This is a genomic window from Dietzia sp. NCCP-2495 (genome assembly GCF_026011735.1).
Classification (GTDB): Bacteria; Actinomycetota; Actinomycetes; order Mycobacteriales; family Mycobacteriaceae; genus Dietzia.
In genome coordinates this window covers 1-57385 of the sequence record NZ_BRVN01000011.1, presented here as the reverse complement: position 1 = coordinate 57385, position 57385 = coordinate 1, and the positions used below count along the sequence as shown (strand labels likewise).

The 57385-nt window shown below is 66.5% G+C and carries 52 protein-coding genes, 1 tRNA gene and 1 pseudogene (1 of these 54 cut by a window edge); 42 read left to right on the top strand and 12 right to left on the bottom strand.

Going from position 1 to position 57385, the window contains the following annotated elements; genetic code table 11:
- The 7 genes from OPF83_RS11070 to OPF83_RS11040 form a co-directional block, all read left to right on the top strand.
- On the top strand, positions 1 to 933 hold the 3' portion of the coding sequence (locus OPF83_RS11070) for a multicopper oxidase family protein (RefSeq protein ID WP_264887529.1). Its footprint begins 615 nt before the window's first position; the window shows 933 of its 1548 coding nt (coding positions 616–1548); its start codon lies beyond the left edge, outside the window; it ends in the stop codon at positions 931 to 933.
- Positions 934 to 1009: 76 nt separating this feature from the next.
- Positions 1010 to 1642 carry a DUF305 domain-containing protein gene (locus OPF83_RS11065; protein WP_264887528.1) on the top strand — a complete coding sequence of 211 codons (633 nt, stop codon included), beginning with the start codon at positions 1010 to 1012 and terminating at the stop codon, positions 1640 to 1642.
- Between the two features lie 110 nt (positions 1643 to 1752).
- Entirely contained in the window at positions 1753 to 2595 is an 843-nt protein-coding gene (locus tag OPF83_RS11060) for a F510_1955 family glycosylhydrolase (protein ID WP_253702140.1), read from the top strand.
- Positions 2596 to 2636: 41 nt separating this feature from the next.
- Positions 2637 to 3911, top strand: coding sequence for an Ig-like domain-containing protein (locus tag OPF83_RS11055; RefSeq protein ID WP_182646105.1), 1275 nt, complete (start codon positions 2637 to 2639; stop codon positions 3909 to 3911).
- Between the two features lie 377 nt (positions 3912 to 4288).
- Complete coding sequence (locus OPF83_RS11050; RefSeq protein ID WP_007625927.1) at positions 4289 to 4498, top strand: heavy-metal-associated domain-containing protein; 210 nt, start codon at positions 4289 to 4291, stop codon at positions 4496 to 4498.
- 86 nt (positions 4499 to 4584) lie between these two features.
- On the top strand, positions 4585 to 6957 hold the full coding sequence (locus tag OPF83_RS11045) for a cation-translocating P-type ATPase (protein ID WP_264887527.1): 2373 nt from the start codon (positions 4585 to 4587) through the stop codon (positions 6955 to 6957).
- Positions 6954 to 7310, top strand: a complete 357-nt coding sequence (locus OPF83_RS11040) for a metal-sensitive transcriptional regulator (RefSeq protein WP_017838595.1) — start codon at positions 6954 to 6956, stop codon at positions 7308 to 7310. The genes OPF83_RS11045 and OPF83_RS11040 overlap by 4 nt, the downstream gene beginning before the upstream one ends.
- A gap of 839 nt (positions 7311 to 8149) precedes the next feature.
- Here the strand turns inward: OPF83_RS11040 and OPF83_RS17425 are convergent.
- A complete protein-coding gene (locus OPF83_RS17425) occupies positions 8150 to 8377 on the bottom strand; it encodes a hypothetical protein (RefSeq protein ID WP_241737405.1) in 228 nt (75 codons plus the stop codon).
- Positions 8378 to 8425: 48 nt separating this feature from the next.
- Here OPF83_RS17425 and OPF83_RS11035 point away from each other — a divergent pair, with 48 nt between their 5' ends.
- The 9 genes from OPF83_RS11035 to cydC all read left to right on the top strand — a co-directional run bounded on the left by OPF83_RS11035 (position 8426) and on the right by cydC (position 19405).
- Positions 8426 to 10366, top strand: coding sequence for a heavy metal translocating P-type ATPase (locus OPF83_RS11035; RefSeq protein ID WP_309297776.1), 1941 nt, complete (start codon positions 8426 to 8428; stop codon positions 10364 to 10366).
- 5 nt (positions 10367 to 10371) lie between these two features.
- Positions 10372 to 10968 (top strand): CueP family metal-binding protein, encoded by a 597-nt coding sequence (locus tag OPF83_RS11030; RefSeq protein ID WP_264887525.1) that lies wholly within the window; start codon positions 10372 to 10374, stop codon positions 10966 to 10968.
- Positions 10969 to 11036: 68 nt separating this feature from the next.
- Positions 11037 to 12338, top strand: coding sequence for an APC family permease (locus tag OPF83_RS11025; protein ID WP_264887523.1), 1302 nt, complete (start codon positions 11037 to 11039; stop codon positions 12336 to 12338).
- Between the two features lie 163 nt (positions 12339 to 12501).
- Complete coding sequence (locus OPF83_RS11020; RefSeq protein WP_264887522.1) at positions 12502 to 12909, top strand: four-helix bundle copper-binding protein; 408 nt, start codon at positions 12502 to 12504, stop codon at positions 12907 to 12909.
- A 790-nt stretch (positions 12910 to 13699) separates the two neighbouring features.
- Positions 13700 to 13960: a hypothetical protein gene (locus OPF83_RS11015; protein ID WP_264887521.1), complete on the top strand. Its 261-nt coding sequence runs from the start codon at positions 13700 to 13702 to the stop codon at positions 13958 to 13960.
- A 138-nt stretch (positions 13961 to 14098) separates the two neighbouring features.
- On the top strand, positions 14099 to 14584 hold the full coding sequence (locus OPF83_RS11010; protein WP_067715152.1) for a TIR domain-containing protein: 486 nt from the start codon (positions 14099 to 14101) through the stop codon (positions 14582 to 14584).
- On the top strand, positions 14526 to 15014 hold the full coding sequence (locus tag OPF83_RS11005; protein ID WP_309297775.1) for an HIT family protein: 489 nt from the start codon (positions 14526 to 14528) through the stop codon (positions 15012 to 15014). The genes OPF83_RS11010 and OPF83_RS11005 overlap by 59 nt, the downstream gene beginning before the upstream one ends.
- Positions 15007 to 15495, top strand: a complete 489-nt coding sequence (locus OPF83_RS11000; RefSeq protein ID WP_067715149.1) for a hypothetical protein — start codon at positions 15007 to 15009, stop codon at positions 15493 to 15495. Before OPF83_RS11005 ends, OPF83_RS11000 begins: the two co-directional genes overlap by 8 nt.
- Positions 15496 to 16000: 505 nt before the next feature.
- Positions 16001 to 19405 (top strand): thiol reductant ABC exporter subunit CydC, encoded by a 3405-nt coding sequence (cydC, locus tag OPF83_RS10995; RefSeq protein ID WP_264887520.1) that lies wholly within the window; start codon positions 16001 to 16003, stop codon positions 19403 to 19405.
- 33 nt (positions 19406 to 19438) lie between these two features.
- Here the strand turns inward: cydC and OPF83_RS10990 are convergent, their stop codons facing one another.
- Positions 19439 to 20272: a M56 family metallopeptidase gene (locus OPF83_RS10990; RefSeq protein WP_264887519.1), complete on the bottom strand. Its 834-nt coding sequence runs from the start codon at positions 20270 to 20272 to the stop codon at positions 19439 to 19441.
- Between the two features lie 14 nt (positions 20273 to 20286).
- The gene (locus OPF83_RS10985) at positions 20287 to 20646 is read right to left on the bottom strand and encodes a BlaI/MecI/CopY family transcriptional regulator (RefSeq protein ID WP_264887518.1); all 360 of its coding nucleotides are present in this window, start codon (positions 20644 to 20646) and stop codon (positions 20287 to 20289) included.
- A gap of 143 nt (positions 20647 to 20789) precedes the next feature.
- Between OPF83_RS10985 and OPF83_RS10980 the strand changes: the two genes are divergently transcribed.
- Positions 20790 to 22367, top strand: coding sequence for a cytochrome ubiquinol oxidase subunit I (locus tag OPF83_RS10980; RefSeq protein ID WP_264887516.1), 1578 nt, complete (start codon positions 20790 to 20792; stop codon positions 22365 to 22367).
- A 20-nt stretch (positions 22368 to 22387) separates the two neighbouring features.
- A complete protein-coding gene (gene cydB, locus OPF83_RS10975) occupies positions 22388 to 23443 on the top strand; it encodes a cytochrome d ubiquinol oxidase subunit II (protein WP_264887515.1) in 1056 nt (351 codons plus the stop codon).
- Between the two features lie 254 nt (positions 23444 to 23697).
- Here the strand turns inward: cydB and OPF83_RS10970 are convergent, their stop codons facing one another.
- Both OPF83_RS10970 and OPF83_RS10965 read right to left on the bottom strand, forming a co-directional pair.
- Positions 23698 to 24141: a hypothetical protein gene (locus OPF83_RS10970; protein ID WP_264887514.1), complete on the bottom strand. Its 444-nt coding sequence runs from the start codon at positions 24139 to 24141 to the stop codon at positions 23698 to 23700.
- Positions 24142 to 24643: 502 nt separating this feature from the next.
- Positions 24644 to 25240, bottom strand: coding sequence for a recombinase family protein (locus OPF83_RS10965; RefSeq protein WP_264887513.1), 597 nt, complete (start codon positions 25238 to 25240; stop codon positions 24644 to 24646).
- 210 nt (positions 25241 to 25450) lie between these two features.
- On the opposite strand from OPF83_RS10965, the gene OPF83_RS10960 reads away from it, so the two are divergent.
- The 8 genes and pseudogenes from OPF83_RS10960 to OPF83_RS10925 all read left to right on the top strand — a co-directional run bounded on the left by OPF83_RS10960 (position 25451) and on the right by OPF83_RS10925 (position 32885).
- On the top strand, positions 25451 to 25810 hold the full coding sequence (locus tag OPF83_RS10960) for a helix-turn-helix transcriptional regulator (protein ID WP_264887512.1): 360 nt from the start codon (positions 25451 to 25453) through the stop codon (positions 25808 to 25810).
- Positions 25807 to 26406: a cadmium resistance transporter gene (locus OPF83_RS10955; protein ID WP_006550696.1), complete on the top strand. Its 600-nt coding sequence runs from the start codon at positions 25807 to 25809 to the stop codon at positions 26404 to 26406. The genes OPF83_RS10960 and OPF83_RS10955 overlap by 4 nt, the downstream gene beginning before the upstream one ends.
- Positions 26407 to 26621: 215 nt before the next feature.
- Positions 26622 to 27248, top strand: coding sequence for a recombinase family protein (locus OPF83_RS10950; protein ID WP_264887511.1), 627 nt, complete (start codon positions 26622 to 26624; stop codon positions 27246 to 27248).
- Positions 27249 to 27688: 440 nt separating this feature from the next.
- Positions 27689 to 29962, top strand: coding sequence for a hypothetical protein (locus tag OPF83_RS10945; RefSeq protein ID WP_264887510.1), 2274 nt, complete (start codon positions 27689 to 27691; stop codon positions 29960 to 29962).
- 165 nt (positions 29963 to 30127) lie between these two features.
- Positions 30128 to 30343: pseudogene (locus tag OPF83_RS10940) on the top strand (restriction endonuclease); the annotation flags it as partial.
- Between the two features lie 72 nt (positions 30344 to 30415).
- Entirely contained in the window at positions 30416 to 31024 is a 609-nt protein-coding gene (locus tag OPF83_RS10935) for a hypothetical protein (protein WP_264887509.1), read from the top strand.
- Between the two features lie 8 nt (positions 31025 to 31032).
- On the top strand, positions 31033 to 32004 hold the full coding sequence (locus OPF83_RS10930; RefSeq protein ID WP_264887508.1) for an exonuclease domain-containing protein: 972 nt from the start codon (positions 31033 to 31035) through the stop codon (positions 32002 to 32004).
- 311 nt (positions 32005 to 32315) lie between these two features.
- A complete protein-coding gene (locus OPF83_RS10925) occupies positions 32316 to 32885 on the top strand; it encodes a hypothetical protein (RefSeq protein ID WP_264887507.1) in 570 nt (189 codons plus the stop codon).
- A 126-nt stretch (positions 32886 to 33011) separates the two neighbouring features.
- On the opposite strand, the gene OPF83_RS17520 is transcribed toward OPF83_RS10925, so the two are convergent.
- On the bottom strand, positions 33012 to 33389 hold the full coding sequence (locus OPF83_RS17520; RefSeq protein WP_375546254.1) for a transposase: 378 nt from the start codon (positions 33387 to 33389) through the stop codon (positions 33012 to 33014).
- A 185-nt stretch (positions 33390 to 33574) separates the two neighbouring features.
- Positions 33575 to 33660: transfer RNA gene (locus tag OPF83_RS10920), tRNA-Leu, on the bottom strand.
- A gap of 277 nt (positions 33661 to 33937) precedes the next feature.
- On the opposite strand from OPF83_RS10920, the gene OPF83_RS10915 reads away from it, so the two are divergent.
- From OPF83_RS10915 to pknB, 7 genes are all read left to right on the top strand, one after another.
- A complete protein-coding gene (locus tag OPF83_RS10915; RefSeq protein ID WP_264887506.1) occupies positions 33938 to 34882 on the top strand; it encodes a DUF3662 and FHA domain-containing protein in 945 nt (314 codons plus the stop codon).
- Between the two features lie 111 nt (positions 34883 to 34993).
- Positions 34994 to 35452 carry an FHA domain-containing protein gene (locus tag OPF83_RS10910; protein ID WP_264887505.1) on the top strand — a complete coding sequence of 153 codons (459 nt, stop codon included), beginning with the start codon at positions 34994 to 34996 and terminating at the stop codon, positions 35450 to 35452.
- Positions 35449 to 37167 (top strand): PP2C family serine/threonine-protein phosphatase, encoded by a 1719-nt coding sequence (locus OPF83_RS10905; protein WP_264887504.1) that lies wholly within the window; start codon positions 35449 to 35451, stop codon positions 37165 to 37167. Before OPF83_RS10910 ends, OPF83_RS10905 begins: the two co-directional genes overlap by 4 nt.
- Before the next feature lies 1 nt (position 37168).
- The gene (locus OPF83_RS10900; RefSeq protein WP_264887503.1) at positions 37169 to 38614 is read left to right on the top strand and encodes an FtsW/RodA/SpoVE family cell cycle protein; all 1446 of its coding nucleotides are present in this window, start codon (positions 37169 to 37171) and stop codon (positions 38612 to 38614) included.
- A gap of 7 nt (positions 38615 to 38621) precedes the next feature.
- The gene (locus OPF83_RS10895; RefSeq protein WP_264887502.1) at positions 38622 to 40094 is read left to right on the top strand and encodes a penicillin-binding transpeptidase domain-containing protein; all 1473 of its coding nucleotides are present in this window, start codon (positions 38622 to 38624) and stop codon (positions 40092 to 40094) included.
- Positions 40091 to 41683: a serine/threonine-protein kinase gene (locus tag OPF83_RS10890; RefSeq protein WP_264887501.1), complete on the top strand. Its 1593-nt coding sequence runs from the start codon at positions 40091 to 40093 to the stop codon at positions 41681 to 41683. The genes OPF83_RS10895 and OPF83_RS10890 overlap by 4 nt, the downstream gene beginning before the upstream one ends.
- Entirely contained in the window at positions 41680 to 43812 is a 2133-nt protein-coding gene (pknB, locus tag OPF83_RS10885) for a Stk1 family PASTA domain-containing Ser/Thr kinase (RefSeq protein WP_264887500.1), read from the top strand. Before OPF83_RS10890 ends, pknB begins: the two co-directional genes overlap by 4 nt.
- A 58-nt stretch (positions 43813 to 43870) precedes the next feature.
- On the opposite strand, the gene OPF83_RS10880 is transcribed toward pknB, so the two are convergent.
- On the bottom strand, positions 43871 to 44557 hold the full coding sequence (locus OPF83_RS10880; protein ID WP_264887499.1) for an aminodeoxychorismate/anthranilate synthase component II: 687 nt from the start codon (positions 44555 to 44557) through the stop codon (positions 43871 to 43873).
- 91 nt (positions 44558 to 44648) lie between these two features.
- Here OPF83_RS10880 and crgA point away from each other — a divergent pair, with 91 nt between their 5' ends.
- Together crgA and OPF83_RS10870 are read left to right on the top strand one after the other, a co-directional pair.
- A complete protein-coding gene (gene crgA, locus OPF83_RS10875; RefSeq protein WP_264887498.1) occupies positions 44649 to 44915 on the top strand; it encodes a cell division protein CrgA in 267 nt (88 codons plus the stop codon).
- A 494-nt stretch (positions 44916 to 45409) separates the two neighbouring features.
- A complete protein-coding gene (locus OPF83_RS10870; RefSeq protein WP_264887497.1) occupies positions 45410 to 45877 on the top strand; it encodes a PH domain-containing protein in 468 nt (155 codons plus the stop codon).
- Between the two features lie 120 nt (positions 45878 to 45997).
- On the opposite strand, the gene OPF83_RS10865 is transcribed toward OPF83_RS10870, so the two are convergent.
- Complete coding sequence (locus OPF83_RS10865) at positions 45998 to 46744, bottom strand: rhomboid family intramembrane serine protease (RefSeq protein WP_264887496.1); 747 nt, start codon at positions 46742 to 46744, stop codon at positions 45998 to 46000.
- Between the two features lie 96 nt (positions 46745 to 46840).
- On the bottom strand, positions 46841 to 47371 hold the full coding sequence (locus OPF83_RS10860) for a peptidylprolyl isomerase (protein ID WP_264887495.1): 531 nt from the start codon (positions 47369 to 47371) through the stop codon (positions 46841 to 46843).
- A gap of 98 nt (positions 47372 to 47469) precedes the next feature.
- On the opposite strand from OPF83_RS10860, the gene OPF83_RS10855 reads away from it, so the two are divergent.
- From OPF83_RS10855 to OPF83_RS10840, 4 genes are all read left to right on the top strand, one after another.
- Positions 47470 to 48102: a hypothetical protein gene (locus tag OPF83_RS10855; RefSeq protein WP_264887494.1), complete on the top strand. Its 633-nt coding sequence runs from the start codon at positions 47470 to 47472 to the stop codon at positions 48100 to 48102.
- On the top strand, positions 48099 to 48578 hold the full coding sequence (locus tag OPF83_RS10850; protein ID WP_264887493.1) for a GNAT family N-acetyltransferase: 480 nt from the start codon (positions 48099 to 48101) through the stop codon (positions 48576 to 48578). Before OPF83_RS10855 ends, OPF83_RS10850 begins: the two co-directional genes overlap by 4 nt.
- Positions 48579 to 48617: 39 nt before the next feature.
- On the top strand, positions 48618 to 49940 hold the full coding sequence (locus tag OPF83_RS10845; RefSeq protein WP_264887492.1) for a TrpB-like pyridoxal phosphate-dependent enzyme: 1323 nt from the start codon (positions 48618 to 48620) through the stop codon (positions 49938 to 49940).
- 87 nt (positions 49941 to 50027) lie between these two features.
- Positions 50028 to 50954, top strand: a complete 927-nt coding sequence (locus tag OPF83_RS10840; RefSeq protein ID WP_264887491.1) for an SDR family oxidoreductase — start codon at positions 50028 to 50030, stop codon at positions 50952 to 50954.
- Positions 50955 to 51163: 209 nt separating this feature from the next.
- Here the strand turns inward: OPF83_RS10840 and OPF83_RS10835 are convergent, their stop codons facing one another.
- Positions 51164 to 53029 carry an ABC transporter ATP-binding protein gene (locus OPF83_RS10835; protein ID WP_264887552.1) on the bottom strand — a complete coding sequence of 622 codons (1866 nt, stop codon included), beginning with the start codon at positions 53027 to 53029 and terminating at the stop codon, positions 51164 to 51166.
- A 245-nt stretch (positions 53030 to 53274) separates the two neighbouring features.
- On the opposite strand from OPF83_RS10835, the gene OPF83_RS17420 reads away from it, so the two are divergent.
- Positions 53275 to 54861: a fatty acid desaturase gene (locus tag OPF83_RS17420; protein ID WP_309297774.1), complete on the top strand. Its 1587-nt coding sequence runs from the start codon at positions 53275 to 53277 to the stop codon at positions 54859 to 54861.
- A 132-nt stretch (positions 54862 to 54993) separates the two neighbouring features.
- Positions 54994 to 55539, top strand: a complete 546-nt coding sequence (locus OPF83_RS10820; protein ID WP_264887490.1) for a TetR family transcriptional regulator — start codon at positions 54994 to 54996, stop codon at positions 55537 to 55539.
- A 35-nt stretch (positions 55540 to 55574) separates the two neighbouring features.
- Here OPF83_RS10820 and OPF83_RS10815 read toward each other — a convergent pair whose 3' ends face one another.
- Positions 55575 to 56282 carry a PaaI family thioesterase gene (locus tag OPF83_RS10815; RefSeq protein ID WP_264887489.1) on the bottom strand — a complete coding sequence of 236 codons (708 nt, stop codon included), beginning with the start codon at positions 56280 to 56282 and terminating at the stop codon, positions 55575 to 55577.
- A gap of 63 nt (positions 56283 to 56345) precedes the next feature.
- On the opposite strand from OPF83_RS10815, the gene OPF83_RS10810 reads away from it, so the two are divergent.
- Positions 56346 to 57164 (top strand): SDR family oxidoreductase, encoded by an 819-nt coding sequence (locus tag OPF83_RS10810; RefSeq protein WP_264887488.1) that lies wholly within the window; start codon positions 56346 to 56348, stop codon positions 57162 to 57164.
- The last annotated feature ends 221 nt before the right edge of the window (positions 57165 to 57385 follow it).

Below are 57385 nucleotides of genomic sequence, written 5' to 3'. Positions count from 1 at the left end.
GACTGGGTCGACGGGACCGGTCGGACTCCCGACGATGTCGCCCGTGATCTGGGCATCGGTGCCGACACCGCAGATGTCGGGATGCAGGGGATGGACCACGACATGATGGACATGCACGGGGGTGAGGGGTCGATGATGTCCCCCATCCTCGGCAGCGCCGGGGATGTCACCTACCCGCACTTTCTGATCAATGGTCGACTCCCTGTCGACCCCTACGTTTGGAGAGCGTCGCGGGGCCAACGCGTGCGCATCCGGTTCGTCAATGCCGGGGCCGACACCGCGTTCCGGGTCGCGCTTGGCGGGCACCGGATGACCGTCACTCACACTGACGGCTTTCCCGTGCTTCCCGAGGACACCGATTCTCTTCTGATCGGTATGGGTGAACGGTTCGATGTTGTGGTCACGCTCGGCGACGGCGTGTTCCCGTTGTTCGCTCAGCCCGAAGGCAAGGATGGCCACGCGCAGGCCCTTGTACGTACAGCAGCGGGCGATCTCCCGACGAATTCCCGACCAGTCGAAGTGGACCGGCGTCCGCTATTGGGTACCGACTTATCCCCCAGCGAGGCAGTACGTCTGTCTAGCCAAAGTCATGATCGGTACCACAGTGTTGACCTGGGCGGGACGATGTCGCCGTACCGGTGGACCCTCAACAGCCAAGTCCACCCGGATTCGGTGCCGCTGGAGGTCAACAGTGGGGAGCGGGTGCGGATGCGGATGCGGAACATGTCCGACATGTTCCACCCGATGCACCTGCACGGACATACGTTCGCGCTCGCGGACAGCGGGCTTCGCAAGGATACCGTCACGATTCGGCCGATGCGCACTATTGAGATCGAGTTCGACACCGATAATCCTGGCCAGTGGGCGTTGCACTGCCACAACGCCTATCACCAAGAGGCCGGGATGATGACCACTCTGTCTTACCTCGCCTGACCGGCAAGGTGATCCACTCGCGGGCCCGAAAGTCCGCAGAAGAAAGGGAACCCAGATGAATCGAAAGAAGCTTGTGATGACCGCCGCTGCCGCCGCGGTCCTGCTGGGGCTGTCCGCCTGCACCAGCGACGAGACCGACACGGCCAGCGAGACCACGACCGCCGTCGAGACCACTGCGACCAGCGGGAGTTCGACCACCGAGCAGGCAGAGGAATCAGCTCAGCATTCCGAGGCTGACGTGATGTTCGCCCAGATGATGATCCCCCACCATGAGCAAGCCATCGAGATGAGCGACATCATCTTGTCCAAGGATGATGTCCCCGCCGACGTCACCTCGCTGGCCGAGGAGATCAAGGCGGCCCAGGGGCCCGAGATCGCGCAGCTGACCGACTGGCTTGAGCAGTGGGGCGAGCCGACGCAGCCCGAAGGCATGGACATGGACATGGACATGGGCGGTGACCATGACATGGCGCAGATGGAGGGCATGCTCTCCGATGAGGACTTGCAGCAGTTGTCCGACGCTCCCGGCCCTGAGGCTGCCGAGTTGTTCCTTAACCAGATGATCGCCCACCACGAAGGTGCCGTGGCCATGGCCGAAGACCAGGTGGAGAACGGCACGTACCCGCCGGCTGTCGATCTGGCGCAAACCATCATCGACACCCAGCAGCAGGAAATCGACACCATGCAGCAGATGCTCGACTCCATGTAAAAAAACGAAGGCTCGCATTCCCGGCGGGGTCGATGGCAGTCCGACCCCGCCGGAGACCGTCTGGACATCAACACATTTTCTTGTCCCTGCCAGAAACGAGATACGCACTCATGCTTTCGCACCGAAAGCGGGCCTGGACCCCAATAGCCATCCTTGCATCGGCTCTCACCGCGACCGCGTGTTCAAGCCCGCAGCAGACGCCAGCACCCGAATCCGGGGACGCCTCATCGACGGTCGGCACCGCATTAACACCCGCGCTTGACCATGTGCACGGACTCCACCTCGATGCTGAGGGAAGGGTGCTGGCCGGCACGCATACGGGGCTTTTCGTCCTCAACCCCGATGGTGCGACCACCCGCGTCGGCGACGCCGACGACGACTTCATGGGGCTCACAGGCGCGCCCGGGACGGATAACCTCTACGCCTCGGGCCATCCCGGCCCGTCAAGCTCCGCCCCCAATCCTCTCGGACTCATCGAGAGTGTCGACGGCGGCCAGTCGTGGGCGACGAAATCCCTCTCCGGCGAAGTCGACTTTCACGCCCTGACCACTGACGGAAACACCCTTGTCGGATTCGACACCGCCAACGGAATTCGAACGTCCACCGACTCGGGCGTCAGTTGGACCGACGGCATCGAGATAGCCGCGAGAGCATTGGCGATTACCGACGAGGGCATCTGGGCCACAACCGCAGGAGGCCTACAACTCAGCACCGACATCGGGCGCACATTCGCATCAGTACCAGCTGCTCCCGAACTCCTGCTGATATCTGCAGCCGAAGACGGCACCCTCTGGGGGATCGATACCGACGGCACCGCCTGGCGCAAGAACGTCAACGACGATGAGTGGCAGCAGGGACCAGTTGTCGGTGATGTCGAAGCCATCATCGCCGCGGACCAGGACACTGCCTACGCTGCTGATGGACGGTCATTTCATACATTAACGATTCCCTGAAACGTCGTCGGCGGCGCAAACCAAGGCCGACCGAAGACGGAATGGAAACTACCGGTCAGAACGCATACGAACTCGAGGGAGAAGTGGTGAGGAAAGAAGCGATGCTCGCAGGCGGAGCCGCACCAGAGCGCACACCGGCGAAACGGCTTGCCTCGGTCGCGGTGGCCTTGGTGGCCGCAGTAGGGCTGAGCGCGTGCACGATCGGAGATACCGAGGACACCTCGACGGCCGCTGCACCGAAAGAAGCCCCCGCCGCTGCGGCCGTCATTCACACCTCGTTCGAAGATGGGACAGTGGCCGCGACGCCGCGGGAACCGATCGTCTTGGATGTGACAGACGGTGCGTTCGACGATGTCACGGTCACAAACGAAGAAGGCCGCGAGGTCGAAGGCGAGTTCAACGCGGAACGCTCCCAGTGGCGCACCACCGAGACTCTGGGCTACAACCGGGATTACTCGATCGAGGCGAGCGCTACTAACGACGACGGTGAGACGATTACAGACTCGTCCTCGTTCAGCACCGTGGTCCCGAACTCGACCACCAGCGCGAGCCTGGTGACCGGTCAGGGCCACACGGTAGGTATCGCGCAGCCGGTCGCGGTGCGTTTCGAGTCCGCCGTCGGCGACCGTAAGGCCGTCCAGGACGCCATCGAGGTCACCACGACCCCCGCCGTCGAAGGAGCCTTCTACTGGGTGTCGCCCTCGGAGGTTCGCTGGCGCCCCGCCGAATTCTGGGCACCGGGCACCGAGGTCGACGTCGACGTCAACATCTACGGCACCGATATGGGCGAAGGCCTTTACGGAGCCCAGGACGCAAACAGCAACTTCACGATCGGCGACGAGGTCATCACCACGATCGACGACAACACCAAGACAATGACGACCCGAATCAATGGCGAGGTCGTCAGCAGTAGCCCGGTCTCACTAGGAAAGGCATCGACACCCACCCCGAACGGCACCTACTACATCGGCGACCGATACGAATCGCTCATCATGGATTCATCGACGTTTGGTGTGCCGGTCGACTCGGCCGACGGCTACCGGCTTTCAGTCAACTGGGCCACCCAGATGTCCTACAGCGGGATCTACGTCCATGCCGCCCCATGGTCCGTTGAACAACAGGGCTTCACCAACGTCAGTAACGGCTGTATCAATGTCACCGACGCCTACGCCAAGTCGTTCCAGAACAGCAGCAACCGGGGCGACGTGGTCAAGGTCATCAATACCGTCGGACCGACGCTTCCCGGGACCGACGGGCTGGGCGACTGGAACATCCCGTGGGAAACCTGGCGTGCTGGAAATGCCGACCTAGCCTAAGAGGCCCTCGGCCAGGGTTCCGAACAATTGGTTGCGGATACAGACATGGCCGGGTGTTGGCCTGCGTTAATACGCGTCGCCCGTCTCTATGACGAACTGCTCGACTGCGGCGGCAAGGGCCTGGTTCGCGCTGCACCGCCAGCACGGTGAGCTCGTCTCCGCGCTTCCAAAGACCTTGCCGCCACGGCTCTTGCGCCCGCCTACTGGTCAATCCATACGGCGTCCGGGCGATCAGAGTGCAGGCGGAGTGAGCCGCGGACACAAGCGAACATCACCCTTGACCAATACCCCTACGGGGTATAGATTCATTGGTGTTCGGATTGATCCGAGCCATCGGATGTCTCAACGAACTACACCCGTCAACGGAAGGAGCCGTCATGGCTACCAGCACCAAGGAGTACACCGTCCAGGGCATGACCTGCGGACACTGTGAGTCGTCGGTCAAGGAGGAAGTCGGCGAAATCGCGGGCGTCTCCATGGTGGAGGCCTCGAGCAAGACCGGAACGGTGTCGGTCTCCGGCGAGGGCTTCACCGACGAGCAGGTCGTCGCGGCCGTCAAGGAAGCCGGCTACACCGTCACCTCTTGACGCGAAGCGATCTCGCCAGCCCCAGCAGCTGGCGAGATCCCTGGCCCCGAGCACACCACCCGTTCACCGTGAAGGATTGATCCTCGATGACCCAGACTCAACCCTCCCAGATGCACCCCGCGGTGGATCTGATCGACATAGATCTGGGCGTCACGGGCATGACCTGCACTTCGTGCTCGGGGCGGGTCGAGCGCAAGCTCAACAAGCTCGACGGGGTGGACGCCACGGTCAACTTCGCCACCGAGTCCGCGTCCATCTCCTTCGACCCGAGCAAGGTCGACACGGACGCGCTCATCGAGACCGTGCGCGGTGCGGGATACGACGCGTTCACGATGAAGAATGACGACGGCGAGGCTGTGGACGCAACTTCCGCAGGTGGCGGCACCGGTCCCCGAGACCAGATCGAGGAGGCCAGGGAACGCGAGACCGCAGACCTCAAACACCGTCTGATTGTCTCGGCTGCACTCACGGTCCCGGTGGTCTTGCTGAGCATGATCCCGGCACTGCAGTTCACCAATTGGCAGTGGGCCGTGCTGACCATGGTCACCCCCATCTTCTTCTGGGGAGGCGCACCCTTCCACAAGGCCACCCTCGCCAACCTGCGGCACGGCTCGTTCACCATGGACACCCTGGTCTCGATGGGCACGGCGGCCGCCTACCTCTGGTCACTGTGGGCACTGTTCCTCGGCAACGCCGGCATGCCCGGCATGACCATGGAAGTGCATCTGCTGCCCACAAACTCCACGATGGACGAGATCTATCTGGAGACCGCCGCCGTGGTGATCTCCTTCCTGCTGCTGGGCCGCTGGTTTGAAACCAAGGCCAAGGGGCAGTCCTCCGCCGCACTCAAGGCGCTCCTCGACATGGGAGCCAAGGACGCCGCCGTCCTCCGCGACGGCGTCGAGGTCCGCATCCCCGTGGGTCAGTTGAAGGTCGGCGACATCGTCGTGGTGCGCCCGGGCGAAAAGATCGCCACCGACGGTCGCGTCACCGAGGGTTCGTCCGCGATCGACGAGTCCATGCTCACCGGCGAATCCGTCCCGGTTGAGGTCACGTCCGGCTCCACGGTGACCGGCGCAACCATGAACACCTCGGGAAGACTGCTGATCGAGGTCACCCGCACGGGCGAGAACACCACACTGTCCCAGATGGCCAAGCTGGTCACCGAGGCGCAGTCCAAGAAGGCCCCGGTCCAACGACTGGTCGACCGCATCTCGCAGGTCTTCGTGCCCATCGTGATCGTCATCGCGATCATCACCCTGCTCGTGCACTTGTTTGTGGTGGGAGCGGGACTGGCCACCGCGTTCACCGCCGCCGTGGCCGTGCTCATCATCGCCTGCCCGTGCGCACTGGGCCTGGCCACTCCCACCGCACTCCTGGTCGGTACCGGCCGCGGCGCCCAGATGGGACTGCTCATCAAGGGGCCCGAGGTCCTAGAGTCCACCCGGCGCGTCGACACCATCGTCATGGACAAGACCGGCACCGTCACCTCCGGAGTGATGTCCGTCAGCCAGGTCACCACTGCCGCCGGATTCGACCGGACGGATCTGCTGGTCAAGGCCGCTGCGGTGGAGGCCGCGTCCGAGCACCCGATCGCCCAGGCCATCGCCCGCGAGGGTGCAAAGAGTCTGGCGGGCGAGGGCCCCGTGGCCGACAGGGAGGCCGGATCCGTCATTCTGCCGGAGGTCACCGGGTTCACCAATACTGCAGGCCGTGGCGTCACGGGCACCGTCGACGGTGCCGTGGTGACCATTGGTCGCCCTGAGGGCTCCCTGCCGGCGGACCTGCGGACCGCGTTCGACGATGCCCAGAAGCAGGGCGGCACCCCTGTGGTCGCCCAGATCGACGGCACCGTCGCGGGCGTGATCACCGTCCGCGACACCGTCAAGCCCACCTCCGCCGAGGCGGTAGCCGGACTCAAAGCTCTCGGATTGACCCCGTGGCTACTCACCGGCGACAACGCCGGAGCCGCACGTGTCGTGGCCAGCGAGGTCGGCATTGATCCGGCCAACGTGATCGCCGAGGTCATGCCCCACGACAAGGTCGCCCAGATCGAGAAACTGCAGGCCAAGGGCAAGAACGTCGCCATGGTCGGCGACGGCGTCAACGACGCGGCAGCTCTCGCCCGGGCCGAGCTCGGACTGGCGATGGGCGCCGGCACGGACGTGGCGATCGAAGCCTCCGACATCACTCTGATGAACGACGACCTGCGATCCGCCGTGGACGCGATCAGGCTGTCACGCCGGACCCTGGGCACCATCAAGGGCAACCTATTCTGGGCGTTCGCCTACAACGTCGCACTGATCCCCGTCGCTGCGATCGGACTGCTCAATCCCATGCTCGCAGGCGTCGCAATGGCGTTCTCGAGTGTGTTCGTGGTGACCAACTCCCTACGCCTGCGCGGGTTCACCTCAAGCCACGCGACCCCCAACCACGACCAGACCAGGAGCCAGTCATGACGGATACCCCGGACCTCGCCATCGACCCTGCAGCCGAGCACGATGCCGAAGCCGCTGGCTGCGAGACCCACAGTCACCACGGCTACATGAAGGAAAAGGACCGCTACAAGGCCCGGCTCAAGCGGATCGAGGGCCAGGTGCGGGGCATCCACCGCATGATCGATGAGGAGCAGTACTGCATCGACATCCTCACCCAGGTCAGCGCCATCAATTCCGCACTGCGCAACGTCGCCCTCGGCCTGCTCGACGACCACATGCGCCACTGCGTCGCCGACGCAGTGAACGAGTCCGACGAGGCCGCAGAGATCAAATTCAAGGAAGTGGCCGACGCCATCGCCCGCTTCTCCCGCTAAACGGGGGCGGGTAGGTGCATGGGAGGCCCCGGCAAGGTCGCGAGCAGGATGCTTCGCGGATGTAGCCGAGCCCCGAAATTCGGTGAACACGCCTCACCAACATACCCCGTTGGGGTATAGTTTGCGGGTGGGAAAGCCAATGAACTCGCACGGCAGAAACCAGAAGAGAACATGACATCTGATCGATTCAGGATCCGGTCGACGCCGCCGGTTAGCTCGACGAACTCGCGGGCCCTATCCCGGGCTGGCAACCCGGTTGTTCCAATCGTCCCAGGCCATCACCGCAGGTCGTCACCGAAAAAGCCTTCGGGTTCGAGCAATGTGGCTACGGAGTCGGGCCAAAGGCAGCTCACCCTGGCCCACGCCCTTGGGCGCCCGAAAGACCAGCAGCGGCGGAGGGTGCTTCCATCGTTCCGAGCGCCCTAGAAGGGAGCCGCCATCATCGTGGCGCCAGCCCGAACCACTCCCCTGACGAACATCTTGAGCAAACCTTCACACAATCTCCACCACAATCCGCTGGCTCACCCACGATCCTGACTGTCGGCCGGACCCCAGAACGCCAGGACGTGCGTCATCACCGACGGGAACGGCGATCCTGGGATGGGCGGTGTCACGAACGTGGTCGGCCGAGCACAGATGTCAGCACGATTCGATACCCTGCGGCGGTATCGGCTCGTGGCCCGGAGCAACTGCTACTTGGCCCCACGGGAAGAGATGTCCATGACCCCTAGAACACATCATGCGCTAGGGCTCACCGCTGTCAGGGAATCATGTTCTTGCTGTTTCACTCCCTCGAAACTCCTGCATATCGAAGCTGCCGGACGCATGCCGCTCGAAGATCACGCCAACCAGGTGGCAATGGACAAGACGGAAGGGACCAAATGAATCAGTCGCACGATCATCATGACCACGCCCACAGTCACGGATCCGGCGGAGCCGCGGCCGGGCACCTCAACGAGCGAGACACGGCGGTAGCTGAGCACCATCACCCGGACGGGCCCCAGGAGACGACGGGCCACGCCCATGCGGGGCAGCATCACGCTGGCCATGAAGACCATGGCGGTCATGCGGGGCACGCAGACCACGTCGGGCAGTTCCGACGTTTGTTCTGGATCATGCTCGTCTTGGCGGTGCCGGTGGTCGGCTTCAACGAGATGTTCGCCGACCTCATCGGTTACCAGCTGCCCGACGCCGGATGGGTGTGGTGGGTCTCCCCCGCCCTGGGCACAGTGATTTATCTCTGGGGTGGTCGGCCGTTCCTGACTGGCGCGGTGTCTGAGGTTCGCGCTCGGCAGCCCGGCATGATGCTGCTCATCGGCTTGGCGATTACCGTGGCGTTCATCGCCTCCTGGGGCGCAAGCCTGAGTTTGCTGAATCATGAGCTGAACTTCTGGTGGGAACTGGCGCTGCTGGTGGTCATCATGCTGCTGGGCCACTGGATTGAGATGCGTTCTCTGGCGCACACCACCTCTGCACTCGATTCTCTGGCGGCGCTGCTGCCTGATGAGGCCGAGAAGGTCGACGGCGACGACGTGATGACAGTCGCACCGGCCGATCTGCTGGTCGGCGACGTGGTGATCGTCCGCCCCGGTGCTTCTGTTCCCGCCGACGGCACGATTATCGACGGCTCGGCCAGCATGGACGAATCCATGGTCACCGGCGAATCCAAGGCGATCCGCCGCGGCATCGGCGAGCAGGTCGTCGCAGGCACCGTGGCCACTGACTCCGGCCTGCGCGTGAAGGTCTCGGCGACAGGGGACGACACCGCTCTGGCCGGAATTCAGAAGCTGGTGTCCGACGCACAGGCATCCTCCTCGCGGGCCCAGCGCATCGCTGACACCGCGGCCGGCTGGTTGTTCTGGTTCGCCCTCGCATCGGCTGTGATCACCGCGATAATCTGGAGCGTTCTCGGGTTGCCGGACGCGGGTGTGGTGCGCACGATCACCGTGCTGGTGATCGCCTGCCCCCACGCGCTGGGTTTGGCGATTCCGCTGGTGGTCTCGATCGCTACCGAACGCGCCGCCCGCGGCGGGGTGCTGATCAAGGACCGCCTCGCGCTCGAGTCGATGCGCACCGTCGACGCCGTCCTGTTCGACAAGACCGGCACCCTGACCAAGGGCGAACCCACCGTCACCGGAATCGAATCAATAGACGAGCACACCGCCAACGAGGTGCTTGCCCTGGCTGCAGCCGCCGAGTCCGACAGTGAGCACCCGCTGGCCAGAGCCGTGGTCGGGGCCGCACAGACCCGCGACCTGACCGTGTCGAAGGCGACCGACTTCTCCTCCTCCCCGGCCGTGGGCGTGAAGGCCACGGTGGACGGCACCGTGGTCGAGGTCGGCGGCCCCTACCTGCTCGATCAGCACGGACGCGATGAACTCCCCATCGCCGACCAGTGGCGAGACGAGGGCGCGATCATCCTGCACGTCCTCGCCGAGGGCCGGGTGATCGGCGCGCTGCGGCTGGCCGACGAGATCCGGCCGGAATCCCGGGACGCCGTCGACGCCCTGCATGCCGCCGGAGCTCAAGTCGTCATGATCACCGGCGATGCTCGCGCCGTGGCCGACACCGTCGCCTCCGAACTCGGCATCGACCGGGTCTTCGCCGGGGTCCGGCCAGAAGACAAGGCCGCCAAAGTCGCCGAACTGCAGTCCGAAGGCAAGAAGGTCGCCATGGTCGGCGACGGGGTCAACGACGCGCCCGCACTGGCCCAAGCCGATGTGGGCATCGCCATCGGCGCCGGGACCGACGTGGCGATCGGCTCCGCGGGGGTCATCCTGGCCTCATCGGATCCCCGCTCTGTGCTCTCGGTCATCGAACTGTCCCGGGCGAGCTACCGCAAGATGAAGCAGAACCTGTGGTGGGCGGCCGGCTACAACCTCGCCGCCGTGCCCCTGGCCGCCGGCGTGTTGGCTCCGATCGGATTCGTGCTGCCCATGGGCGTCGGCGCCATCCTCATGTCCGCCTCCACGGTCGTCGTTGCTCTCAACGCTCAGCTGCTGCGTCGTCTCGACCTGCGCCCGGACACCGTCACCACAGCGATGCAACGAGGATGAATCCGATGAACGCCACCCACTCCACTCGGCGACGAGCCGCGACCGCGTTCCATGCTGCCGCCGCGTTGACTCTCGCCGGCTGCTCGACCGGACCGTCAGGCAACGCGTCGACAGAACCACCCGTCACCTCGTTGGAGTCCTACGATCTCGCCGGCCTCGAGGCACCCCAGATCATCAACACGCTCGACACCATGCCGGTGGCCGACAGGCCGAACGATCTGATCGCCTCGGTGCAGCCGACTGAGCTCGTCTTGACCAGTGGCGATGAGAGCCTCGAGACGATTCCTATTCCAGAGGACCAGTTCTATCTGTCAGTGGCTCCGTATTACACGAGCACCCACCCCTGCCGATTCCACAGCCTGACCACTTGCCTCGGCGAGATCGCCAACGAACAGGTGCACGTCACAGTCACCGATAACGCCTCCGGTGACACCCTCATCGACGAACCGCGCATCACCTACGACAACGGCTTTCTCGGGCTCTGGCTACCGCGAGGCATCACGGCCACGCTCACCATCGACCACGACGGCAGAACGGCCACCGCTCCGATCTCCACGGGCGACGATGACCTCACCTGCCTGACCACTATGCAACTCGCCTGACATCCCCACTCGCGCCAGTAAGGCCACCGACGCGGCAACCACCTGGCAGGAAGGTAGTGCGCCTCAGCATGGACCACAGCACGCAGTCCCAAGACAAGCTCACTCTCACCGGATCCGTCGCGCTGGGAACCGGGGTCATGATCGGCGCCGGCATCTTCGCCCTCGTGGGCCAGGTCGCGGAATTGGCCGGCGGCTGGGTGCCGTGGGCGTTCCTCGCCGGCGCGGTGGTAGTGGCGTTCAGTTCCTACTCCTACATCCGGTACTCGGCCATCAACCCGTCCTCGGGCGGGATCGCGATGCTGCTCAAAGCCGCCTACGGGCCCGGGGTGGTCGCCGGCACGTTCTCCCTGTTCATGTACGTGTCGATGATCCTCGCCGAGTCCCTGCTGGGGCGGACCTTCGGCACCTACGTGCTGCGGCCGTTCGGCATGCAGGACTCCTCCCTGTGGGTGCCGGTGCTGGCGGTGCTCGCCATCGCCGCAGCCGCTCTGGTGAACCTGGTGGGCAACCAGTGGGTCGAGCGGTCAGCCACCGCTACCGCGGCGCTCAAGATCGTGGGCATCGCGGTGCTGGCGATCGGCGGCATCATGGCCGCGGGCGTGTCCTCGCTGGGCCGGCTGTTCACCGTCGCCGACCGCACCCCACCGGGCCACGGTTGGTGGGGATTTCTGGCCGGGGTGACCCTGTGCATCCTGGCCTACAAGGGCTTCACCACGATCACCAACCAGGGTGCGGACCTGCGGGCCCCGGAGCGCAATATCGGCCGCTCCATCATGATCTCCATCGCCCTGTGCACCGTCCTCTATCTGTTGATCACCGTCGCAGTGACCGCCAGCCTGACCGTGCCGCGGATCATCGGGGCCCGCGACTACGCCCTCGCCGAGGCTGCCAAGCCGATGTTCGGATCCTGGGGCGTGACGCTGACCGTGATCATCGCGGTGGTGGCGACGCTGTCCGGACTCATCGCGAGCTTGTTCTCTGTCTCCAAGCTCTACGACATGCTCCGCGACATGGGCCAGGTGCCGGGACTACCCGGGGCTGGCGGACACCAGTCGCTCTACATCACAGCCGGCCTGGCGATCCTCATGGCGGCCTTCTTCGACCTGTCACAGATCGCCTCCCTGGGGGCGATCTTGTACCTGACAATGGACATCGCCATCCACTACGGGATCGTCCGACGCCTCAAGGACGACGTCAATGCCAAGGCGTGGATCCCGTGGGTCGCGATCGTCCTCGACGTCGCAGTGCTCGTGCCCTTTCTGATCCTCAAGGCGCAATCAGATCCGCTGACCCTGGGCATCACCGCCATCGTGGCCTTAGTCATCATCGCAGCGCAGTGGCTCACCGTGCGTCATCGCTCCGAACAATGATCCGACCACTTCCACGAGCAGCGGCAAAGGCGTATTGGACGCTTGTTTTTACAAAGATTCTGCGAAGGTCGAACCGAGGGGCTGTAGCCAGTTCTGCGCATCAGTAGCGTCGGCGTTAGCTGGGCTACTCCAGCGACGACTCGGAGAAGAAGGGAGCACATCGATGTCTCACATCACTTCAATGATCGAAACCCACCCCAACGACGCTTCCGGCATAGACGTACAGAAGCTTGCCGACTGCATCGCCGCGTGTCTCGAATGCGCACAGACTTGCACCTCGTGCGCTGACGCCTGCCTGGCCGAAGGGATGGTCGCAGACCTACGGAACTGCATTCGCCTCAACCTTGACTGCGCCGATCTCTGCGCAACCACTGGCAAAATCCTCAGCCGTCGCACCGGGCAGAACCTCGCCACGGTCAAGACCACGCTCAAGGCATGCCGGACAGCATGCGCAGAATGTGCCACCGAGTGTAAGAAGCACGAGGACATGCACGAGCATTGTCGCGTCTGCGCCGAAGCCTGCCGCAAATGCGAACAGGCCTGCACCGACCTCCTGTCCGCGATCAGCTAACGATCCATGCCCGGCCTGGTCGGTCGTACGACAATCGACCAGGCTGGGCCACCCGCCGATCTCCAGACCTTATGTAAAGTCGAGTACTGCGTATTGCATCAGATGAATCAATCACCACCTCCCCGTGACCGCTGGTCCGTAGCATGCCCTGACCAGGACAAACTCCAGAGCGTCGACCTCCGAACCCGACCGTGAGGCCACGATCGACGGTCTGGTAGGACCTTCGACGTCCGACTGGCGGCGCGTGTTGGCCTGCACCTATTGCCTTTGTGTCGCTGGCCAAACGTGGTCTCGCTACGTCGGAGACGGGAATTTAGACACCGACTGACACATTGCTCCGACGGTGACGGACCGTAGACCATCAGCACACTGCAGTGCACGCCCGCCCCGGACCGTGCTGAATAACACCGTTGTTATTAGCACCAACTAGACTCTTCCCAAGAGCACCGAAGCCCCGAACACTCGGGGTGGAGCGCTCAGGGCCTGGCGTCTAGTTGCGGAAACTAGGGCTCCGACTCTAGCGGTTCCATGCGTAGTGCTCGCAAGGGGGCCCACGGCCCAGAACGGAGGCGAGCCCCATGGCCCGCACCGCAAGTAGGAGCGCCCGGAGCGGACGCTTTGTTAAGGCCTCGACCGCACGTCGGAGTCCCCGGACCACCTCGACCGAGAAGACGGGTCGAGGAACGTCTAACAAGACGACTGTCCATCGCTCAACCATCACGGGGCGGTTCGTCAAGGCTGCAACAGTCCAGCGCCACCCCGACACGACGATCAGTCAGCGGGTCTGAGCGTGGCCGGTTTCAAGATGAATCCCGGATGGGAGAAAGAACTCGAGAAGGCCATCCGGCCCGCCATGAAGAACGTCGCCTCTGACTACCAGAAGATGTTCGACTCCCTCTCCTGTCGCTACAAGGGCCGGCCCGTCTCCGCAATCAAGCCCGTGCTCAAGCGCGAGTGGGCTCGGATCGGCGGGTCCATCTCCGATCCCGAGTTGACCGAGTACGCGACGCATATCAGCGACGGCACTCGGATCCAGATGGGGGTCAAGTAGGTCCGGTGGAGTGCGGCGGCGAGGGGAAGTGGCCGCCGCACTCCACATCCCGGAAGGGCAGGACTTGTCGGACTCGACTACTAAGCATCTATTACGCGCCGAGGTGGTCTCAGCACGCAGAACGAAAGGACGCCGACCATGGCTAAATCAGTGTTCTACTCCTTCCACTACGCCAACGACTGGTGGCGGGTCAATACCATCAAGAGCATGGGAGTCATCGAGGGACAACCAGTGCTCGATTCCCAAGACTGGGAGAGCGTCAAGAGGCAGGGCGACGACGCTATCCAGCGGTGGATCGAGCGCCAGATGGCTGGCAAGGACGCGGTGGTCGTCCTCGTGGGATCCGACACGGCGAACAGACCGTGGGTCCGCAAGGAGATCGCCTACGCATGGGACAACCACATCCCGCTCTGCGGGGTGCGAATCCATGGTCTGAAGGACCAAGACCAGCGCACAACCAGCGCCGGACCTGACCCTTTCGCCAAGGTCTCTCTGAAAAACGGCGGAACTATCGCGGACTACATCCAGCCATACAACCCGATCGGCAGGGATAGCCAAGCGGTGTATGCGAACATCAAGGCTTCCCTTCCCGGGCTGGTTCAGAATGCATACAAGCGATCCTGATTGCCCATTCTGCGAGATCGTCCAGCGGGACGATCCCGATGCTCGCGAGGTCTACCGCGACGAGCACGTCGTGGCCTTCTTCCCGACCGAGCCTGCCGTCCTTGGACACACCATGGTCGTGCCACGAGGGCATGTCCCGGACATCTGGTCCCTGCCCGAGGAGACGTCGGCGCATCTTGCCCGGGCCACCGTTCGCCTCGCGGCTGCCGTTCGCGGGGCCGTCGAGCCCGAGGGGCTGAACATCATCCAGTCCAACGGCGAGGTGGCGACACAGACTGTCTTCCACCTACACGTTCATCTTGTCCCCCGCTGGGCCAGCGATGCGATGGGACCAATCTGGCCGGAGGAGACCGACTACACCGAGCAGGCTAAGGACCAAATGCAAGATCGCGTTCGCCAAGCGTGTCGAGAGATGCATGAGAATGACTGATTTCTCGACGCCAACTCAGCACGATCCCGAGGACCGTCGCAAACACCTCGACTTCATTCAGTCCGTGGTCACACGCATGTCTGCCGCGTCCTCCAACGCCAAAGCGTGGCTCTTGCCCGTGGTCACTGCCGCCTACGGGTACGCCCTGACCCAGAGAGCCGATTCCGTTGCTCTGCTCGGCCTCGGCGCGACTCTGCTCTTCGCCTATCTTGACGCCAACTACCTGCGTCAGGAGAAACGCTTCCGGAGCCTTTACAAGGCCGTTGCCTCCGGGCGCTACAACATCGAGACCTTCTCGCTCCAGCCCGACGACCTACCTTCAAATATTCCAACAAAGGAGACAGGAGACTGGCCACCGGTCATGCCTCGCTGGGTTAATCGGATGCTGCCCGGGCCGAGCGTTTGGCTCTCCTGGTCGGTCGGCGCCTTCTACCTCCCCGTAGCCATTGTGGGCGTGGTGATCGCCTGTGTAGTCCACTAGACTTCGCTATTCCGTCGATCGCCCTATTCAACCGACCAGGCCGCGGCCGGAGGCACTTCTATGGGGTGTCGGCAGCGCTCAACCAGTGTCCGGCGGACCTTCCTGATTCCCTATTGAATGATGACTGAAAGCGCCCCGGCAGTACGCCCACTTCGAATACTCAAACTGTCCATTAGCTCTTTTTGAGTGGTCGGCAGCTGGCGCCGCCACTGAGGCGGAGCTACCGGCCGTGTCTGGCTTCAGTGGCGCTCTGGCCGTCGGGCCGCGTACCGTCTCGGCCAAGGTAGCCCCGCGCCCGATGGATTCGCCCATCGGTCCCTCTAGTGCGTGGGGCATGTATATGTATCCCGGCACCACCGGTCGCACGATGCCCGTGTTCGTTCCGAGCATCAGCCTTGTGCCGGTGTTCGCCGACCTGGTCCCAGCGCGTACTTCTACGGAATGTAGAATTACACGGCGGAGTCGATGATCAATTGCGGTGAACCCCCTGTGAGGACGTGTGTGGATGGTGATGCGCAGGTCGACCACGCGGCCCGCCCAGGGGATCGATCCCTGGGTGCTCGAGGCCGAGCGGACTGTGCAGCGGATTTCCACGCGCCCGGACCTCGGGCCCGCACCGAGATCCTCCCTCGTGGCGCTGGGGCTGTTGGCAGCCCTGCGGGCACTGGGCCTGGTGCTGGTGGCGGAGGCTGTCGCGCGAGGGATCGCGGGACTGGCGGTCGGCACCCTCTCGACCGGGTCGGTGCGGGCGATCCTGGTACTCGGTATGAGTGGTGTGCTGCTGCGGGCCGCTGCCGAATGGGCGACCGAGACGAGTGCACGCAGGGTCGCCATCGCCGTCAAGCAGAACCTGCGGGGTCGGCTGTGGCGCCACATGGTGCAAGCGCACGATCCCCGGGGCGGGACCGCGGTGCTCGCCACGGATGGCTTAGACGATCTGGACGAGTACTACCTGCAATCCGTGCCGGCCATAGTCGCGGCGATCGTGGTGCCCCCGCTACTGCTGGTACGCATCCTCGCCGCCGACTGGGTCAGTGCACTGGCGATTGTAGTGACGATCCCGCTGGTGCCACTGTTCATGGTCCTGATCGGCCGCCACACCGGTCAACGCACAGATGCGGCGTTGCGTGCTCTGGCCAGGCTGTCTGACCATCTGGCCGAACTGGCCCGCGGACTGCCAGTGCTGGTCGGGCTCGGCCGCGTCGAGGAGCAGACGGACTCGCTGGACACCATCCAGCGGATTTACGGGCGCCGCACGCAGGAGACGCTGAGGTGGGCGTTCCTGTCCGCCCTGGCACTTGAGCTCATCGCGACGATCTCTGTGGCGGTAGTAGCGGTCTTCTTGGGTCTCCGCTTGCTTGGCGGGTCGATGGACCTACAGCCCGCACTGCTCGCGCTGCTGCTCGCGCCAGAGTGCTTTACCGTGTTTCGCCGGGTCGGGGTGGCATTCCATGCGTCACAGGATGGCCTCGCGGCTCTGCACCGAGTGCGCGAACATCTCGAGGTAGCACCCGGGACTGACCTGCGAGAAGCCCACGGGGCCACGGTCCGCGTCGCAGGGCTCGAGGTTCGCTATTCCGGTCGCGGGGCCGCGGCATTGACTGGTCTCGACGCAGATCTGAGCGGCATTGTCGCCGTGACCGGGGCCAGTGGAGCCGGTAAGTCCACGTTCCTCTCGGCGCTGGTCGGGGCGCTGCCGGTCGATGCGATAGTGCATGGTCGAGTCACTGGAATCGAGGCTGACCTCGTGGGGTGGTCACCCCAGTCGCCGCGAGTATTCGGTGCCACCCCACGGGCGGAACTCGCGTTGTATGGCGCGGATCCCGCGGCCGCTCTGGCCGAGGTCGGACTATCCCGGGTCGCCGAGTCGGCTGCCGCCGAACTCAGCCCGGGGGAACTCCGACGCCTGTCTGTGGCGCGCGCACTGGCCCGCGTGGACGCCGGCGCCCGCCTGCTGGTGCTCGACGAGCCGACTGCCCACCTTGACCACCATGCCGCTGAGCTGGTCAGGGACGCGATCGTGCGCCGGGCCGAGCGTGCCACGATCGTGCTGGCGAGCCACGAACCGATGACACTTGATCTCGCCACGAGCACTATTCGGATCTCTGGGCAGGCCGGCCGCGCAGACGATGACGCATCCGCGCTCACCGAGGCCGCTCGGGACGGTGATCTCGGCGCCTCCCCGGTCCCCGCTGTGGACGGGAATGCCGATCAGGGTCGTTACGGGCGGGGACCAGAACAGGGAGTCTGCGCGGGGGCGGACGAGCAGGTGTCGGACGAGACAGGCGGCGCCCAGCGTCTGTCACTCGGTGCGCTGATTGGTGCCCACGGCAGGCTCTGGGCGGGGGCGGTAGGCATCTCGGTGCTCGCCACCTCGCTGGGCTTGGCGCTCACCGCGCTGTCGGGATGGTTGATCGTCCGATCGAGCGTCGAGGAGTACATCATGTATCTCCTGGTGGCGATCGTCGGAGTTCGAGCGTTTGGGATCGGACGCTCGGTGGCCACATACGCCGAACAATTACTCACCCATCACGCCGCCTTTCGAACCATCGATGACCTTCGGCTGCGGCTCTGGCGAGCGATCGCAGCACGAGGAACCGGATCCCGGCGGCTGCTCGAGGGTGGGGCGCCCCTGGACTACCTCGTGACCCAGGCCGATGAACTGCGGGACCAACTCCCCAGAGTCGTTACGCCCGTGATCTCCGGAGTCGCCGTACTGCTGGGAGCCACACTCACCACCTGGTTGGTCACCCCCGAGTTCACTGTGCAGGTGGGGGTGAGCCTGAGCGCGACCATGGCCCTCGGCGCGGTCCTAATGGCAACGGTCGAACGTGGGGGCGATGTGGCCAGGGTTGCTGGTCGGTCCCACCTGATACGGGGGTCGGCCTCATTGAACGCGGCAGCGGCGGACCTACGCGGTAATGGAGTGGCAGCGGCGGCGGTCGACCAACTCGACGAGCTGAACCGGAAACAGGCCGCCGCCGAACGGCGCGCCACCCGCGGCACAGGGCTCGGAACGGCGGCGGTGACAGCAGGCACGGGCCTCCTAGCGGTGCTCGTGGCAGTGTCCGATCCGTCGGTGGGTGCAGAACGAGCCAGTGTGATTGCCCTCCTGTGCCTGGCGCTGGGTGAGTCTCTCGCCGCGTGGGCCTCGGCAGTGCACCGAGTGCCGTCCGTGCGATCACTGCTGCAGAGCCTCGGCTCCGTACTGGGCCCCTTCCCGCAGACCGCATGGGGCGTTGGCGCGCCGAACGGCCCCGTGAATTCGGTGACGCTGGAGAAGGTTACTGCTCGGTATCCGCACACTGCGCGACCGGCCGTGGCGGAGGTGGATGCTGTCGCGCGCACGGGGTGCTGGTTGTTCCTCGACGGGCCGTCCGGATCGGGTAAGTCCACGCTGCTATCCGCCGTGATGGGGGCACTGCCCCTCAGTGGCGGCACGATCTGGGCCGAGACCTCTCCGATCACGACGTTCGCCGAAAAGGAATGGCGATCCCGCGTGGCCTGGTGCCCGCAGGACGCCTACGTCTTTGACTCCACCCTGCGCGGCAATCTCCTCCTATCCAGGCCGGCCACCCAGGCCCCCGATGACGCCGCACTGCGGCGGGTTCTCGAGCGGGTCGGTTTGACCGTTCTGCTCGACGCGCTCCCCGACGGTCTGGACACCCGGGTCGGGGCCGGCGGTCGGGCCCTATCAGGAGGGGAGCGTCAACGATTGGCGGTGGCACGGGCACTGCTCACGCGCGCCGACGTTCTCCTGCTCGACGAGCCGACTGCGCACCTAGACGCGCCGACAGCCGACGCCATGATGGAAGATCTCCGTACCGCCGCCCACGACAAGGTGGTGATCCTGGTTTCACACCGCCACAACGACCGGCGGCCCGAGGACCAGGTGGTCCGACTCAGCTGAACGAGCCGGAGCGAGCCGTCAGATCCGCATCGTTCACTCATGGCCGGGGGCCGGGGCACCGAGACGGCGGAGTCGATCGCTCATGCGGCCGCCGCGGCAGGAGGCCTGGTGGCCGCAGCCGCGCTCGTTCCTGCTGCTCCCGCTGCGGTCGTCGTCGCCGACGCTGTCGGTCTCACCGCTACCGTCGGCGGCACCGACCCGCAGGATCGCGCGGGCCACCACCTCGTCGCGTACTTCGCGGCGAGCTTGGTCGTCGGCCAACATCTCCACCATCGCGGCGACCTCCGTCTCCGCGAGGACCGCTGTGGGCAGCCCCGGTAACGCTGACCGCCAGGCCCGGAATGCCAGCTGCAAGATGTCGTGCCGCTGCTCCACGTGCGCGCGTTCGTGGGCGATCACGGCCTCGAGCTCATCTGGATCCAGGTTGTCGAGAAGTCCCTGGGAGAGCACCGTGACAGAACCGGCGCCACGGGGGATGCAATATGCCACTGGTGCGGCCTCATCGATAACCCGCGTTCGCGCGCGGGTCGGGTGGGGCGCTGTGAGTAGTTGGAGCAGCGTCAAATGTCGGCGCCGTTGCCGCGTGACCTGGACGACGGTCGCACCCAGGTGCGCGAGAAGGTAGCAGCCCAGCAGGATTGCGGGGACGACTGCGGCCAGGGAATGGATCGGCGCGACCGCGCGGCCGATCAGCGCGAGCGCCCCGATCATCGAGACCCCGCCGGCCAACCCGATGGCCTGCCAGAGAAGGAGCGCGCGAGCCGGGGCGTGCATCGGCCAGCGTGCGCGAGCCAACAGGACCGGCACCGGCCACGCCAGGGCCACAGCGACCCCAGCCAACAGGAGCCCCACGTCACCGGTGGACATCGCCGTCTGGAGGATCAGCCGTGGCCCTTCAGTAGGGTGCGCAACGCCGCCGCCTCTTCCTTGGAGACACCGCCGACGAATCGTGCAAGTACTGCGTGCCGGTCCCGAGAGTCACCCAGGACTTCGTGCATGAGTTCCGCGATGTACTCCTCCCGCGTGGCCACGGCGCGGTAGCGGTGGGGGCGGGCGGTGCGATCCGAGACGACCAGACCTTTGCGGGCAAGGCGGCTCAAGACCGTGAGCAGGGTGGTCACGGCGGGCGGGCGCTCCCGGGAGCTGTCGAGCACGTCCTTGACGTCGTATGCCGTCACCAGCCCACCGTGGTCCCAGATCACGTCCATCACGGCACGCTCCAACTCGCCCAGGGTCGCCACGGTGATCCTCTCCTCCTGCTGTGTAGCCGGATTCTATCAGCGGCGACAGCATTTCGATCCCCGGTCGAAGTAGTTCGACACTGTGTAGAATATTGATGGCGGGTGAACACGGCACCCGATCCGGCGAAAGGGGTTAGCGTCCTATGGACGTTGTCGAGATCGCACGCTGGCAGTTCGGCATCACGACCGTCTACCACTTCCTCATGGTCCCGCTCACTATCGGACTCGGGGCGATGGTCGCCGTGATGCACACCGTCTGGGTGCGTACCGGCCAGGAGAAATTCCTCCGGATGACCAAATTCTGGGGGAAGCTCTACCTCATCAACTTCATCCTCGGCGTAGCCACCGGTCTGGTCCAAGAATTCCAGTTCGGAATGGCCTGGAGCGAATACTCCCGGTTCGTCGGAGACGTGTTTGGCGCCCCACTCGCCCTCGAAGGCCTGCTCGCCTTCTTCCTCGAATCGACCTTCCTCGGTGTCTGGATATTCGGCTGGGGCAGGCTACGCAAGGGAGTGCACCTCGCGGCCCTGTGGTGCGCGGTGATCGGATCCTGGGTCTCGGCCTACTTCATCATCGTCGCAAACTCGTGGATGCAGCACCCCGTGGGTGTCGAGCTCGGCGAGGACGGCCGGCCGGTGATGACGGACGTGTGGGCCGTGCTCACCAACAACACCGCACTCGCAGCGTTCACCCACGCCGTCTTTGGTTCGCTCGTGGTGGGAGGAATGTTCCTGCTCGGGATCGCCTGGTACCACCTGTGGCGCCGCCGGCATGACGGGATCGACACCGTCGACGAGCGCGGGCACGTGATCGTGGGGCAGGCCAAGGACATACCGGGACGTGACCGCACCGACCATGGCGTCTGGACTTGGTCCCTGCGATTTGGCGCGATAATCGCCATAGCGGGGTTCCTCGGCACAATCGTCACCGGCGACATCCAGGGCAAACTCATGTACGAACAGCAGCCCATGAAGATGGCCGCCGCCGAGGCCGCCTGCCACTCCGGCTCCTCCTTCTCGGTGCTCTCCCTGGGCGATCCGGGATCCACGGACTGCCGCGACGTCACCACACTTATCGAGGTCCCCGGCGTTCTTGGGTTCCTCGCCACCGGGGAGTGGGGCGTCGACATGCCGGGTATCCGCGACCTCGAACCCGAGTATGTGAACCGCTACGGCGAGACGATTCCGGACGATGCCCTGTACAGCGACCGTGCAGGCGCCCAGATCGAGTATGTCCCCGTGATGTGGGTAACCTACTGGGGCTTTCGCCTCATGATCGGCCTCGGTGGCATCGTCGCCGCCGCCGGAGCGGTTGCCCTGTGGCTCACCCGGCGCGGCACCGTCCCCGCCTCCCGCGGGCTCATGCGACTCGCGCTCGCCGGAATCCTCGCCCCGTTCGCCGCAAACATCGCCGGATGGATCTTCACTGAGATGGGTCGACAACCGTTCGTCGTGGCCCCGAACCCCGCCGTGACCGGCGCCGACTCCGTGTACATGTACACCCAGGCAGCCGTATCTCCCGGTGTGACCGCCGGGGAGTTGCTGTTCTCCCTCATCTCTCTGGGTTCCGTCTACGGGGTACTACTGGTTGTGGAGGTGTACCTGCTGGTGCGGTACACGCGCGGTGGAGCCGCCAGTGCAATGCCCGAACTCGTAGGTAAGGACGACGACGTCGACGACCCAGACGGCAAGCACGACGACGTGCTGGCGTTTGCCTACTAGTCGCGAGACGAGGAACAACCATGGAACCCCTGGCAATCATCTGGTTTGTCGTCATCACCCTCCTATGGACCGGGTACCTCCTGCTCGAGGGATTCGATCTGGGCGTGGGCATGCACATGATCTTCTCGGCCCGCAGTGAGCGTGACCGTCGCGTCATGCTCAACACCATCGGCCCCGTCTGGGACGGCAACGAGGTATGGCTGGTCACCGCCGTTGCTGCCCTCTTCGCCGCATTCTCGCCCTGGTACGCCGCACTGCTGTCCGCCCTCTACGTGCCGCTGACCCTCGCGTTGCTCGGACTCATCCTGCGGGCCGTCGGTATCGAGTACCGCGGCAAGGTCGCCACGAAAGCCTGGGCAACGTTCTGGACGTACATGATCGGCCTCGGTTCCGCGGTGGTCGCCTTCTTCATCGGCGCGCTGCTCGCCCTCACCTCGATCGGGCTGCCGATCGACGGCAATGGCGACCGCGTCGGCGGCCCCTTTGCCTGGCTCTCGTGGCCTGCCCTCGTCGGTGGCCTCGCCGTGGTTGGGTTCGCCCTGGCCCACTCCGCCACATTCCTGGCGCTAAAGTCCGACGGGCCAGTGCGGCAGCGCGCATCCCGATTCGCCGTCCGGTGGGCCCCTCTCTACCTGCTGTCACTGCTTCTCTGGATAGTGATGGTGCAGGTCGAGCACGATGCCGGACCGCTGGGGTGGACGGTCGCCCTTCTTGCCGTGGCCTCTGGCGGCATCGGGTGGACTCAGGCACGTGGGGGCCAGGAAGGGCTCGCGTTTACCGGCTACGCTGGCACCGGCCTTTTCGGACTGGCCGCGATCTTCCTGGCCATGTTCCCGGTTCTGCTGCCGTCCACTATCGACAGCGCCTTTGACATCACAGTGCAGTCCGCGGCGCACAGCACCTATACCCTCGGCGTACTGTCCGTCATCACGGTCGTGGCGCTGCCTGTGATCCTCTGCTACCAGGCATGGAGCTACTGGGTGTTCCGGCACCGCGTCACGCCCGGGAAGATCCCCGAGCCACACGTAATTCTGCCGGCGATCCTGCGGGCCGAAGACGCCGGGCGCCAGGTGTAACCACCCATCAGCCGACTGCGACCAACCTGATGGCCGGGTCCGTCGTAGACGGCAGGACCGCCTCGGCAGACTGGCCCCCATTGAATTCGAGACCATCATGACCGACGAGGCCCTTCAGACCGCGTGACTAACCCTGTCACCTAACCGTGCATCAGCTCCCGGCGCTCGGTGGCGGGTTTCTGCCAGTACTGGCTGGCGGTCCGGTGTCGTGCTGCAGTGCCTACCGCGAGCAAGATTCGCGGGAGGCGCTATTGCTACGACTGCGGGAGGTCGCGGGTCAGCGGGACTACTTCCCACTGGGTGTCGCTTCGCACCTCCTCGACCAGATCCGGCCTAGTCGAGTAGACCTCAATCCATCCTGTCTCGGGTTGAATCTCGAGGAACAGTGTCTCGTCGTCGGACCACAAGAAGGATGGTTCGGGGTGGAGGAACGGGTCCATGAGAGCCGCCGTGGAAGCTGATACCAGCTGGTAGTCGTAGGAGCTGCCATAGTCGCCGTCATCGACGATAGTGATAGTGCGTGCGGCGTCGGATGTTCCGATTGGATCGCCGTTCACTGTCCAGATCGCGGCTTTCCACTGCAGGACAGACGCGGTGCTGCAGTAGCGCTGCGCGATCTCGATGGCAGGACCAGCGCTGCACCCGACCAGGCGATCCACATCCATGGCCAGCTCCGGGGTGTTGGCGCTGTCGATCATCGATGTCAATCCACGGCGGGGCGGATACTGCGCACCTACACGCTCAGCGACCTCATGCCATGAGCTCCACCCGGCCACGTCGCGGCCCGTATGGAGCGTGATCGGACACAGGATCCGCACCCCGTAGGGAAAGAGATCTCGGACAGCACCCACGGTCCCGGTCTCGAGCAACGCTGCGATGCGCCCCTTGCCGCACACTGGCGACCACCCATCCATGTCGCTTCCCCTTCCTCGTCTACGTCGTATGTCGTTGGAGGGCGCGGTACAACGTTGACCGTCCGACTTCCAGATCGCGGGCGGTCGGCCATCGAAGAGACCCTTTCGCCCGGAATCTGTATCAGTAGATATTAGACCCGACGGGAAGACGTTTCATAAACGCCGAAGTGGACCCTGTGACACAGCGGCGACGGTAGACGTCATATCGTCCCGCACGGGTGTACCGGCAAATCGCACCGCTTAGAGGCGGCGTCCTAGCGGCGATACCTGAAGGTGGCTGCCTGCATCAGCGTTCCAGTACCTCCAGGGCTCGGGCGGCTTGCTGGTGACGGTAGAGCGTGGCGCGGGACCATCCGACCAAGCTGGCGGCTTCGGCGGCGGTGCGACCCTTTCGTCGGGCGCCCTGGGCGATGTCGAGTTTTTCGGCGATCACCGCAGGGTCGACCGGGGGCCGGCCGAACCTGGTGCCGTTCTGCTTCGCCGCGGCGATGCCGGCATTGACGCGTTCAGTGATGAGCTCGCGCTCGTACTCGGCCAGGGTGGCGAGCATGCCCAACATCAACCGGCCGGAGGTGGTCTCCGGGTCGATGCCGTCCGAGACCGACCGGATCTTCACGCCCTTGTCGCGAAGCAGGTTCACGGTATTGAGGACATCGATCAGGGAGCGGCCGAGACGGTCAATGCGCCACACCACGACGGTATCGCCGGACTCGACGTAGTCCAACAGCCGCTTCATCCCCGGGCGCTCGATCGCGGCCCGGCTCCCCGAGGTGACATCCGCAAACACATCCCGCTTCTGCACCCCGGAATCCACGAGTGCATCCAACTGCAACTGCGCATCCTGACTCGCGGTACTCACGCGGGTGTACCCCAAATGCCTCATAGCGCGATTCTGCCCCATAAACCCCTACCGAAGCCGACCCTGAGACGAATGTCGCCAAGATGACTTAATGAGACACCGGCGGGTTGGCCGTAGAGCCAGGAAAACTGCTCAAAAGTGGTCGCTGTCCTGGACGGTGTCGGGTGTCTTGAAAACCTTTAGATTTTTAAGGCGTTGTCACAACAGTTCAGCAGATGCTGTATAGTTCAACAAGTGCTGACTATTGATTCGCGTGTGGATGTGATGAATCGGTTAGGGCGGGCGATGGCCGACCCGACGCGGTCCCGGATACTGCTGACCTTGCTGCAGCAGCCGGCCTACCCGGCGGAGCTGGCCCGCGATTTGGAGCTGACACGGTCGAACGTGTCGAACCATCTGGCATGCCTGCGCGACTGCGGGATCGTTGTCGCAGTGCCCGAAGGCCGCCAGACCCGGTACGAGATCGCAGACCCGCACTTGGCGCGGTCGCTATCCTCCTTGGTCGAGGTCACCCTCGCGGTCAACGAAAACGCCCCCTGCTTGGAGCCCGACTGCTCAGTGCCGGGTTGTCACGCCACGGAGGTGCAGGCATGATCCTGCCCTCGGCCCTGCAGGCGATCGGCCTGTTCATTGCCACCAACATCGACGACATCATCGTCCTGTCGCTGTTTTTCGCCCGCGGAGCAGGCCAACGCGGCACCACCGCACGCATTCTGGCCGGCCAGTATCTTGGCTTCGTCGGCATTCTCGGCGCCGCAGTGCTCGTCTCCCTGGGCGCGGGAGCCTTCCTGCCCCCGGGGGCCATCCCTTACTTCGGGCTGATCCCACTGGGCTTGGGACTGCGGGCCGCGTGGCAGGCCTGGCGCGGGGACGATGATGACGACGACGACGCAAAGATCGAGGGCAAGAACGTCGCAGTATGGACCGTGGCCGGCGTAACCTTCGCCAACGGCGGCGACAACATCGGCGTCTACGTCCCCGTCTTTCTCAACGTGGGCACGGGAGCCGTAGTTGCCTACTGCATCGTGTTCCTGGTGCTGGTGGCGGGACTGGTGGGCCTGGCCAAGTTCGTCGCCACCCGCCGACCGATCGCCGAAGTCCTAGAGCGCTGGGAACATATCCTGTTCCCGACTGTCCTGATCGGCCTGGGCGCCTTCATCCTGATCAGCGGCGGAGCATTCGGACTCTGACAAAACCGACGCAAACCCCACCACGCACCCGTGAGCCGCCGACTCGCTCTAATTCTTCCGGCCAGAACGCCCGATTGGTACGTCGCCGCCAAGAAGTAGCCACAGAAGACCGCCACAAAGCGATCAAGTCCACATGAGAAATGCGTTCCAAAAGTAGAGTCCATTATCGCGTCCCAACGGAGCAGTTCGGATGCAACTTTCGGTACGCTGACCGCATGGAGTTGGGGTACGCGCGGGTGTCAACAGCCAAACAGGACCTGGATCGGCAGATCGACGCCCTGCGCCGAGAAGGCATCGACACCGATCGCATCTATGTGGACAAGAAGTCCGGGGCCACGGTCGACCGCCCCGGCTTGCGCGCGGTCATGGAGTACGCCCGCGACGGAGACGTGATCGTGGTGCACACCCTGGATCGACTCGGGCGAACCGTGCGCGCCACCTTGAACCTGATCCACGAACTGTCCGAGCGAGGGATAGGGATACGCAACCTGGCGGACCCGATCAGAATCGACTCGACCAACCCGGACGACCCGATGTCCCAACTCGCAGTTGTGCTGCTGGCCCTGTTCGGGCAAATGGAACGCACCTACACCCTCGAGCGAGCCGCACACGCCCGAGCCGTAGCCACCGCGAAGGGACGCCGAGTAGGACGCCCCTCAGTAGTGGACCCCGACAAACTGGCCTACGCCGAGCACTTGAGGGACAACGGACACACCATCGCCGAGATCATCACCAAGACGGGCATCACCCGCACCACCCTCTACCGTCATCTCCCACCACGACCGGAGGAGCCGGTGACCGCTGGACCAGCAACGACGGACAGACCCGAGCCGAAACCCTGACACCGCAAACGTTCCCGGCTTTCCCGGTAGTAGTGCAAGAGTCATCGAGTCTCGGCTGCGGTGCTCGCATTCATCACAGTGACAACCAGGAAATGAACCGCTCCCCCTGAAAGGCTGTCATCTAATGCGATCAGAGAGCTTCAGACCTTCTCCGGGCAATCGACGTGGCTCGACGCCGTGTCGACCCGCAGGCGAACCCGATTTCATCGCAGTGGATTGAGTCTCTACACAACGAGCTGAGGCAGCTCAACGAAGCAGGGCTCCCGTTCACTGTCGACAATCTCACGGTTTCTCTGATCAATATGCTGGTCCGGGTCGAAACGGGGTGGACCGGGGGCACTAACTCCAAGCAGGGCAAAGAGGTGTAACCACCGTATTCCCCCCTCCCTGTCCGCCAAAGCGGCCCGCAGTGCGTCGTCGACCCGCCCTAGGCTAGCGTCATGACACCGACCTGGTCTGATGTCGGCGGGTTGCTCGCCCGCGGTGCCGATACCGCGTTCGAGGCAGATCTGGTGGTGCGGCCCCGAACAGAGCCTGCCCCGTCGATCCTGTCTTGGGTGATGGATGATCCGCGGGCCAATCTGCACGCCGGCCCCGGCCGGAGCCGGCTCACACGAGCCGGGGCCTCTCGTGTCCGCCTCGACCACGCGGACGGGCGACGGACGCTGTTCAATGACGGGACGGTGTGGCAGGTCGCCGCCGACGACACCGCCACCCGGTTCGACGTCAGGTCTCTGAACGCCTCCGGGTACGCCGCTCTACTCATTGATCAGCCGAACAATGCCGAGCAGGCCCTGGGCTACGGATTCCCGTCTGGCCCGCTCACCGATTCCACGCACCTGGGCCGACCTACCGTGGTGGCGGCAGGTGACCCAGGTGACGGATTCGGAGCCGTCGAGATCTCGGTCGACGTACACACCGGAGTGCTCGTGAAGGTCGCTGCCGCCGACGGGACCTGGGAAGCCTGGCTCGAGAACCTCACCTTCACCCAGTGCGAAGAGTCGGCGTTCTGCTGGGAAGGCGAAACTGGCCCACCTGAGCCGATCCCACCCAACAGCGAGTGGATCCCGACCCGGTTCACCGGCCAGCTCGTGGCAGACCCCGATCCGGAACCTCTGCCCGCCGATCGGCGCGGGCGGCACCTGCGTGCCCGGCTCGATGAGCTAGTGATCGCCGACGGTCAGCTCCCGCAACCGCGAGTAGGCGACACCGTCGAGGTGCATCTGACGTTCTTCGAAGACCCCTCCCCGATGGGGGCAGAACCTGCCGAAGTCCGCGCTACCGCCGAACCCATCGGCAAGGGCTCCCCACGACCCGACCATCACGGGGTTCTGCGCTGGCCCACCATCCTTCGTGGCGATGGGTGGTACGCCAAGTGGTCCTCACCGCGACCGATGATCGGACACGTCCTGGTAACAGGACACTTCGCGGTCCTTCACGACGCCGCGGCCGTCGACGCTTTTCCTCCGACCCGGGCGGCGGTCACCGGGATCCGAGTCAACCGCCTCACCGGACCGATGCCCGCCGACCTCGAGCGAGGACCGCTCCCAGGTAACGCCTGGTCCAACGAGCCCGTGTGCCCCGCCGGGTTTGCTGCCCACATGGTGCGGCGCAGCACCGCCGACTACGCCTACCCCATCGCTGTGGCCCTCGACCTGGACATCGACGCCGCCGACCCACCGCACCTGCGCAAGGATTTCGAGCCCGGAGGGCTGGCCGTTCTCGATGACGAACTCTGGGCCAGCGACCGCTTCCGACCAATCCTGCAACGACGCCGTGCCACGGACTCAACACCGGCGGAAGAACTCCTCTTGCCGCTGCCGGTGAGTCGCCACCCCAGCAGGTTCACGCCTCACGTCGGCGCACACAGACTGTGGCTCCAAAACGAACACACCCTCTACTCAGTCGACACCACCGATGCCGGGGCGGCGCAACTCCACGACCTCGGCCCGGTGCGATGGAGGTCCGCGGTAGCGATCGGACGCCACCTCGTCACTGGTGGCCAGCGCCTCAGGCGCTTCGATGCCGACGGCGAGATCGATCCTGTCCCACTTCCTCCAGAGATCGCCTACGTTGGCTCACTGGCCCGGGTGACGGAAGGCCTGTTGGTGGTGGGACGTGAGCTGAGCTGGGACGACATGTCCGACGCCGTCAACCACAGGACAGACAAAGCATCTCTCAACCGTTTCCGGCTGGCACTGTACGACCATCACGGCCACTGGGCCGTCGGGCCGTCCTTCGGACTCCCCCGCCCCGAAAGCGCCGTCGGGCGCACCGAACAGGGTGCATGGGTTCTCTGCGCCAATCTTCTCATCCGCTTCGATGCGTCCCTCGCCAAGACAACCGCGCATCGACTGCCCTACTGCCCCGGTACCGGCGGGGCCACAGAAACTGGAATGTGGCTCACCCTCGACCCCACCGAACTCGGCCAGCACCTCCAAGATCCGCAGACACCCGACCCGTGGCATCTGCGGGACCTGCTCAACACTCTGGGCCCGCGAGACCACCGGAAAGGCCTGGTGGTTCGGCTCGACAGCACCTTCACCCCGGTCGCTGCGGCCCTGACCGAAAGCCCTCGGCCCTCAGCTGTCGTCACCCCCGGCGACATCGTCTGGTTCTCGGGGCGATCCTGGCGAGGTATCACCACCGACGGCAACATCATCGACGGCCAACCCGCAACACCCCGCACCGCACATGAAGGGTGGAATGAATGAACGAAACTGAGTTTTTCGCAGAGGTCGCAGACGGTTTCAGAGCCACTGCGGAGCAGCCACGCATTGCAGGCGCCGAGGCCGCCGACGTGCTCTTGGTGGGCCACTTTGAAGACGTGCTCATAGTCCTTCTGGAGCTCCTGCCGAACAGCTACCCGGGTGTGGTGCGCCCTCCTGGGCAAGCAAGGCGATCGAGGCGTCTTCATCACCACCTCTTCGTTCACCCGCGGCGCCCTACTGGAAGCCGAGCGAATCAACGCCCGCATCGAACTCATCGACGGAGCTCGACTGGCTCGCCTCCTGGTCCAGTACGGCGTCGGGGTCCAGGAATCGCATACCGTGGTGCTGCACCGGATCGACGAGGACTTCTTCGAAGAAATTTAGAAACCGGCCATCGCGGATGCCCTCCGCGGTAGCTTTCCATGTGAACACCCCTCCGGAACCTCAAGGGGACGCATGGACTACCTCCCGCCCGTGGCGTGCGTCGAACTGTCGGCAGATTGCTTCTACATCTGCCTCATCGACGTCAACGGCGCCGCCGACTTGCCCCGCCAGCTCGGCGGCTGGACAGTCGAACGTGACGACCGCGAGCTACTCCAGAGGCTTCTTTCGGGCCGGCTCGTCGTCAAGACGACGGACGACCCGATGCCCGAAGTGGACCAGGCGGAGATCGCCGGCTACTTCACCGTGGACGACACTCTCGGCAAAGTTGAAGCCGAGATCGCCGAGCTGAAGAACCGGTTCAACGCGGTTCTCGAATCGCCTGAGCGGCAAGGACTGGGCGCACTGACCGAACCACGATGGCCCGACCTTGAATTGCTCACCACCCGAACCCCCAACCCCCGGGCCTCACGGGAAGGCCAGGGGCGCGCAGCTTTCGCTCTCGGAGTCACCGTCAAAGATCTGGCCACCGGGTGGGGCAAGCTGGAATCGATTCGTCTCACCGCGGCCTACCCACTGCCTCGAGACCCAGGATCGCCGAAGAATCATCCCCGACAGTTCAGGTACTACCTCAACGATGATTCCAGTCCGGATGCTCGGCCTCTGCCGGTGGGTGGCCGATGAGCTCCGAGATGACCTTCGTCGCCTTCGACACCGAAACTGCCAACTCCAGCCGTGCCAGCATCTGCTCGCTTGGCGCGACAGTGGTCACTAACGGCGTCGTCACCGACGAACGGAGCTGGCTGGTCCGTCCCCCCGAGGGGCACGACGAGTTCTTTGCCCGCAATGTATCCATTCACGGCATCACCCCGGAGATGGTCCAGGACAAGCCCCGGTTCGGTGAGCTGTGGCCCGAAATCTCGCAGTATCTCGACGGCAAGACCGTCGTGGCGCACAACGCCTCCTTCGACACCAGCGTGGTGCGCTACGCATGCGAAACATCTGGCCACCCGTGGCCGGAGTGGACCTACGGATGCACGTACGTCATGGCCCGGCAGGCCCTGGACCTGGTGTCCTACCGACTGCCGATCGTGGCCTCCCACCTGGGCGTGCCGCTGGAACGCCATCACGACGCCCTGGCAGATACCCGCGCCTGCGCCGGTGTCCTGCTCGCGCTCGCCGACCGCAACGAGTGTGCAGACCTGACCCACCTGACCACCGCGCTGACGGTGAACCTCGGTCGCCTCTTTGCCGGCGGCTGGGACCCCTGCAGGCAGACACGCGCTCTCCGCTCCACCAATCACGCTGCTCGCGGCCCATTAGTCATTCCCGAGGCGTCCATCGACGCCGATCCTGACCATCCCCTCTACGGGCAGGTTGTGGTCTTCACTGGAGGCTTGGGCAGCATGTCGAGACAAGACGCGTGTGACGCGGTCGCACGCGTCGGGGCCACACCCGCCAAAGGGTTGACGCGAAAAACCACCGTGCTGGTGATCGGCGATGGATTCCGCGGCGACGACCTGGCCGAATTTCAGACCGGCAAAGCCCGCAAAGCCCTCGAACTGCGGGCCAAGGGACAGCCGATCGAAGTCGTGACCGAGGACGAACTGCTCGAACTCCTGACCATCGAGCGCAACACCACTGCATCAGTTCGGGCCGTATGACCGGGACTTGCCAGAATTGACCAAGCGGGCGCCGGCAAGCGTGCCCTACGGAGCCTCCGCCTGCGCGGGGAAGTGCCGATAATGTTGCATTCCGTCAATTACGCAGATCAGCGGGGTGCAACTGTGCAGAGGATCGACGTTTCTGGCCCCTGCGACGTGAACGGATCGCCCTCAGCGCTCGTCGACGCTCGGGCGCGCCATTAGCTGATCGAGGATGAGATGTGACACCCCCTGAGACAGGCCCCGCAGGCCGGGCGGACCTCACTGTTCGACGCACAATCGAGCCACACGGCGTGATCGTGCCGGCGCGAATGACCGGCGACGAGCCCCTCACCGCTGACGGCAGCAATCTCCCAGGCGGGCCGGTGATCGACTTTTGGCAATGGTCGATGTCGAGCCTGCTCGACAACACCGTCCGCGGCCTGTTCGCCGAGTATCTCGTCGCTCGCGCGCTCGGAGTCACTCACGCCGGCGTACGCGTCGAATGGGACGCCGTCGACATCGTCACCGAAAGCGGACTGCGGGTGGAGGTCAAGTCGGTCTCGTTCCTGCAGAGCTGGGCGCAAACACAGGCCCCCACCCCCACCGTGAGCATCCCCGAGACCCTCGCGTGGGATGCACACACCGGCCGGTACGAGCCTGCGTCTCGGCGTCAAGCCGATGTGTACGTCGTCTGCGTCCTCGACGTCACTGACATGGCTGACCTGGATCCGCTGAACCTGGATCATTGGCGCTTCCTCGTCGTACCTACACGCGTTCTCAACACAGAAGTCCCGGGCCAGAAGTCGATCGTCCTCCACCGCCTGGCCGCCCTGCCTGGTGTCACCGAGTGCACCTACACCGACCTCCGGGACACCGTGGAAACAGTGGGAACGCCCTAATCTAAGGCGAGGGGCGGCCCGTAATTCCCAGGCCACGGGGCCACGCCGATAAGTTGCGTTTCGACAAGCTGCCGCGGTCGCCCTCCCCTGGCATCGCCTCGGGGCCCGGGGCACGTTCGAGTGCGTCTACGGCCCCACGCTGACAGCCCTGCCGCGACCAATGTGTTCCATCGGCAGAACCCCCGCGCGCGCTACGCGGTTCGGTGGTCCGACGGGACCGGCTCTTTTCGGCTGCCGAGCGTTCGCTCGTAGGGAAACCAGAGGGAAAGCACGGTCGCCACCACTCTTGCGAGCTGAAGCCGTCGGCTCACGCCTAGCATCTCGCTCCTCGCCCGCGGCCTGGGCTTTGCGGACCCAGGTCCTAAGTGCTTCGCGGTGCACGCCGAGCTCTTCGGCGGTCCGCATGATCGCACCGCGCGCCCAGCCGGGGTCGGCCAGTGCTTCCAGCGCCATCCGCGCCGCTCGTTCACGAAGCTCATCCGGATACTTGCGAGGTGCTCCCATAGCGTTGATGACCCCTTCCCGGGTAATCGATGTCTCCATCAAACCCGGGGCGCTTCACCAACGAAGCGGGAGCGGCCCCCTAGCCTCCCACCCAGTTGTCAATAGAGCCCCTTCATCCCCGAAAAACAACGTAGCCGCAGGTCACGACTTTGTGACCTGCGGCTACGATTGGGCTTAACCGCCCATGGTGGGCGAAGGGGGACTTGAACCCCCACGTCCCGAAGGACACTGGCACCTGAAGCCAGCGCGTCTGCCATTCCGCCACTCGCCCGAGTAACGCTCAGATACGGTAACACGCCGCGCTCTACCGTCACTAATCGGCAGGTCGGAGGGGGTGTGCGCCGACACCGGGCGTCAGGCGGGGAGAACGGGACCACCGCTCAAGCGTGCTTAAGGCCGTCTCCACCTCTATGATCGACCGGATGCCGTTGTCAGACGGTTCGGCCTGTCGTGCCCGCCGGGTAACGACGCCGGAAGGCACAGCCGCAACACCCAGTTGACATAAGGAACCCGACCCGGAGTGTGAGGTCTGAGAGAGGAGGCGAGGCGTGGGAATCGTCGGCAAGTTCGAGCGAACACTGCAGGGCGCCGTGGGCGACGCGTTCGCCCGCCTCTTCGGCGGCAAGGTGGTCGCAGCAGAGGTGGAGTCGCAGCTGCGGAAGCAGGCGGAGGCGTCGCTCAAGGTGGTCGACGGCCACCTCCTGGTGTCGAACAGCTACACCATCACGCTGGCGCGCTCGGACTACGCCTCGTTCACCGAGGACGAGGCCCTGGCGGTCAAGACCTTCTCCCGTCACCTGTCGGACCACATCACCGAGCAGGGGTGGGAAACGTACGGACCGGTCGCGGTGACCTTCGTGGAGCGCGACGACCTCCACACCGGTCAGATGCGCATCGACGGGGTCGTGGACCCCGACGCCGTTCCGTTCCACATCTCGGCCGCCGCCCCGGCGCCGGACCGGGACCACCCGGCACCGTCGTCGCCCGGCCGGGAACCGTCGAGTGCGAGCGAGGAGAGCAACGACATGCAGGCACCCGCCTCCAACTATCCCGTCTCCGCGCAGTCGGCCGGCCATGACGCCGGCCGGGGAGCCGTTTACGACGCTGACCAGGGAGCCGGCGCCGGTCACGATGCCGGCGCCGGCCGCGAAGCCGGCTGGGGCGGGCCGTCGGACGCGCCGACCCGCATCACCCAGGGCCGCACGTCACTGACCGTGACGCTGCACCTGGAGGACGGCTCGGGTCGCACGTTCCGCCTGCAGCGGGGATCCAACCTGCTCGGCCGCGGCCAGGACGCCGCCTTCCGTCTGCCGGACACTGGAGTGTCCCGTCAGCACGCCGACATCCACTTCGACGGCCGGGACGCCCTGCTCACCGACCTCGGATCGACCAACGGCACCAGCGTCAACGACGGCCCGGTTCAGGACTGGCAATTGGCGGACGGAGACGTGATCCGCGTCGGGCACTCCGAGATCACGGTCCGTTTCGACTAACCTCTACGTCAGCGAAGAACCCCGGAACCACCGGGGGCGGTCACGCGTTGGTCTACCGTGGCCACGATGACATGAGGTGACCAGACCGACGCCCGAGAGGAGGCCCAGGTCATGCAGGGACTTGTTCTGCAGCTTTCCCGTGGGCTCCTGTTGGTCCTGCTCTGGCTGTTCATCTACCTCACGCTGCGTGCGCTCAAGACCGACGTGTTCGGCAACGTCGGCATGCGCTCGGGCGGCCGCGGCGAGAAGCGGGGCGGGTTCCTGGCCCGCGGTTCCAAGGCGATCCGCTACCTGGTGGTGACGCAGGGGGCGCTGGCCGGCACGCGCATCACGCTGACCGAACAGCCGGTCCTGCTGGGCCGGGCCGACTCGTGCACCCTCGTGATCGACGACGACTATGCGTCCAACCAGCACGCCAGACTGTCGCCACACGGTCCTGACTGGTTCCTCGAGGACCTGGGTTCGACCAACGGAACGTATCTGGACAGATCGAGGGTCACCACGCCCGTGAAGGTGGAGGCCGGCACGCCGATCCGGATCGGCAAGACCGTGATCGAGCTCCGCGCGTGACCCCCGCGCTCGTCTACACCGCGCGGTCCCACCTGGGGATGGTGCGGGAGAACAACGAGGACTCGGCGTACGCGGGTCCGCGTCTGCTCGCGCTGGCCGACGGGATGGGTGGCCACGCGGCGGGCGAGGTCGCCAGCCAGTACGTGGTGGCGGAGCTCGCGAAGCTGGACGAGGACGATCCGGGCCAGGACCTCACCGGCGCACTGAGCGTGGCGCTGACCTCGGGCAACGCCTCGATCGCGGCGCACGTGGACGCGCATCCCGAGACCGAGGGCATGGGCTGCACGGCCACGGCGCTGCTGTTCGACGGCCGCCGCATGGGACTCATCCACGTCGGCGATTCCCGCGCCTACCTGCTGCGCGACGGCTCGCTCTCGCAGATCACCAAGGACGACACGTTCGTCCAGTCGCTCGTCGACCGCGGCGAGCTCTCCGCCGACGAGGCGCATTCCCATCCGCGCCGCTCACTCATCCTCAAGGCCCTCACCGGCGAGCCGGTCGAGCCGACGGCCGTCACCCGCGAGGCCCGGGTGGGCGACCGCTACCTGCTGTGTTCCGACGGCCTGTCCGACCCGGTGAGTGCGGACACGATCTCCGAGACGCTGGCCACGGGCACGGTCGAGGAGGCGGCCGACCGCCTGGTGCAGCTGGCGCTCCGTTCGGGCGGGCCGGACAACATCACCGTCGTGGTGGCCGACGTGGTGGAGTCGGCCAGGGACACCCCGGTGGTCCCCGTGGTGGTGGGTGCGGCGTCGGAGGATCCGGCGGTGGTCGACCCCGCGACGGATCCGCTCGCCAACACCGCGGCGGGCAAGGCCGCGGCGTTCTCCCGCGCCCAGCTGGCCTCGCACTCCGGCGCCGCGGGTGGCGGCGCCGCAGGTGACGCGGCGGGCCACGGGACCGGACGTGGCGGCGGGTCGGCCGGGGACGCCGGTCGACCGGGTGGTCCGGGGGGAAGAGGGCCCGGAGGCCCGGGGAAACCGGGAGGTCCAGGTCAGTCGGGTCGGTCGGGAAGTACCGGCCCCGGGGGCGACGACGACGAGCTCGACGCCGCCCCGCCCCGCGGCAGCCGCTGGCGTTTCGCCCTCAGCGTGGTCGGGGTGCTGGTCGTGATCGCCGGGGTCGTGGGCGTGTCGACGCTGCTCATCCGCAGTAACTATTTCGTCGCCGAGCAGGACAATCAGGTCGTGGTCAAGCGCGGCATCTCCGGTGACATCTTCGGCATCTCGCTCGCCTCGGTCAGCCGCGTCGCCTGTCTCAACGAGGAGGGCGACCTCACCCTGCACGAGCCGGACTCAATCCCCGGCGGCTGTAATGTGTTCACGCTCGGTGACCTGCGGGAACCCGCACGGGAGTCCGTGCGTGCCGGGATGCCGTCCGGCAGCCTGTCCGAGGCCACCGGGCAGGTCGTCCGGCTGGCGGCGGACAACCTCCTGCCGCCGTGTGAGACGTCGGACCCGAAGCCCGCGGAGGGGACGGACGAGAAGGCGACGCCGTCGTCGTCCCCCTCCCCCACACCCACCACCGGTCAGCCCGGTCCCGCCGAGGGTGACACCCGCACCACGCCCACCGACCCCGCCCCGCGTGAGGGCTCCGACCCCGCCACGCGAGAGGGTTCCGACCCCGCCACGGAGGAGGACCGCGCCACGCCGTCCTCCCCGGCGCGCCCCGCTCCGCCGCAGGTACCCGGGGAGAACTGCCGGGCGGTGAGCTGACATGACCGGTCCCGCCACCAACCCCCGCGGACAGGCCCTGCCCGACCGCCCCCGGCGCGGCAAGGAGCTCGTCCTGCTCGTCGCCGCGACGGTGATCGTCGGGTTCGCCCTGCTGCTGGTGCAGCTCGCGCAGGAGCAGCACCTCGCGCTGGAACTGCTGTGGATCACGCTCGCGTTCTTCGGCCTCACCGGCATCGCGCACCTGCTCATCCGCTGGCTCGCCCCGTTCGCCGACCCCGTCCTACTGCCGTCGGTCGCGCTGCTCAACGGGCTCGGGCTGGTGCTCATCTACCGGCTCGACCTGGCGTACGCCTCCCGCGCCGTGGCCGCCGGCACCGACCCGCCGGGCATGAACGTCACCCGTCAGCTGCTGTGGACCCTCATCGGGCTCGCCGTGATGGCCGTGGTGCTGTACTTCCTGCGCGACCACCGCGTCCTGGCCCGGTACGGCTACACCACGGGCTTCGTCGGTCTGCTCCTGCTGGCGATCCCCGCCGTGCTGCCCGCGCGGTTCTCCGAGATCAACGGCGCCAAGAACTGGATCATCCTCCCCGGCTTCACCATCCAGCCCGGCGAGTTCGCGAAGATCCTTCTCATCGTGTTCTTCGCGTCGATCCTGGTGGAGAAGCGCGAACTGTTCACCACCGCCGGCAAGCGCGTGCTCGGCGTGGACCTCCCCCGCGGCCGCGACCTCGGGCCGATCCTCGTGGCCTGGTTCCTCTCCCTCGGCGTGCTGGTGTTCAACACCGACCTCGGCTCGGCCCTGCTCATCTTCGCCACCGTGCTCACCATGCTGTACGTCGCCACCGAGCGCGTGAGCTGGCTGCTCATCGGCGTGGTGCTGGTCGGTTTCGGCGCCGTGCTCGCCTACGCGCTGTTCGGCCACGTCAGGGTGCGGTTCCAGATCTGGCAGGATCCCTTCGCCTACTTCGACACCGGCGGCTACCAGAGTTCGCAGGCGCTGTTCGGGCTCGCCTCCGGCGGGATGGGCGGCACCGGGCTCGGCAACGGACGCCCCGACCAGGTGCCGTTCGCCAACACCGACTTCATCACCTCCACCATCGGTGAGGAGCTCGGCCTCATCGGCCTGGCCGCGGTCCTGATGGTGTACCTCATCCTCGTCCTGCGCGGCATCCGCGTGGGACTGACCATCCGCGACAGCTTCGGCAAGCTCGTCGCCGTGGGGCTGGCGTTCACCATCGTGATCCAGGTGTTCGTGGTGGTGGGCGGCGTGTCCACGCTCATCCCGCTCACCGGCCTGACGCTGCCGTTCATGGCGTACGGCGGCTCGAGTCTGCTCGCCAACTACGCGCTGCTGGCCATCCTCGTGCGCCTGTCCAACGACGCCCGCCGCCCGCTGCCCGCGCCGCGTCAGGCACCGGCCCTGGCCGACGCCGCCACCGGCATGATGCGCACCCCGCGCCGGCGCCCCGGAAAGTCCGGGTGAGCGCGACGTGAACACCGCCATCCGCAGGGTCGCGGTCGCCGCCATGGTCATGGTGGTGGCCCTGCTCCTCCAGCTCACCTGGGTGCAGGTCTTCCGCGCCGACGAGCTGCGCTCCGACCCGCGCAACACCCGCATGCTGCTCGACGAGTACTCGCGCCAGCGCGGCCAGATCACCGCCGGCGGGCGCGTCCTGGCCCTGTCCCTGCCGACCGAGGGCCGCTTCGAGTTCGAGCGCACCTACCCCACCTCCCCGTACGCCTTCGGTCCCACCGTCGGCTACTACTCGCTGCAGTTCGCCACCTCCGGCATCGAGCAGTCCCAGAACTCCTTCCTCAACGGCTCCGACTCCCGGCTGCTCTCCCAGCGGATCTCCGGGCTCATCTCCGGCCGCACGCCCCAGGGCGGTTCGGTCGAGCTGACCCTGAACCCGGTCGCCCAGGAGGTCGCGTACGCGGCACTCCAGCGCGGCGCCGGGCAGGGGCCGTTCGTCGGCTCGGTCGCCGCCGTCCGCCCGTCGACCGGCGAGGTCCTGACACTGGCGTCGAGTCCGTCGTACGACCCGGCGGCCCTGTCGAGCCACGACCAGAACGTCCGGTCCGGGGCGATGGAGCAGATCGAGGCGAGCGGAGACCGGCCCCTGCTCAACCACGCCACGCAGCAGTCGCTCCCGCCCGGCTCCACCATGAAGGTCATCACCACCGCCGCCGCGCTCGAGCAGGGCCTGGGCCCCGACACCCCGGTCTCCGGCGCCGACCGGATCCTCCTGCCCGGCACCAGCACCTACCTGGAGAACTACGCCGGCCAGACCTGCGGCGGCCAGACTGTCACGCTGCGGACCGCCTTCGAGTTGTCCTGCAACGTTCCCTTCGTCGAGCTCAGCCAGCAGATCGGCGACGAGGGGTTCACGGAGATGTCCGAGAAATTCGGCGTGGACGGCACCGCACCGGAGGAGTTCGGGGTACCAGTGTCGCCGTCCGGGCTCGGGGAGATGGAGGACGCCGCGCAGCTCGCGATGAGCTCGATCGGCCAGAGCGACGTCCGTATGACCACCCTGCAGAACGCCATGGTCGCCGCCACCGTCTCCAACGGCGGCGTCCGGATGGAGCCACAACTCATCAAGACGCTCACCGCGCCCGACCTGTCCGTGGTCGAGGGCTTCACCCCGCACGAGGCCGGGCGCGCCCTCACCGACGAGCAGGCCGGCACCCTCACCGATCTCATGATCGGCGCCGAGGCCCACGCCGGCGGCGGTCTGCCCGGTGTGACCATCGCGTCCAAGACCGGCACCGCCGAGCACGGCGTCGACTCCTCCGAGTCCATCCCCTACACCTGGTACATCGCGTTCGTCCCCGGTCAGGATCTCGCCGTGGCCGTGGCCGTGGAGTCCGGCCCGGGCGTCAGCCGCGACACCGTCGGTGCCACCTACGCCGCGCCGATCGGCCGCGAGGTCCTGGGCGCGCTGCTGGGAGGTGCGCCATGAGTCTGGGTTCCGGCGCGATCCTCTCCGACCGCTACCGCCTGCTGCGGCTCATCGCGACCGGCGGGATGGGTCAGGTCTGGGAGGCTGGCGACACCGTCCTCGACCGCAGGGTCGCGGTGAAGGTCCTCAAGCCCGAGTTCTCCTCGGACCCCGAGTTCGTCGAGCGGTTCCGCTCCGAGGCCAAGGTCACCGCCCGCATCTCCCATCCGGGGATCGCCACGGTCTACGACTACGGCCAGGTGCCCGATCCCGCCTCCGGCAATCCCCTGTCCTACCTGGTCATGGAGCTCGTCGTGGGCGAGCCGCTCTCCGACGTCCTCGCCCGCGAGGGCTCGCTGCCGCTGCGGCACACGCTCGACATGCTCGAGCAGACCGGCCGCGCGCTCAACGCCGCGCACGCGATCGGTCTCGTGCACCGCGACGTCAAGCCGGGCAACATCCTCATCACCCCGACCGGGAAGGTGAAGCTCACCGATTTCGGCATCGCCAAATCGATGGGCGCCTCGGCCGTCACCCAGACGGGGATGATCGTCGGTACCGCGCAGTACCTCTCGCCGGAGCAGGCGATGGGCCACGAGACCTCCCCCGCCGGCGACGTGTACTCACTCGGCGTGGTGGGCTACGAATGCCTGGCCGGTCGTCGACCCTTCGTCGCGGATTCCCCGGTCTCCATCGCGATGATGCACGTCCGCGAGAAGCCCGCTCCCCTGCCGGACTCCGTGCCCGAGCCCGTCCGCCGCGTGCTGGGCGAGGCGATGGTCAAGGACCCGACCCGTCGCTACCCCGACGGAGGCGCGTTCGCCGACGCGATCTCCGATGTCCGCGCCGGCCGTGACCCACGCCCGGCCGGCGCGTTCCTCGCGGCAGCCGGCGCCGCAGGTGCCGTCGGTGCTGCTGGTGCCGCCGCCGCAGGTGCTGCCGCGGCGGGTGCCGCGGGCGGGGCGCACGGCGGCCAGCAGGGTCCCCGCACGACCCGGATGTACACCCAGAGGCAGCCGGGACCCGATACGGCCCGCGGCGGGGCACCCGGCCACGCCGGCCACACCGGTCGTCAGGCCGCCGGGCAGCAGGCGGCACGGCAACAGCCACCGACCGGTCGTCATCTCAACCCGCCGGTCACGTCCCGCCCGTCCTCGCGCCGCTCGAACAGCGGCTGCGCCGGGTGGTTCCTCGTGGTGTTCCTCCTGGTCGCGATCATCGCCGTCGCCGGCGTGATGGCCCTGTCGAACGCCGGTGTCTTCGGCCAGAACGGTCTGTTCGGGAACTCCCCGACCACCTCCACACCGCGGACCTCCGCACCGGTGACGGTCACCACCACGCAGCAACCCACACAGCAGCCGTCACCCACCCCGACACCCACCCCGACCACGGAGCCGACCCCGACGTCCCCGACGACCTCGGAAGCGCCGCCCGAGACCGATCTCAGTGAGATGCTCGACTCCATCACCTCCGAGTTCAGCTCCCTCATTCCCCAGCCCGGCCAGGGTCAGGGGCAGGGGCAAGGGCAGGGCGCCGGGGCAGCACCTCTGGAGTTCCAGGGCCGGGGCGCCGCGAACATCGACCAGGGCACAGGAGGCGAGCGCGGATGACCACTCCGAACACCCTGGCCGGTCGCTACGAGATCGGTGCGACCCTCGGCTTCGGCGGGATGTCGGAAGTCCACCGGGGCCGCGACACGGTCCTCGGACGTGAGGTGGCCGTGAAGATCATGCGCCCCGAGCTGGCCCGGGACGAGACCTTCTACCAGCGGTTCCGGCGCGAGGCCCAGAACTCTGCCTCGCTCAACCACCCGTCGATCGTCGCGATCTACGACCAGGGCGAGGAGCCCACCGCCGACGGCTCGTTGCCGTACATCGTGATGGAGATCGTCGAGGGCGACACCCTCCGGGACATCGTCAGGATGGACGGTCCGATGGAGCTCGAGCGGGCCCTCGGAGTGATGGCCGACGTCTGCGGTGCGCTCGACTTCTCGCACAAGAAGGGCATCATCCACCGCGACGTGAAGCCCGCGAACATCATGATCTCGCGCGACGGCGCGGTGAAGGTCATGGACTTCGGCATCGCGCGGGCGGTCAGTGACTCCAGTTCCACCCTCACCAAGACCTCCTCAGTGTTGGGGACCGCCCAGTACCTGAGCCCCGAGCAGGCCCGCGGCGAGACCGTCGACGCCCGGTCCGACCTGTACTCGGCGGGCTGCGTGCTCTACGAGATGGTCACCGGCGCCCCGCCGTTCACCGGTGAATCGCCGGTCGCCGTGGCCTACCAGCACGTCCGTGAGACCCCGAAGCCGCCGTCGTCGGTCAATCCGGACGTCAGCCGCTACGTCGACGCGGTGATCATGCAGGCGATGGCCAAGAACCCGGAGAACCGGTATGCCTCCGCCGGCGACATGCGCACCGACCTGATCACGGTGCTCTCCGGCGGGCGCCCCTCGGCGCCCCTGGTGTTGTCCGACGACGACCTCGACGCCGATCAGCGCCCCGAGGCCCACCACGGATTCGCCGGTGCCGGCTACGGTTCCGGCCGGTCCGACTGGTCCTCGCCCTCCGATGCCGTCACCGAGGCGCACGATCTCACTGCCATGGGCGGCGCAGCAGCTGCTGGCGGGGCCGCGGGCGCGGCCGCGGCGGGTGCCGCTGCGGGCGGGGCACCGAGCGGGGCGACGGGCGGCCGCCGCTCAGCGACGTCACCACCGTCGACGACCGGGGCCGGGAACAGCAGGCCCCCGACGCGGCGCGCCGATCGCGACTCGAAGGGCCGATCCCGCGCCCTCACCATCGCCCTGTCTGCGCTCCTGGTGCTCGGCACGATCGCGGGTGTGTCCTTCTGGCTGACCAGCGACAGCGGCAAGGAGTTCACCCAGGGCCGCCAACAGCAGCAGGAGGTGACCATCCCCGAGGTCGCCCAGCGGCCCGTGGACGAGGTCGTCGACGAGCTGACCGCGCTCGGTCTCACACCCGTGCAGTTCCCGCAGACCGATCCCCAGATCCCCGTCGGTCATGTGATCTCCTCCGACCCGATCGCCGGGAAGCGACTCGCCGTGGGCTCGGAGATTCGCGTCGTGGTCTCCACCGGCAAGCCGATCCTCACCGTTCCCAACGTCATGGGGATGCCCCCAGCGGACGCCCGGAAGGTCCTGGAAGAGGCAGGTTTCGTCGTGGCTCCGGAGACCGTGGCCGAGCCCTCGACCGAGGCCGACCAGGGCAAGGTCGTGGCGACCGATCCCGCCCCCAGCGCGCAGGTGCCCTCCGACGTGCCCGTCCAGCTGAAGGTCGGTTCGGGCCCAGAGCAGGTCCAGGTTCCCAACGTGGTCGGTCAGAACGTCGACGCAGCGCGCTCGGCACTCGAGAGCGCGGGCTTCCGCGTAGACACCCGTCGTGTCGACGGAACGGCACCCGAGGGGCAGGTCATCGACCAGTCCACTCCGGCCGGCCAGTCGCAGATCAAGGGCGCGACCATCACCATCCAGCTCTCCGCGGGCAACCGCTTCGAGATGCCCAATCTCGTGGGCGACACCGTCGACGAGGCCCTGCGCAAGCTCGAGGCCGCGGGGTGGCGCGGTGGACGCGGCCAGCTGGTGGAGCTTCCCCAGAACGATCCGGACCTCACCCGGGTCGGGCAGATCTTCTCGCAGCAGCCGCCGGTCGGTGAGGCCGGGGTGAACGACCAGGTGGTCGTCCGCGTGATCCGCTTCGGTCTCGTCGCCGGTCCGGCGTAGGCGCCGGCCGGTCGTCACTTCCCGCGACGGCCCCGCTCCCCGGACCCGGCCTCCGGGGTTAGGCGAGCGCGGCCCCGCGGGTCCGGTCCAGCTCGGTCTCGAGTTGCGTCACGAGCGACTCGGACGGGCGCTCGCCACAGATCCCCAGCCAGTTGGCGAGCATCCGATGTCCGCCCTGGCTCATCACGGACTCCGGGTGGAACTGCACGCCGTGGATCGGGAGATCGCGGTGGCGCATCGCCATGAGCAGTCCCGATTCGGTGTGGGCGGTGGGGATCAGGACGTCCGGCAGCGTCTCCGGCAGCACCGTCAGCGAGTGGTAGCGGGTCGCGGTGAACGGACTGGGGAGCCCGGCGAGCACGCCCGTGGCCTCGTCCTCGTGCGTGACCTCGCTCGTCTTGCCGTGCATGAGTTCTGCGGCGCGGTCGACGGTCGCGCCGAACGCCTCGCCGATCGCCTGGTGGCCGAGGCACACGCCGAGGACCGGAACCCCGGCCCGCCCGCACACCGCGATGAGCGGGATGGTGGCGCCGGCCCTGTCGGGCGTGCCCGGTCCGGGGCTGAGCAGGACGCCGTCGAACTGTGTGATCACGTCGCGGAGCACGGCCGGGTCGAAATCACCGGCCGGTCCTGCGAGTCGCGGGTCGTCGTTGCGCCAGACCTCGCACGTCGCCCCGAGCTGGCCCAGATACTGGACGAGGTTGTAGACGAAGCTGTCGTAGTTGTCGACGACGAGGATGCGCATAGATGCAGCGTACTGCGATTCGTCGACATGAACCCCACGGGTCGTCCTTGGTACGCTGTCGCAAGACATCCCCCAGTAGTTCGAGGATTCCATGCCCAAGTCAAAGGTCCGTTCAAAGACCGAGTTCACCGACGCCGCAGTGAGCCGCACGCCCGTCAAGGTCAAGGGCGCGCCGACCCCGCGTTGGTATCTCATCGTCATGCTCGGACTGATGCTTCTCGGCCTGGCCTGGCTGGTCGTGTACTACCTGGCGGGCGAGAGCATCCCGTTCATGATGGCGCTGGAGACGTGGCAGAACTTCGCCATCGGCTTCGGCCTGGCCGTCATCGGTCTTCTCATGACGATGGGCTGGCGCTGACCCCGTACCGGTACTGACACGGGTCCGGAGCCAGCCCCGTGGTAGTGCCCGCCCGGTTACCTCCCGGTATCCCACAGGCTTCATCCCACAGACTCAGGCGTTCACGACGTTCCGGGTCGACCGTGATCGGCACTGTGTGATCGACCCTGTGTGATTCACACAGATCGCTTTGGGAAACCCTCAACCCATCATCCACAGTTTTATCCACAGCTCACCCCCCGTATCACACGGGGGGTGACCTGCATTTTCACACCCATACCTCATACATGCAGGTCAACGTGTGTTTATTTGGGAGATCGATGCCTCTACCGGCACATTTCCCAACCCTCACACGCTGTGGATAACTCCCTCCACACTGTGGAAGAACAGAAGACGACGACGACAACGACGACACCGCAGGTCGGACACCCGTCCAATCGAACGCGGATCGAACTCCACCCTTGTTATTCATTCACAGTGTGGATAAGGCCTGTGGATAGGGGAGGATGAACCAGATGAACGACGATGCGATTTCTGATGCCGGGCCACGGGCGGCGACGTGGTCTCCCGGTCTTGTGTGGCCGAGCGTGCAGATCGCACTCGGAGTCGGGTTCGTGGTGATCGGGATCCTGCGCCGGGACCCGCTCGCGCTGGTGCTCGCGGGGCTGGCAGCAGTGCTCCTGATCGCGACGGGCGTCTCCCACCTGATCCGTCGGCCCCGTATCGAGGTGGTGGACGGGTCGCTGGCCATCAAGAAGTTGAGCGGCACCGTGTTCGTGCCGAAGGAGAGGGTCGTCGAGACACGCTCGCTGGGAGTGGCCCGCTGGGGCGCGCGCCAGCACCTCATGCGACTGGAATACATCGACGATCGCGAGCGTGAGCAGCTCGACGTGTTCACCCGCACGGACCTGGGGACCGATCCTCGGGACGTGGTCGACACACTGATCCACCTCGGATACGGACGCGCACCTGCGGCCGACTGACCGTCGTCACGCCGTCACCGTCACCGTCTGGCGCCCTTAGCCGGCCGCACCGCCGGATCCAGCGCGGTCAGCCGGCCGCACCGCCGGATCCAGCGCGGTCAGTGGCCCGATCCAGCGCGGTCAGTGTCCCCCGCCGACTGCCATCACAAGGTCGGAGAGGAGCATGTCGCCGGAGAACCAGGCCAGCACCCCGGTGGCCACGACCACCACGGCATAGGCGAGCCACGACGTGAGTTCTCTGGCCCGGCGTCCCGCGCGGGCGGGCAGTCTTCGGGGAAGCACCACCAGCGCCACAGCCCCGATCGCACCGGCGGCGAGTCCACCGAGGTGAGCGGCGATCGAGACGCCGGGGACGAGGAAGCTCAGGCCGATGTTCAGGGCGAGGAGGACCGCGACTCCCTTGATGTCCAGGCGGAGCGACATGGCGACGATCGCGTAGGCGCCCATCAGTCCGAAGATCGCCCCGGATGCGCCGGCGGTGAGCGCCATCGGGTTGAAGTGCATCACGGCGACGGATCCGCCCACCGCCGAGACGAGGTAGAGGCCGAGGAAACGGAGATGGCCGATGCTGCGCTCAATCCCCATTCCGAGGATCCACAGCATGTACGTGTTGAGCAAGAGGTGCACCGGACCGAAATGCTGGAACGCCGAGGTGAGCAGCCGCCACCACTCGTCCCACACCACGACGACCGGTGGGAAGAGCGCGGTCGCCTCGAAGAGTCCGGACTCGTGATTGCTCATGAGACTGCGGGATCCGAGCACGGTCGCCAGGAATACGGCGAGGTTGGCGGTGATCAGCCACGCCGTGACGGGCTGGAGGCGGAAGAAGCGCGCTACGGCGCCTCCTCGATGGGTCTGAGTGCTCATGATGTCCGGTCGTCGTCGAAAGGAACTGTCGCAGATGAACAGCGGCGCGGGTCCGGAGATTCCGGAGCCCGCGCCGCTGGTCTGTGAGGTGGTCGGTCAGGCGATCTCGATCGACTCGATCACGACGTCCTCGGTGGGCCGGTCCATCGCGCCCGTGCGGGTGGTGGCGATGGCGTCGACGACCTTCTGGGAGGCCTCGTCCGCGGCCTTGCCGAAGATCGTGTGGCGGTTGTTCAGGTGCGGGGTCGGACCCACGGTGATGAAGAACTGCGAACCGTTGGTGCCCGGGCCGGCGTTGGCCATGGCCAACAGGTAGGGCTCGGTGAACTGCAGCTCCGGGTGGAACTCGTCCTTGAACTGGTAGCCCGGGCCGCCACGGCCGGTACCGGTCGGGTCTCCACCCTGGATCATGAAGCCGGAGATGACGCGGTGGAAGATCGAGCCGTCGTAGAACGGGCCCGACTGCTCGCCCTTGGCGTTGGCCGACGCGTACTCCTTGGATCCGTCGGCCAGGCCGACGAAGTTCTTGACCGTCTCCGGGGCATGGTTGCCGAACAGCTCGACGACGATGTCACCACGGTTGGTGTGGATGATTGCCTTCTGCGTTGCGATGCTCACGCGACCCATCGTACCCGCGGTTCAGCGGCAGGCGCCGTGGCCGACGACGCACCGGATCGGTGATCATCTGGTGGTCGCGGTCGGAGCGCTGTGCCACCATCATGGGTATGAGCAAACGAAGCGATCGTGCCGCCGAGCGTCGGGCCGTCAAGCAGGCCCGCAAGGACATGGAGCAGGCCGGTACCGCTGCGCGTAAGGCCTTTGACCTGAAGGACCCCCGTTTCCTCGGGGAGGCCGCACTCGCCGCGACACGTGGCCCGGCCGGCCTGGCACTCTTCGGTGCCAGCCGTGGCGTCAAAGCACTCAAGGAGCATCGGGCCCAGAACGCCGAGATCCTCAGCGACCTGGCCGCGGACGCCAAGCAGCACGCCGACGCGATCCGGGAGCAGACCTCTGTCCTGGCCGCGCCGAAGGACCGCCGGAGTCCGCTGCGTCGTTTCGCACCCCTCTGGATCACAGGCCTCGTGGGCGGTGCGGCGATCGCGGGCGCGACCGCCTACTTCCTGCGCCCGGGGTCCTCGGCGCCGGCAGCCACTCCCCCGTCCACCCCGGCCACCGCCGGAGTTTCGACCGGCACCACGGCAACCGCCGACGAGGCCTCCGCTGACGCGACCGCTTCGCAGGACGACGAGGCCCAGTCCGCGGCAGGTCAGGCTCCGGCGGGGCAGTCTCCTGCCGCCGACACCGCCGCACCCGGACCGGCCGCCGGCTCCGCACCGCAGCCTTCAGAGAACGAGTGAGCGAGTCCCCTTCGCCGACGGGAGGGCCGGAGCTGCAGGTCACGGCCTCCACACTGGCCGGGCTCGGACCCCTCGACGTCCACGCGCTATACAAGCTGCGCGTCGATGTGTTCGTCTCCGAACAGGATTGTCCATATGCGGAGATCGACGAGACGGACGCGGATCCGGGCACCACGCATCTCCTGGCCCGCGCTCCGGGCCAGGGTCCGACCGAACTCGCCGCCACGCTGCGGGTGTTCGGTGACGACGTGATGCACCTCGGTCGCGTGTGCACCGCCCCCGAATGGCGCGGACGGGGCATCGCCGCACAGCTCATCCACCGGGGTCTGGAGCTCTACGGTGATCGACCCGTCGAGATCGGGGCCCAGTCGTACCTGGAGGAGTGGTACGAGCAGTTCGGCTTCGTCAGATGCGGGCCCGAATACCTCGACGAACGGATCCCACATATTCCGATGCGACGCGACCTCCTACTATGAGGCGTGAGTCACCCTCTTCATCTGACCCGAGGACCATCCATGACGTCTGACGCCCCCTCTGCCTCCATGGTCAAGGCACTGCTCCCCGAGAGCGAGATGCCGACGCACTGGTACAACATCCAGGCCGACCTCCCGGAGCCGATGGCGCCGCACCTGCACCCCGGAACCAAGGAGCCACTCGGCCGGGAAGACCTGGCGCCCCTGTTCCCGATGGCTCTCATCGAGCAGGAGGTCTCCCAGGAGCGCTACGTCGAGATCCCCGAGGCTGTTCAGGAGATCTACCGACTCTGGCGGCCGGCGCCGCTGATCCGCGCCCGGCGACTCGAGAAGGCCCTCGGGACCTCGGCCCGGATCTACTACAAGTACGAAGGCACGAGCCCCGTCGGTTCGCACAAGCCGAACACCGCCGTCGCGCAGGCGTACTACAACGCCTCCGAAGGCATCACGAAGCTCACCACCGAGACCGGCGCCGGTCAGTGGGGCGCGTCGCCGGCGTTCGCGGGCCAGGCATTCGGCATCGAGGTCGAGGTGTGGCAGGTCAAGGCCTCGTTCGAATCCAAGCCGTACCGCCGGATGCTCATGGAGACCTTCGGCGCCTCGGTCCACCCGAGCCCGTCGGACCTCACCGAGTCGGGTCGGGCCTTCCTCGCCAAGGACCCCGAGACCCCCGGTTCACTCGGCATGGCCGTCTCCGAGGCCGTCGAGGTTGCCGCCGGCGATCCGGAGGCCCGCTACTCCCTCGGCTCCGTGCTCAACCACGTCTGCCTGCACCAGACCGTGATCGGCGAGGAGACCATCAAACAGCTCGCGATGTTCGGCGAGGGCGCGCCGGACTACCTCTACGGTTGTGCCGGTGGCGGCTCGAACCTGGCGGGCCTCGCGTTCCCGTTCATCCGCGAGAACCTCGCCGGTGCGCAGACCCAGATCATGGCGGTCGAGCCCGCGGCCTGCCCGTCGCTGACAAAGGGCGAGTTCCGCTATGACCACGGCGACGTGGCCGGACTGACCCCGCTGATGAAGATGTACACCCTCGGACAGGACTTCGTCCCGGACCCGATCCACGCCGGTGGTCTCCGCTACCACGGCATGGCGCCGCTGGTCAGCCACGTCAAGCACCTCGGTCTCATGGACTCGATGTCCGTCGAGCAGAAGGTGGCGTTCGAGGCGGGCGTCGAGTTCGCCAAGGCCGAAGGCGTCGTTCCCGCTCCCGAGTCCACGCACGGCATCGCCGGTGCGATCGGCAAGGCCCGCGAGTTCACCGGGGAACCGGGCTCGGGCCCGTCCATCGTCATCGGACTGTCCGGTCACGGTTTCCTCGACCTGCCCGCCTACGAGTCCTACGTCCACGGCAAGCTGGACTGAGATCACCGACCCCCTTACCCCCTCCTCGGACGCGCCCTCCAGGGCCGATCCGCGTCCAGATCAGAAACCCCGAACAGGAGCACCCTAATGACCAAGATCGACTTCACCGACCGGGTCGCGATCATCACCGGTGCCGGCGGCGGTCTCGGCCGCGCCTACGCGCTCGCTCTCGCCGAGCGCGGCGCCAAGGTCGTCGTCAACGACCTCGGCGGAGACGTCCACGGTGAGGGCGGCACCGCCTCCGCCGCCCAGCTCGTGGTCGACGAGATCACCGCCGCCGGTGGTCAGGCCATGGTCGACGGCAGCGACATCACCGACGAGGCCGCCGTGCAGAAGATGGTCTCGACCGCCATCGACACCTGGGGCAGCATCGACATCCTCATCAACAACGCGGGCATCCTGCGCGACAAGTCGTTCGCCAAGATGGGGACGGACGACTTCCGCAAGGTCGTCGAGGTACACCTGATGGGCTCGGTCAACTGCACAAAGGCGGTCTGGCCCCACATGGCCGAGGCCGGCTACGGCCGGATCCTCATGACCACGTCCACCTCCGGCATCTACGGCAACTTCGGCCAGGCCAACTACGCCGCCGCCAAGTCCGGCCTGGTGGGCCTGATGAACGTCCTGGCCATCGAGGGCGCCAAGAAGAACATCAAGGTCAACTCGATCGCCCCGACCGCCGCGACCCGCATGACCGAGGACCTCCTCCCGCAGCAGGTCCTCGACATCATGGGTCCGGAGACCATCGCCCCCGGCGCCCTGTTCATGGTCAGCGAGGACGCCCCCACCAAGACCATCCTCGGTGCGGGAGCGGGTGTCTTCGCGGTGTCGCAGATGGTCGAGACCCGCGGCGTCTACCTCCCCGAGGGCGCCCGGACCCCCGAGGTCGTCGCCGAGCGGTGGGCCGAGATCTCCGACGTCAACGACACCACCCCGCTCGAGTCGGCCTTCGAGCAGACCTCCAAGTACGCGGCCCTGGCCGCTCGTGAGCTGGGCCTGCATCTCGAGAGCTGAGCCTCTGCGCTCGTCGCCCGAGCCACCGCGCTCGTCAGCCGAGCCACCGCGCTCGTCAGCCGTCACTCCGGTCAGCGTTTCCCCAGGACAGATTCTCGGGAAACGTACCGGACTGACGGCTGACGGCGTTCTGCGCGGTGGCAGAGCTCCGGACGGCGCGGCGGTCCACTCGGAGACGTCTCCCGGGGCCGTGTCCTGGGCGCGAGCGCCTATTCCTGATCGGCGAACTGGGTCTCGTACAGCTCGCTGTACCGACCACCCACCGCGAGAAGCTCGGCATGCGTGCCGGACTCCACCACGCGCCCGGCCTCGAGGACCAGGATCCGATCAGCGGCCCGGACGGTGGACAGCCGGTGTGCGATCACGAGCGAGGTACGATCCGCCATCGCCTCACCGAGCGCCTCCTGCACCGCCGACTCGTTGGTCGAGTCCAGCGCGCTGGTCGCCTCGTCGAGCACCACGACCGAGGGCGAGGCCAGCAGGAGCCGGGCGATGGTGAGACGCTGCCGCTCGCCGCCGGACAGCCGGTAGCCGCGGTCCCCTATCACTGTGTCGAGTCCGTCGGGCAGTCCCCGGACGAGCTCCTCCAGTCGCGCCCGGCGCAGCGCGTCCCACACCTCGTCGTCGGAGACCTCGGGCCGCGCGAACGCCAGGTTGGCGCGGATCGTGTCGTGGAAGAGGTGGCCGTCCTGGGTGACCATCCCCACCGTCCGACGGAGCGACGACGACGTCACCGTCCGCACGTCGAGTCCGGACACCCGGACCGCGCCCGAGTCGACGTCATAGAGACGCGGCAACAGTGAGGCGATGGTGGACTTGCCCGCGCCGGACGAGCCCACGAGGGCGATCATCTGACCCGGGTCTGCCCGGAAGGAGATCCCGTGCAGCACTTCCTGACCGCCGCGGGTGTCGAGGACGGCGACCTCCTCGAGCGAGGCCAGGGAGACCTTGTCGGCGGAGGGGTAGGAGAAGTGGACGTCGTCAAACTCGATGGTCACCGGTCCCTCCGGCACGTCGACGGCATCGGGGGCGTCGGTAAGCAGCGGCTCCAGGTCGAGGACCTCGAAGACCCGCTCGAAGCTGACGATCGCGGTGACGACGTCCATCGGCGCGTTCGCCAGCGCGGTCAGCGGGCCGTACAGCCGGGTGAGCAGTAGGGCCAGCGCGACGACCGAGCCCGCGTCGAGCCCGCCGTTCAGCGCGAACCAGCCACCCAGGCCGTAGACCAACGCGAGTGCGAGCGTCGAGACGAGGGTGAGCGAGTTCATGAACACGCTCATGAGCAGCGCGGTACGGACGCCGATCCCGCGGACGCGGCCTGCGCGGTAGGCGAACTCCGCCGATTCGGCGTCGGGCCGACCGAACAGCTTGACCAGGGTGGCACCGCCGGCGTTGAAGCGTTCGGTCATCTGGTCGTTCATCGACGCGTTGAGGTCCGAGGCCTCTCGGCGCAAGGAGGCCAGACGACGGCCGACGTACCGGGCCGGGAACAGGAAGATCGGGAGCAGTAGCACCGCCAGCACGGTGAGCTGCCAGTTGATGCCGGCCATGACGATGAGTGTCAGCACCAGCTGGACCAGGTTGGACACGACGCCGGAGAGCGTGTCGGAGAACGCGCGCTGGGCGCCCATCACGTCGTTGTTCAGTCGACTGACCAGCGCGCCGGTGCGGGTGCGCATGAAGAACGCGATGGGCATGGTCTGCACGTGGTCGAACACCGCGCTACGCAGGTCGACGATCAGTCCCTCACCGATGCGGGCGGAGAACAACCGGGTGATGACGGCGGTGACGGCCTCGACGACACCGATCACCGCGATGGCCGCGGCCAGGACGACGACGGTTCTGACCGCCTGGTTCTCCACGATCGCCGTGACCACCCGACCAGCCAGCAGCGGCGTGAGAACAGCGAGTCCGGCGCCGAAGACCGACAACAGCAGAAAGACCACGATCCGCCTGGTGTGCGGTTTGGCGAACCGCCCGATCCGGCTGAAGTTCTCCCTGGTGAACACACTGCGGTCGAGCTTGATGTTGTTGTTCTCCGCGCGCATCAGAGTGCGCATCGCGGCCTGCTGCATCGTCACGTTCGACAGCTCCTCTCGGCGCCGATCGAGGGACCTGGCGACCTGCCGGTAGAACCACTGCCCCGGCTCGGATATTCCTGTGCGCCCGCCCCACTGTCGGAAGGCGTCATCGACCGTGAGCCAGTCGTGGCCGTGGACAAATTCCCGGCGGATGTCTAGACACATCCGCGCAGTTTGTCTAAAGTCGGTGCCAGAGAGTGGCATATGCCACACATCAAGACACTGGGAGGTCGTCAGCGATGTCGAGCACCGAGTACATCCGGCCCACCGACGGGGACGATGCCGAGCAGACCGGCCGGTCGCACGCGCACGGCCACCAGCACGAGCACGGCCATGTCGACAGGCACGGCCATGTCGACGGGCACGGCCATGCCCACGCCCACGCGCATGCCGAGGTCGAGCCGTACCCCTGGACCGACGCCAAGCGCTACCTCTGGTTGCTCGGCCTCATCCCCGCTGCGGGCCTGTTCCTCTCGCTGCCCCTGGTGGCGGGTTTCAACGCGATCGGCTGGGGCATCGCCGCGACGGTCTCCTGGTACCTACTGCCGGTCCTGGTGTACGTGGCGGTTCCGCTCGGCGACTACCGCATCGGCGTCGACGGGGAGAACCCGCCGGACGAGGTGATGGACCGGCTCGAGGCCGATCCGTACTACCGCTGGTGCACCTACCTCTACCTCCCGTTCCAGTACGGAGCACTGATCCTGGCCTGCTACCTGTGGAGCGCGGATGACCTGTCGTGGCTCGGCTACGACGGCGGACTGGGCATCGCGGCATCGATCGGTGTCGCGTGGTCGGTGGCGATCACCGGCGGTATCGGCATCAACACCGCTCACGAGCTCGGCCACAAGATCGCCGGCAGCGAGAAGTGGCTGTCCAAGGTCGCGCTGGCCACCACCGGCTACGGTCACTTCTTCATCGAGCACAACCGCGGTCACCACGCACGTGTCGCCACCCCGGAGGACCCGGCCAGCTCGCGGTTCGGTGAGTCGTTCTGGCGGTTCCTGCCGCGCAGCGTCTGGGGCTCCCTGCGCTCGGCGTGGGCCCTGGAGTCCGAGCGCCTCGGCCGCCAAGGCAAGGGACCGTGGACTCTGCGCAACGACAATCTCAACGCCTGGCTCATGACCGTCGTACTGTTCGGCGCGCTGATCGCGATCTTCGGCTGGCAGGTCGCGCCGTGGCTGATCGTCCAGGCGATCTTCGGGTTCTCCCTGCTCGAGGTCGTCAACTACCTCGAGCACTACGGTCTGCTCCGCCAGAAGACCGCCGCCGGCCGCTACCAGCGCTGCCGCCCGGAGCACTCGTGGAACTCCGACCACCTGGTCACCAACATCTTCCTGTACCACCTGCAGCGTCACTCGGACCATCACGCAAACCCGATGCGCCGCTACCAGGTCCTGCGCAGCTTCGACGAGGCTCCGCAGCTGCCCTCGGGCTATGCCGGAATGATGATCGTGGCCTACATTCCACCGCTGTGGCGCAAGGTCATGGACAAGCGCGTCCTGGCGCACTACGACGGTGACATCACGCGCGCCAACATCCAGCCCTCCAAGCGGGAGAAGATCCTCGCCCGGTACGGAACGGCCGTCCCGTCCGGCGGCGGCAGCGAAGGGGCGGCGACGGTCGTCGCGGACACCGACATCGTGCCCGCCCAGGTGTCCCCGACCGGCGAGTACGTGTGCCCCAACTGCGGGAACCACTACACCGAGTCGGCCGGACTCCCCCGTGAGGGATTCCCTCCCGGTACCCCCTGGTCGGCCATCCCCGAAACGTGGAGCTGCTCGGACTGCGGGGTGCGCGACAAGGTCGACTTCCTCCCCGTCCTCTAGTCCGTGTCGGCGTCCGGGGTGCCATCGGGGACAATGGTCACCATGCCGCGTCTCCGTCCGACTACCAACCGCCGTCCCGCGGGACGGGACCGAACCGAGCGACGGTCCCTCCGCGCCACAGTGTTCGACGCCATGCACGAACTACTGGAAGTGCGTGACTGGTCCGCAGTGACAATGTCCGACGTGGCCAAGGCCGCCGGCCTCAGCCGTCAGACCCTGTACAGCACCTTCGGCAACAGGCAGGGCCTCGCGCAGGCCTACGCCCTCCAGCTGGCGGAGCGGTTCGCCGGGGAGATCCGTGACTCGATCAACAGGAACCCCGGCGAGATCGAGACCGCCCTCCACGAGGGGATCAACGGCTTCCTCCTGGCGAGCAGCCGTGATCCCCTCATCCGCGCACTGCTCACCGGAGAGATCAAGCCTGACCTGCTGCGCCTGATCACCACCGAGGCCGGCCCGCTTATCGAGCGGGCCACCGAGGTACTGACCCCGGCCCTGTCCGAGAGCTGGATGCAGATCGCGCCCGAGCAGGCCCGGCTCGCCGCCTCGATCATCGCCCGGATCGGAATCAGCTTCGTCTCGCTGCCACCCGAGGACCCGGACCAGCTCGCCGGCGGTCTCACCGACGTCGTCGCCCCCTACCTGCAGAAGGTCGTCAACCTCGACATCCAGTCCTGAGGATCCAGGCCTGAGGTGACCGGAACGGCGCCGGGTCAGGTGGCGTCGCCCTTGTTCCACTTCACGTCGGGTCGACCGGGGACCGGGACACTCGCCTCGAGGAACAGGCCCCGAGCCTCGACACACAGCCGGTCACCCGCGTGGATCGTGGCGTGCGTCCACGTCTTGCGGCCCTCCGTCTCGTGGACCCAACACCGGAAGGTCAGGGGCACGAGCAGCGGCGTGGGCGAGCAGTAGTCGAGCTCGTAGTGGGCCGTCATGCCGTAGCGGCCGGCCCAGTGGTTGGCGAGACCCATCATGTGGTCGATGATCAGCGCGCTGATGCCACCGTGAACGCACCCGGGAGGCCCCTGGTACGCCGGGCCCAGGGTCAGCGTCGCCATCACCGACCCGTCGTCGCATCCCACGAAGTCCACGGGCGGCGCAATCGGGTTCTCGGGCCCCGCCACCGGATTCGACCGACGGGTGCCGTATCCCTTCCACAGGTTCTCGAGCCGTTTCTCCGGCGACGGGACGCGTGATTCGAGCAGTCCCGCCACCTCGCCCAGGCGGTCGGCGATGTCGCCGAGCTCGACCTCCGAGTTCGCGAGCGCCGCCGACGCATCGCGGAGTCTGCGGAGTTCCGCCACGACCCGATCGAGGTCGGGGTCGGTCGCCGGGAGCGGCGGTACGGGCAACGGGTCGAAGGACTCCCCCAGCTGTTCGCGGGCCTGGGCGAACGAGAACATCTCGTCGTCGCTCATCCCCGGGAGGGGCACTCCACCAAAACCTGGCCTATCGGCGTCAGTCGTCATACTCTGAAGGGTATGTCGACACCTGTCAATACGAGACCTTTTGATCCTTCTTCCTACGGTCCGTGGGCTCTCGTCGTGGGCGGAAGTGAGGGAGTAGGCGCCGAGATCGCCTTCCGTCTCGCCGATCAGGGGGTTTCCTCCGTCCTCGTCGCCCGCAAGCTCGAGGCCCTCGAGGAGACCGCAGAGACCGTCCGCGCCAGGGGAGTCGAGTGTCGCGTTGTGTCCGCGGACCTCACCGAGGCCGACTCGACCGACCGGATCGCCGAGGCGGTGGAGGGCCTCGATCTGGGCCTGCTCATCCTCAACGCCGGCGCCAACACGTACGGCTCGGAGTTCGTCGAGTCCGACATGGAGCAGGTGCAGAAGGTCATCGACCTCAACATCACCTCGCCCATGCAGATCATCCGCCGCTTCGGCCCCGGCCTCAAGGCCCGCGGCAAGGGCGGCATCGTGGTGATGGGCTCCATGGCCGGCTACCTCGGCCACGCCGACATGAGCATCTACTCCGCCGCCAAGGCGTTCAGCCGCGTGTTCGTGGAGGGTCTGTGGCTCGAGATGCGTGAGTACGGCGTCGACGTGGTGGAGGTCATCCTCGGTGTCACCCGGACGCCCGCCATGATCCGCGCGGGCCTCGACATGGACCTGCCCGGCATGACCGTGAGCGAGCCGCACGAGGTGGCCGACGAGGTCATGGAGTCCATCGGCAACGGCCCGGTCCATGTCCTCGGAGGCGAGGGCAACGTCAAGGGCGTCGAGTTCTCCTCCGGTACGAACCGCGGCCGCATCGTCGCCGGTGCGCACAAGCGCATGCAGGCACTGCGCGGCGCGTAACCGGTCTGCGCACCCGGCCGGCTACCCGCTCCGCACCCCGCCCGTCCGGCCCCGAGCGACGCCATCCCGAGCGCCCCCCGAGCACTCACCAAGCGCCCCCGTCCATAAGTGGGTTCGGCACAGCGGCTCTCGGCCGATGCGGGCCGGACCCACTTATCGATGAGGCCTGGGCGGGCGGCTCGGGCGGGTCCTGCGGCGGCCCGGAGGGTGGGGCGTGAGGG

What these genes read in the sequence shown, in the direction of transcription:
- OPF83_RS11065 (WP_264887528.1), top strand. Translation starts at nt 1,010, where the DNA reads ATGACCGCCGCTGCCGCCGCGGTCCTGCTGGGGCTGTCCGCCTGCACC.
- OPF83_RS11060 (WP_253702140.1), top strand. Translation starts at nt 1,753, where the DNA reads ATGCTTTCGCACCGAAAGCGGGCCTGGACCCCAATAGCCATCCTTGCA.
- OPF83_RS11055 (WP_182646105.1), top strand. Translation starts at nt 2,637, where the DNA reads ATGGAAACTACCGGTCAGAACGCATACGAACTCGAGGGAGAAGTGGTG.
- OPF83_RS11050 (WP_007625927.1), top strand. Translation starts at nt 4,289, where the DNA reads ATGGCTACCAGCACCAAGGAGTACACCGTCCAGGGCATGACCTGCGGA.
- OPF83_RS11045 (WP_264887527.1), top strand. Translation starts at nt 4,585, where the DNA reads ATGACCCAGACTCAACCCTCCCAGATGCACCCCGCGGTGGATCTGATC.
- OPF83_RS11040 (WP_017838595.1), top strand. Translation starts at nt 6,954, where the DNA reads ATGACGGATACCCCGGACCTCGCCATCGACCCTGCAGCCGAGCACGAT.
- OPF83_RS17425 (WP_241737405.1), bottom strand. Translation starts at nt 8,377, where the DNA reads ATGACCGCCATGGTCTTCATGGCCAGCGTGATGCTGCCCCGCATGGGC.
- OPF83_RS11035 (WP_309297776.1), top strand. Translation starts at nt 8,426, where the DNA reads ATGCTCGTCTTGGCGGTGCCGGTGGTCGGCTTCAACGAGATGTTCGCC.
- OPF83_RS11030 (WP_264887525.1), top strand. Translation starts at nt 10,372, where the DNA reads ATGAACGCCACCCACTCCACTCGGCGACGAGCCGCGACCGCGTTCCAT.
- OPF83_RS11025 (WP_264887523.1), top strand. Translation starts at nt 11,037, where the DNA reads ATGGACCACAGCACGCAGTCCCAAGACAAGCTCACTCTCACCGGATCC.
- OPF83_RS11020 (WP_264887522.1), top strand. Translation starts at nt 12,502, where the DNA reads ATGTCTCACATCACTTCAATGATCGAAACCCACCCCAACGACGCTTCC.
- OPF83_RS11010 (WP_067715152.1), top strand. Translation starts at nt 14,099, where the DNA reads ATGGCTAAATCAGTGTTCTACTCCTTCCACTACGCCAACGACTGGTGG.
- OPF83_RS11005 (WP_309297775.1), top strand. Translation starts at nt 14,526, where the DNA reads ATGCGAACATCAAGGCTTCCCTTCCCGGGCTGGTTCAGAATGCATACA.
- OPF83_RS11000 (WP_067715149.1), top strand. Translation starts at nt 15,007, where the DNA reads ATGACTGATTTCTCGACGCCAACTCAGCACGATCCCGAGGACCGTCGC.
- cydC (WP_264887520.1), top strand. Translation starts at nt 16,001, where the DNA reads ATGGTGATGCGCAGGTCGACCACGCGGCCCGCCCAGGGGATCGATCCC.
- OPF83_RS10990 (WP_264887519.1), bottom strand. Translation starts at nt 20,272, where the DNA reads ATGTCCACCGGTGACGTGGGGCTCCTGTTGGCTGGGGTCGCTGTGGCC.
- OPF83_RS10980 (WP_264887516.1), top strand. Translation starts at nt 20,790, where the DNA reads ATGGACGTTGTCGAGATCGCACGCTGGCAGTTCGGCATCACGACCGTC.
- cydB (WP_264887515.1), top strand. Translation starts at nt 22,388, where the DNA reads ATGGAACCCCTGGCAATCATCTGGTTTGTCGTCATCACCCTCCTATGG.
- OPF83_RS10970 (WP_264887514.1), bottom strand. Translation starts at nt 24,141, where the DNA reads ATGATCGACAGCGCCAACACCCCGGAGCTGGCCATGGATGTGGATCGC.
- OPF83_RS10965 (WP_264887513.1), bottom strand. Translation starts at nt 25,240, where the DNA reads ATGAGGCATTTGGGGTACACCCGCGTGAGTACCGCGAGTCAGGATGCG.
- OPF83_RS10955 (WP_006550696.1), top strand. Translation starts at nt 25,807, where the DNA reads ATGATCCTGCCCTCGGCCCTGCAGGCGATCGGCCTGTTCATTGCCACC.
- OPF83_RS10950 (WP_264887511.1), top strand. Translation starts at nt 26,622, where the DNA reads ATGGAGTTGGGGTACGCGCGGGTGTCAACAGCCAAACAGGACCTGGAT.
- OPF83_RS10945 (WP_264887510.1), top strand. Translation starts at nt 27,689, where the DNA reads ATGACACCGACCTGGTCTGATGTCGGCGGGTTGCTCGCCCGCGGTGCC.
- OPF83_RS10935 (WP_264887509.1), top strand. Translation starts at nt 30,416, where the DNA reads ATGGACTACCTCCCGCCCGTGGCGTGCGTCGAACTGTCGGCAGATTGC.
- OPF83_RS10930 (WP_264887508.1), top strand. Translation starts at nt 31,033, where the DNA reads ATGACCTTCGTCGCCTTCGACACCGAAACTGCCAACTCCAGCCGTGCC.
- OPF83_RS10925 (WP_264887507.1), top strand. Translation starts at nt 32,316, where the DNA reads ATGACCGGCGACGAGCCCCTCACCGCTGACGGCAGCAATCTCCCAGGC.
- OPF83_RS17520 (WP_375546254.1), bottom strand. Translation starts at nt 33,389, where the DNA reads ATGGGAGCACCTCGCAAGTATCCGGATGAGCTTCGTGAACGAGCGGCG.
- OPF83_RS10910 (WP_264887505.1), top strand. Translation starts at nt 34,994, where the DNA reads ATGCAGGGACTTGTTCTGCAGCTTTCCCGTGGGCTCCTGTTGGTCCTG.
- OPF83_RS10900 (WP_264887503.1), top strand. Translation starts at nt 37,169, where the DNA reads ATGACCGGTCCCGCCACCAACCCCCGCGGACAGGCCCTGCCCGACCGC.
- OPF83_RS10890 (WP_264887501.1), top strand. Translation starts at nt 40,091, where the DNA reads ATGAGTCTGGGTTCCGGCGCGATCCTCTCCGACCGCTACCGCCTGCTG.
- pknB (WP_264887500.1), top strand. Translation starts at nt 41,680, where the DNA reads ATGACCACTCCGAACACCCTGGCCGGTCGCTACGAGATCGGTGCGACC.
- OPF83_RS10880 (WP_264887499.1), bottom strand. Translation starts at nt 44,557, where the DNA reads ATGCGCATCCTCGTCGTCGACAACTACGACAGCTTCGTCTACAACCTC.
- crgA (WP_264887498.1), top strand. Translation starts at nt 44,649, where the DNA reads ATGCCCAAGTCAAAGGTCCGTTCAAAGACCGAGTTCACCGACGCCGCA.
- OPF83_RS10870 (WP_264887497.1), top strand. Translation starts at nt 45,410, where the DNA reads ATGAACGACGATGCGATTTCTGATGCCGGGCCACGGGCGGCGACGTGG.
- OPF83_RS10865 (WP_264887496.1), bottom strand. Translation starts at nt 46,744, where the DNA reads ATGAGCACTCAGACCCATCGAGGAGGCGCCGTAGCGCGCTTCTTCCGC.
- OPF83_RS10860 (WP_264887495.1), bottom strand. Translation starts at nt 47,371, where the DNA reads ATGGGTCGCGTGAGCATCGCAACGCAGAAGGCAATCATCCACACCAAC.
- OPF83_RS10855 (WP_264887494.1), top strand. Translation starts at nt 47,470, where the DNA reads ATGAGCAAACGAAGCGATCGTGCCGCCGAGCGTCGGGCCGTCAAGCAG.
- OPF83_RS10845 (WP_264887492.1), top strand. Translation starts at nt 48,618, where the DNA reads ATGACGTCTGACGCCCCCTCTGCCTCCATGGTCAAGGCACTGCTCCCC.
- OPF83_RS10840 (WP_264887491.1), top strand. Translation starts at nt 50,028, where the DNA reads ATGACCAAGATCGACTTCACCGACCGGGTCGCGATCATCACCGGTGCC.
- OPF83_RS10835 (WP_264887552.1), bottom strand. Translation starts at nt 53,029, where the DNA reads ATGCAGCAGGCCGCGATGCGCACTCTGATGCGCGCGGAGAACAACAAC.
- OPF83_RS17420 (WP_309297774.1), top strand. Translation starts at nt 53,275, where the DNA reads ATGTCGAGCACCGAGTACATCCGGCCCACCGACGGGGACGATGCCGAG.
- OPF83_RS10820 (WP_264887490.1), top strand. Translation starts at nt 54,994, where the DNA reads ATGCACGAACTACTGGAAGTGCGTGACTGGTCCGCAGTGACAATGTCC.
- OPF83_RS10815 (WP_264887489.1), bottom strand. Translation starts at nt 56,282, where the DNA reads ATGAGCGACGACGAGATGTTCTCGTTCGCCCAGGCCCGCGAACAGCTG.
- OPF83_RS10810 (WP_264887488.1), top strand. Translation starts at nt 56,346, where the DNA reads ATGTCGACACCTGTCAATACGAGACCTTTTGATCCTTCTTCCTACGGT.